This is a genomic window from Rhizobium sp. P2_G9, assembly GCF_056403475.1.
This window is the reverse complement of record NZ_JBFUFK010000052.1, coordinates 1-57,420: the sequence shown is the minus strand read 5'-3', so window position 1 is coordinate 57,420 and position 57,420 is coordinate 1. Positions and strand designations below refer to the sequence as shown.

The following is a 57,420-nucleotide window of genomic DNA, read 5'->3' as shown; positions in this document are numbered from 1 at the left end:
CGACTTAAATGAGATGAGTTTCGGCAACATGCCCAATGATGGCGGATATTTGTTGCTTGACGTAAATGAGGCGGTGGAATGCATACGGGATCACGACGTCGCGCCCGTTTTTATCCGCCCATTTGTCGGCTCGCAGGAATTCATCCGTGGAATTGAGCGCAGATGCATTTGGGTTGAGGACGACGAATATAAGGTGGCCATCAAAAACGCATGGTTGCATGAGCGCTTCGCAGGCGTTCGGGCGCAACGCGCAGCATCCGATCGCGCGACTACTAGGGCGCTTGCGACTATCCCCTACAGGTTCGGTGAAGTCCGTCAGTTGGGTAATGAGGCAGTTATCGCTATTGCCGCAATCAGTTCCGAGAATCGCGAATATCTTCCATGTGGACTGCTTCCCGCTGGCTCCATCATTTCCAATAAATGTTTTGCCTTTTTCGATTGCCCACTTTGGAACATGGCTCTCATTGCCTCACGCCTTCATTGGGTGTGGATTGGCACGGTTTGCGTACGGATGCGAACCGACTTCTCTTATTCTAACACCCTCGGCTGGAACACCTTCCCAGTGCCTTCGCTCACAGAAAAGAACAAGGCCGACTTGACCCGTTGCGCCGAGGACATCCTGCTCGCCCGCGAGGCGCACTTCCCCGCGACTATAGCTGATCTCTACGACCCCGAAACCATGCCCGCTGACCTCCGCGCCGCCCATGAGCGAAATGACGAAGTTCTGGAACGCATCTACATTGGACGCCGCTTCCGGAACGACACTGAACGCCTGGAAAAGCTGTTCGAACTCTATACGAAGATGACCAAAGCGAAGAGGGCTGCATGACTGAGTTCAACCGCATGACAATCGTGGCTGCTGCCGAAGTCATCTCCGATTTCAATTCACATAGCGACATCGACGTCTTGGAAGTTCAATGGGGGATTGATGGGAAATACAGTTCATCAAGCAAATCCGGGCGCGTAGCTGGCTTGGCAAAGATCGCAGCCAACGACTCTATCCCCGTGATGACCGAGAACGGACGGGTCAATCTTGATCGTGCCCTAGTCGAAACGGCTATCAAGGCCCCTCCCAGAACCCGCAATTCCGAGGCCTGGAAGAAGTTGGTCGCAGGACTTAGATTCGACGGTTTCGAAGTCATCGAAACCGAGACTGAGATTGATCCTGAGTACGCATGGGCAAGAAGCTCGGCTAACAAAACTATCTCAATCCAAAGGATGTTGCCTGCTGACATCCCAGGCTTGGATTTCCGCGAAGCGGAGAGTGAGGTTGTTGATCTCCTGGAACGGTACGGCTTCGCAGTCGCAAAAGGGCATTTAGATCGAGCGCTCTCTGCGTTCCAAAGAGGTGAGTGGTCGTCAGCTAATGGCGAGCTTCGCAATTTCTATGAAGATTATTTGAACGAGATTGCAGTTCGTTTTGGCTATACGGGCGTCAACGACAGCAAGGTAAAGCGCGATTTTCTGGGTTCTGGTCTTCAACCACCGTTCCTGCTCCCAGACTACAACGAATGGCATGCCAACAATCAAAAGCCCCAATACGTACAAGGGTTGATGAGCAGAATGCATCCTCACGGCGGGCACCCAGGATTGTCGGAAGAGGAAGACGCAACGTTTCGGCTCCAAATAATGCTTGTCACTGCGCGTCTATTCCTTCGCCGCTTTGACCAGAGAAAGACCATTTGAGATGACCAAAACCATTCCCTCCGTTTCCATGCGTACCGCCGGAACTGGCGCATCCACCAAGGCGAACGAACTCGGCATGAGAACCATGCAGGAGCGGGCCTACGAGCACCGCGGCGAACAATATCTGCTGATCAAATCGCCCCCGGCATCCGGCAAGTCCCGGGCGCTGATGTTCATCGCGCTCGACAAGCTTCATAACCAGAATGTCCGAAAAGCGATTATCGTTGTGCCGGAACGATCTATCGGCGGCAGCTTCGCCGACGAGCCGCTTTCGAACTACGGCTTCTGGGCCGACTGGACGGTGAAACCGCAATGGAACCTCTGCAACGTCGCCGGCATCGAGAATACGTCGGTTGCCAAGGGCAAGGTGAAAGCCGTTGGCCAGTTTCTTGAAAGTGATGACAGGGTCCTGGTCTGCACCCATGCAACCTTCCGCTTTGCGGTCGAGGAATTGGGGATTGAAGCCTTTGATGATTGCCTGATCGCCGTCGATGAGTTCCACCATGTCAGCTCGAACCCGGACAACAAGCTTGGCGTGCAGCTCGGCCTGTTCCTGTCCCGCGACCGGGTGCATCTAGTGGCAATGACAGGGTCCTACTTTCGCGGCGACGCCGAGGCCGTGCTCGCCCCGCAGGACGAGTCGAAGTTCGTCACCGTCACCTACACCTACTATGAGCAGCTCAACGGCTACGATCACCTGAAGTCTCTGGATATCGGCTATTTCTTCTATTCCGGGCGCTATCTCGAAGCCATCACCAAGGTGCTGGACCCCGCTCTCAAGACCATCGTCCATATCCCGAACGTGAATTCCCGGGAGAGCACCAAGGACAAGGTGAAGGAGGTCAACGAGATCATGGACGCCCTCGGTACCTGGGAGGGTGAAGACCCCAAGACCGGATTCCATCTGGTCCGGCTGGCGGACGGACGTCTCATCAAGGTCGCTGACCTAGTCGATGACGATTCTGCTCGGCGTGACAAGGTCGTCTCGGCATTGAAAGACCCCAAGCACAAGAACGACCGCGACCACATCGACATCATCATCGCGCTGGGCATGGCGAAAGAGGGTTTTGACTGGATTTGGTGCGAGCATGCACTAACGGTCGGCTATCGCGCCAGCCTCACCGAGATCATCCAGATCATTGGCCGCGCCACGCGCGATGCCCCCGGCAAGACGTCAGCACGGTTCACCAACCTGATCGCCGAGCCGGATGCCAGCGAAGAAGCCGTGGTCGATGCGGTCAATGACACCCTCAAGGCGATTGCCGCAAGTCTGTTGATGGAACAGGTGCTCGCGCCGCGGTTCAACTTCACGCCGAAGAATGCGGAAAGCGGCCCGCTTGATGACTTTGATTATGGCGAAAAGGGCTATGATCCCAAGGGCACGAATGTAGGGTTCAACGAGACAACTGGGCAATTCCATTTCGAGATCAACGGTCTTGTCACGCCCCAGAGCAACGAGGCCAAGCGAATCTGCACTGAAGACCTCAACGAGGTCATCACAGCCTTCGTTCAGGATAAGCCCGCCTTGGAGAAGGGGCTGTTCGATGACGAGACCGTGCCGGAGGAACTCACACAGGTTCGCATGGGCAAGATCGTCAAGGATCGCTATCCGGACCTAAGCGACGTCGATCAGGAAGCTATCCGGCAGCACGCCATCGCTGCCCTGAACCTGACCCAGAAGGCCAAGGCCATTGCCGCCGAAATGCAAGACTCCGGCCAACTCACAGGTGGTTCGGCGCTGATCGACGGGGTCCGGAAATTCGCCATGGACGTCCGCAATCTCGACATCGACATGATCGACAGGATCAACCCGTTCGAGGCTGCCTATTCGATTCTGGCGAAATCCATGAGCGAGCAGACGCTGAAACAGGTTGCCGCGGTGATCGCGAGCAAGAAGCTCAGCATTCCCTATGAGGAAGCCCGGGACTTGGCTTTGAGGGCCAGAAAATTCATGCAGGAGCGCGGCCGCGCGCCTGACATCACGTCGGCCGACGCGTGGGAAAAGCGTATGGCCGAAGGCGTGGCCGCCCTCAAGCGACATGTAGAGCAGCAGAAGAATGGTTGATATTTCCGACAACGACCTTCTCGCCGAACTGGGCCACGCCCCGGAGGCCAGGAAGCAGGCTGCGCGAACGCCCCGCGAGGAGCGGATCATTGCCGGATTCGAAGACATCGTCCGGTTTCGCGAGGAGCATGGCCGTGTCCCCCAGCATGGCGAAGAGCGGGATATCTTCGAACGCCTCTATGCCGTGCGCCTGGATCGGCTGCGCGCGCAGGAGGATTGCCGAACGCTCCTTCAGGGATTCGACCGATACGACCTGTTGGCGACCCCAGCCGCTACCGACGCCGCCGCCGAGGCGATGGACGACGACACGCTGTTGGCGGAACTCGGCATCGAGCCGGTCGGCGACGTGGACCTCACGCAACTGACCCATGTGAAGCCCCGCGCGGAAGTCCGCGCCGCCGAGGAGGTTGCCGACCGGACGCCTTGCGTGGACTTCAAAACCTTCGAGCCGCTGTTTGCCCGGGTAAAGGAAGACCTCGACAAGGCCGCCCGCGAGACACGGTTGTTCGGCGAAGATGCCGCGATCCGGAAAGGCGAGTTCTTCATATTGGGCGGCCAGATCGCCTATGTCGCGGAGATGGGCGAAACAATCAAAGCGCCAAACGGTGAATATGACGCGCGGCTGCGGGTGATCTATTCCAATGGAACAGAGAGCAATCTCTTGCGCAGGTCGCTTCAACGAGCGCTTTACAAAGACGAGGCTGGACGTCGAATCACAGACCCCAGCGCCGGGCCTTTGTTCGGCGGGGTGGCTGAGGATGAAGACCTCGAAAGCGGCACCATCTACGTGCTGCGGAGCCAGTCCGACCATCCCGACGTCGCAACGCATCGCGAACTCATTCACAAGATTGGCGTCACCGGAGGACCTGTCGAGGCCCGGATCGCCCACGCGGCCCTCGACTCCACATACCTTCTGGCCGACGTCGAGGTCGTCGCGACCTACAAGCTCTTTAACATCAACCGCACACGGCTGGAAAACGTGCTGCACCGCGTTCTTTCCCCGGCACGCCTGGACCTCACCATCCAAGACCGGTTCGGCAACCCAGTGAAGCCCAAGGAATGGTATCTGGTGCCGCTGCATGTCATCGACGAGGTGGTGGCGAGGGTGAAGGACGGGACGATTACGGAGTTTGAATATGACCCGGCCGAGGCGCGGTTGAAGGCTATCTTGTAACTGGGTGGCGGTTCGCGGATGCGATATGCGACAATGATTGGGCTATCGTCCAAGGAGGACGCTGTGACACAAGTTGAGGAGCCTTTTTTCCGGGTTAAGCTTTCTGATCAGTTGATCGAGTCTATGACACTAGCTGCTCTTGAAGCCTATGTTTTGGGTGACCAGCGGAACAAGAAGAACAAGGAAAAGGTCGAGACGTTCGGCTATATCTGGGGCTTCAGGAAGATTGAGAACGATACGATTAATCTCTATCTCGACCGGATGAGCCTTAGCCTTTCGGCAAGGCGGACGAATGGTTCGGTAACCCCGAATGAGCACGCCGCTGAACTAAAGCATAACCTAATCGAGCGTTGGTCGCCTCATCTCATGTTGCTGGGAGACTTCCACACGCACCCCTATGATGATCTTGCTGAAGTTAAATCCCAAGTCGGATGGGATTTTTCTGATGCTGATTTAGTCAGCTTGGACAGCGATGAATTTCTATGGCGAAAATCCGATCAAACACCTGTGAACTTGGTGATGACAGTTTGCAGACTGGGGAGAGTGCGCGAAACCTACGATGCAGTAATGCGTGGCGATAATCTTTGGCAGTTTGACGCGGGAGAATTTCGCTTCTGGTTAAATGTCAACGTTGGATATGTTGATCACAATGGTGATAGGCAACAGACTTTTAAGAACAATTCCGGTGTATTCCTCGATCTGTCCCGCTTTTACAATGGTCGGAGCGACCGGATAGCATCTCATGTCTTGCGGGATGAAACATAACCGAAACGGAGAACCCTAGGTGAAGAATGAGTTCGCTATACAGGATGCTGCTGAAATGTTCGGTATTTTGCGGACCGCAAAATGCATCGCAAGGTACGATAGCATCAGCCATCAGCTTTTGAGTGAACTGCTGGTAGCCATCGCAACAGGAGGCGAAGTCGTCGGGGGCAATAATCGCGGGAGCGATGTCTTTTCGCCGCAGTACGGGAAGATCGAGGTCAAGTCACGAATTCTTGGGACCGACGGCGAATTTCCTCGGATTTCCCTCAAGCAACATAACCTGGACAAAGCCGATTGGTTCGTTGCTGTGCGGTGGACCAAGCGGTTCGAATTCCACGACGCAGTCGCCCTGCCGAAGTCCGCTGTGCTTCCGCTTTTCGACGGCAGGATGGTCGGAGGCAAGGTCGCGCACACCTCTTGGAAAAACTGGCTTGCCGCGGCGGGCGCTCTCAGCCTCGCCGAGAAGGTCAAGGCGGTTCTTGGTAGCGTCGAAAGAGCCGCGGCCTAAAATCCAACTCAAGTAGGTCACAGGCGGTGTTTCATCCATAACTGCAATGGAGTCCTTTGTTTAGATTTTCAGCTACTGGCATAAACGCCCATGGCACTTGAAGGATCGGAATGACTGGCAACTATAATGGATACAGCGGGCGGCAGCGCGACCGAATCGTTACCGCATTTAGCACACTGACCGGAAAGCATGCGCCGTTTGAGGGGGAGCCGTGTGGTATGTGCGGCGACCCTGAGCGCACTCACCAAGGTTGGCATTCCGAAGACTATTCCGAACCGTTTCGGTTCGAGCGACCCGCATCCTATCCAGTCTGCGAACCCTGCCATAAAAAACTACACCAACGCTTCACCGCCGCGCCCGGCGAATGGGAGCTGTTCTGTCTACATCTTCGGGCAGGCGGCTTTGGAAGAGAGTTCACCAAAATGAAATCTGTCGCGGAACGCAGGAATCTTTCCCATGAGATCGCCGCAGGTTCGCAGGTGGCGTTTCCAAATATCCGAGAGCGTGAACCGGGTCCCTACTGGTGGGATGACTTGACGCTGGACCCGGAGTCACTTCTCGCACCGTGGGCACGACCACGACCGCTGAGGCTCCGGCCGGACGAAACTGCCTTCCGTCGAGCATTTGAGGAGGTGGGATTGTCCGATCGTGAGATAGCACTACTTCGCACGCACGCCAATGCGCCGAGGCGGACGGCGACCATGCGGACCCTAGCCAAGGAGGCATTGGGCAAGGACAGCTATCAATCTGCGAACAGCGCCTATGGCGGATTGGCGCAGCGTCTGACTTCCTTGCTGGAATGGGAGCCGGATCGTCGGAAGGACGGCTCACCGTTCTGGGTGAGCCTCGTGGCGGAGGGTTGGAACCCGCCTCGGCGCGAATACGAACTGACGATGGTGCCCTCGGCGGCCGCAGCCGTAGGGATGCTTGGCTCAAAATAGTGGCACAACGAGAGGCTCCCTTTCCTTCACAAATTTTGGCAACCCCATGGCATCGTAGAGGGACTCATCTTCCTGAATCATACTGATGTCGCGCGTCTATCAGATGCTCGCCGAAGACGTCACTTTGGAATCCGGGGGCATTTTCGGCACATAGAAAACGTGACGAGATAAATGACAGCTTGCCGCCGACGAAACCTGGTTTCATCCTTTGTCTCACAAACGACCGTTTGAGTGACGGCTTGGGGAGACTGGTTTCATGGGTGAGTTGATCGGGTATATGCGGGTGTCGAAAGCAGACGGGTCGCAGGTTCTGGACCTTCAGAAGGACGCACTGTTGCATGCTGGCGTCGGTGACCAGATGATTTATGAAGACTTCGCGTCCGGCAAGAAGGACGACCGGTCGGGATTGGACGCCTGCGTGAAAGCGCTGCGGTCCGGCGACACACTCGTGGTTTGGAAGCTCGATCGATTGGGTCGTGATCTCCGCCATCTGGTGACCACCGTGGACGATCTATCAAAGCGCGGCGTCGGCTTTCGAGTCTTGTCTGGGCAGACGCCAATCGACACCTCGACGGCACAGGGGGAAGCTGATGTTCGGAATCTTCGCGTCGCTTGCCGAGTTCGAACGGGAGTTGATCCGGGAACGAACTATTGCCGGGCTGGCGTCCGCTCGCGCCCGAGGACGTGTCGGTGGTCGCAAGGCCACGATGACGACTGCAAAGATCAGACTGGCACAGGCATCCATGGGCAAGCCTGAAACCGTGGTTGCCAATCTCTGCAAGGAACTCGGCATATCCCGGCAAACGCTCTATCGGCATGTTGGGCCGGATGGAGGCTTGCGTGAAGATGGCAGGAAAGCACTCGGAGTCCTTTAGCCATCCACCGTTGTCTTGCTTTCCAGCACTTCGCTACAAAAGCCTTCTGAGCGCGGCTTGAGCGAAATCGCCGAATTTGGTACTCCAAGACCGCACCGCCTTTCCAAACCGAGATAATCGCGTTCGGAGGCCATTCCAGAATGGGTCTGCGTTTCGGCGTGCTCTCGAATTTGAGGCGTCACCGACCTTGTCTCGGGACTCCTGAGTTACGGAGATAGTCGCTGAGGAATACATAGGCCCGGCGTCTGGCAGGCTTATCCCGACCGCTCCGGGGTTTTCGTTTTTTGTCGTTTCAAACAGAAGTGCTGCGATCCTGACGCCTCGGATTTTAACAATCATTTTCGAAAGCAACCGGTCGCCTGTGAATGCCCGGTGGCGGGGATCGGCTGTCTCCGCACGATTTCGCTCCCTGCGCTCTTTGTCCAACGACTGCTCCATCTTTTCTTCTGGAGACCGCCTGGATGCTTTCCATTTCGCAAATGACCCTCCGGACCTTACGAAACGGAAACGGCTCTGGGTCAGCCCCCAAACGGCTTGCAGGGCATGATCCGGCCACGTGATCATGACCTTGTTCCGGAATATGCCCCAAAGCATATAGGTCGCAATGGCCGCAGCCCTCCGAATCGGACCGTCAGGAAGATCAATCTTCGAGAACTTCGTCATGAGACGTCTGCGGATAGCTTCGCGACGCTCCGGCAATGCCCGGGCGACGAAATGTGCGTGCAGATCGAAGAGACCGGAGACGGGGTCGAAACGGGGATGGACGACAAGCAATAGAAGCTCGAAAGCAAACCGCTTTCGCAATTCGCTGAACTCGATGTTGATCCGGTCATTGAACTGCTTCATGGCATCGCCAAGTTCGGCAGCGTCGGCTTTAGCGCCAGTCAGGCCGATCCCCCAATAGACGCAATCCTTCAATCCGTCCTGCTCCGCAAAACCTTCGAAATCCTCGAGCACGGGACGGTTCTTGCGAATGGCGTGGCTTGCGAAGAACCGTGATCCACGGAGCGGCCTGCCGAGTTCGATGATCTCGCCAGGGCCGCCTTGCAATGCCACAAGGTATCGTTCCTTGTCCGACTGGTACGGGTTGATACCTATGGCTTCGAGGCGCTGAGCAAGGGCTGCGGCTTGGCGGTATGGGGTGGATTGGTCATTGACCACGGCGGACGAACGCATGATTTACCGCAGTCCTTTTGCTTTGGTCGGCGGTGGTCGGTGACTTACTACGGAGGCAAGCAACTCGATCGGACGCGGCTCGATGTGGCAACTCGGTTGCGGCAACGTTGCAAGGGCCTTCGCCATTACGTGCAGCCGTGCGGCATCGCTGTAACGTGCGCCGTGCACGCCATTTCCCTTATGCCCTACGATATCCTTCCTTATTTCCTCCTGCACCTCCGCCTGCTTCATCTCGTTGACGCACCAATGCCTGAAAGAATGGAAAACCTTCTTTTCGACCTCGGCATTCGGTAGGGCCATCTTCTTGATTTCCCTCCAGTCGTCATCGAAGACATCCCCCATCGGCGTGGCAGGGGCGGCCGCCCTAAGCTCAGGGAAAAGGAGGACATGTCCAAGTTCGCGAAGGGCATTTACATAGTTATCAAAGCCAAGGCGCAAGAGTTCCGGATGCAACGGAACCCGGCGCTTCGATTCCTCGTTTTTGATTTTCCTGACCGAATTATCCTCGATGCGAATATTCGGCGTCTCGGCATCCAACTCGATTTCTTCTAACAGTAATCCAGCTATTTCCTCACGGCGTCCACCGCTGTATGGAGCCAGCAACGGCATCCAATACATTGCGTCGTGGATAACGAGTGTGCCTGACGCCAGTCGCTTCCCCTCTCCGATTGAACCGGTCCAGACTGGTAGTGAGAAAATCGCCGTCAAATCATCGTCGGTGAATTTGCCGCGCTCGTTCCGCTCGTTGCCTCGCTTCTTGACACGCAAACCGCTTACGCCTTCAAAGTCGCCGAACGGAAATCCGGCGCTTTTACAGATCGTCACGATATTGTTCATCTGGGTCATGTATCGGTTGATCGTCGCAGGTGATAGGCCGCGCTCAGAGGCTGGCAAATCCTTCGCTCTGGCCAATATCTCGGCCAATGTGCGTTCTTCGTCTCTTGACGATTTTCCGTGGTTCTTCGGCAACTCCAGAAGCATGCTTCGGAAATCACCGATGTGCGATTGACGCATCCTGGTTGGGTTATCGTGGCCGACGAACTTAACAAAGAGCTTGGCGATCGAGATGTGCTGACGAGGCATTTTTTCGCCCCATTCATTCAGTGCCACTTTCTCGTGAGCCACTTTCGTTATGATTTCGATCAGGCCTCTTCCGTTATATTCTACCTCGTCGTCTTCCTCGCCATCGTCTTCCATTTCAAACTCGTCGCCTTGGTCATCAGACGGTTGTTGGAAAGTGGGGGCTACCAATACAGCAGCTGGGTTCAAGCGCTTGTCAGTCGTGGTTTCCGGCAGATATGGCAACGGCGCTTGGGATGCATCCGCGACCAGAGCCGACTGCAACAACGCATCGTCGTCGGGCCGGACGCCACTCCAACGACGGCGAGTATCCAGAAGGGCGGCGGACATGCCACGCAGATATAGTTGCTGGGCTTGCTGGAAATTGACGCGTGTTTCGGGAACACCGAACTCCTCCATCAGCGCCTCGATCTTCTCGCGCCTTGGCGGCATAGCTCCGCCTTCGCGGTATTGAATAAGCTGGCGTGAAACTTCTCCTATTGTGGCCATGTCAAGGCCAGCCGCACGTAGTTCGCGCTCTTCATGCAGGCCGATGCTAGCGCCCTCCCCATGTGCGGCGAAAAGCCTGCAAGCCCACCCGCAAACCACGTCGAACTGCCGCGAACTTTCGACGTCCTCGCCATATGCGATCTCGGCGGCAGCCACCATGTCGAGCTTGGCACTATGCTTCAAGGCGACCTTGATGAGAATTTTCTTTGCGTCGTCCGGATCGATCATCTTGCGCCTTGCGCCCTGAAGGAGATGCTCGCTGGCAAGCGTCACCTCTGCCGCGATCAGTTTCGCCTGCTCCAAGGATTTGGTCCGCAGGCTCAGTTCAATCAGCACCAGAGCACGAGATTCGGTTCCATTTGGTAAACGACGACGCCACCAATAGACCGAACCGCGTTTGAAGACGTGTTGAACCGCACCCATGACAAATCCCTTCCGTGAAGGGTGAGCAGGGTTTTCGTGGCCTCTCAGTCAGACAGCGCAGTATGACAGTGCTGTATGACAGCGCCCAATTTGAGAGTCCCAGCTATAATGAACATGCTGGAAACCTCGGGCTTTCATGACTTGAATGGAAGTCTTGGCTGGGGCGCCTGGATTCGAACCAGGGATGGCGGTACCAAAAACCACTGCCTTACCGCTTGGCTACGCCCCAATCGCACTCACGAAGCATTTGCCCCGTCCAAGCCGCCGCCTGATAGCAAAGTCCGGCGCCGCCCGCAATCATCCTATCGTCATTTTTCGTTCATGCAGATCATTTCCACCAATATGATCATTCAGTCGCGTGCACGATCCGAAAAACCTTCTCCCGTTGCAGAAGGAGGGCCGAACCTCGGCATGCGGAATTTTGCTTTACCGAGCGGTCACTTCGGTCGATATCTGTCGGCGATTGCAACGCAACAGGATCGACCGATGTCCGCCTTCAAAGCCCGCCCGCCCGCCGAACCCACCGTGCTGCTCGACGACGCCATGGTGCGCGTCACCCGCTGGGATTTCGTGCCCGGCGCCGACACCGGCGTGCATACGCATGGGATGGGCTATGTCGTCGTGCCGATGACCGACTGCAAGTTCCTGATCGAGGAGCAGAGCGGCGACCGCGAGGTCGATGTCGCGAAAGGGGCAGTTTATCGGCGCGAGGCGGGCGTGACGCACAATGTCGTCAATCGCGGCGATGAATTCATGTCCTTCATCGAAATCGAGTACAAGTGAGATGGACAATGCCGATTTCGACCGGGATTTCGTGCCCGCATACGGCGAAGCCGTGCCGGTCGGGCCGAATATCCAGCGGCTGACGGTCAACAACCCCTCGCCTCTCACCTTCTATGGCACCAACAGCTATATTATTGGCGACCGCTCGGTCTGCATCATCGATCCCGGCCCGGAGGACGAGGCGCATTTCCAGGCGCTGATGCAGGCGCTCGAAGGCCGGGAGGTTACCCATATCGCGGTCAGCCATACGCATCGCGATCATTCGCCTCTCACAGCGCGGCTGAAGGCGGCAACGGGAGCAATCACCGTCGCCGAAGGTCCGCATCGCGCCGCCCGGCCGCTGCACAACGGCGAGACCAATCCGTTTGCCGAGAGTTCGGACACCGGCTTCATTCCGGATGTAGCGCTCGGCCATGGCGAACGCATCGAAGGGGATGGCTGGGCGCTGACGGCGCTGCTCACGCCAGGCCACACCGCCAACCATGCCGCCTTTGCGACGGATGACGGCATCGTCTTCTCAGCCGACCATGTCATGGCCTGGTCGACCTCGATCGTGGCGCCGCCAGACGGGGCGATGGCCGACTATATGGCCTCACTGGACATGCTGATCGAGCGCGGCGACCGCATCTACCTGCCGGGCCATGGCGGGCCGGTGAAGGATCCCGGCGCCTTCTGCCGCGGCCTGCGGACCCACCGGCGCATGCGTGAGCGGGCGATCGTCGAGCGGATCAAGGCTGGCGACCGGACGATTGCGGATATGGTCAAGACGATCTATCGCAGCACGGATGTGCGACTGCATGGTGCGGCAGCGCTGTCGGTGCTGGCGCATATCGAAGATCTGGTGGAGAAGGGCGAGATCGTCACCGACGGACCGCCGCTGCTTGGCGGCGAATACCGACCGGCTTGATCAATCACCGGCTATGCCGAGCAATTCCACGTCCAGTGCCCGAAGGTATTTGTTGATCAGGGCGGCACCGCTGCCGAGGTCATGCTTGCCGTAACGCGTCGCCACGCGCACGTCCACCAATGTCGTTTCGGCCTCCTCGCGCAGGCGGATGACGATGTCCTGGCGGAAGCCGAATACGAGCGTGCGATGCACACCTTGAATGGCGGCGTCGCTGCCTTGGTTGTCCGTCACTGTGTCCGGCTTTTCCTCATAATCGGGACGTGGCAGCGGCACGGGAACATTGTCCAGCGAATCGGGTGCCGCCTCCGTCTGTGCCGCCTTTGGGTTGATCGGAGGAAACTCATCGAGCGCACCTTCGGGAGCGCCGTGCTCGTCAGTGATGGCGATGCCCTGTGCGAGCGCCACCTTGCGGGCAGCGGTATAGACGCGATCGAGCGCGCCGTCATAGCGTCGCCCGGTCAGGCCGTCATAGGCTGATGTCTGCTGCTGGCGATCTTTGGCGCCCGGTTCAGCGCGAGGACCGAGCCAGGATTGGTCCGCCTTGACCTCGGCGATCCATTTCGGCGGATCAGTGATATCGGTGCTGATGTCATRGATGGCCGGCCGGTTGATATAACCGGGTGTGCCGAGCACGACAGGCGAAATCGGCAGGATCACCAGCAGCAATGCCTCAAGCGAAGCCATGCCACCTTTGGCGCCTTTGCTCCACAGGAACACGAGGCCGAGAATGGCGAGATAGAAGGCGACGAAAGCCAGGGCCGCGCAGATCGCCGCCACGGCGAGGAAATAGGGCGTTTCCAGCGGTCCGAAGCGGTGTAGTGCCCAGGCCATGGCGAAGGTGGCCAGGGAAAGAAGAGCAAGCCGCCGGGCATAAAAGGCCGAATGGGCGACAGGGCGCTCGTACCGGACGGTCATGGCATCTCGTTCTGCAAATCCGCGACCATGCCGAGATACGCCGCCTCGAGGGCACGGGCAATGGCCGGGGTGGAAAACAGCGGGCATGACGGCAGGTTTGCGGCAAGGCTCGCCTTCAGCGCCGCAGCGCGGCCGCTGGTAGAGGCAATCCCGACTGCGGTCGCGATATAGTCTTCGACGCATTCCGTCACCAGGTCCGGCATGCCGGCGGCCCTGACGATGCTGGCGCCGACACGGCGTGCGAACGTGTCGCCCAGCAAGGTCAGCACCGGCAGGCCGGCCCAGAGCGCATCGCTGGCGGTGGTATGGGCGCCATAGGCTGACGTGTCGAGGAAGAGATCGGCCAGGCGATGGCGCGCCAGATGCTTGGCCTTGGGCAGGCGGTCGGCGAAGATTATTCGCGCGGGTGCTATGCCGCGCGCGGAAAATTCCCGATGCAGATTTTCGGCCGCGGGGACATCGGTGCGAAAAAGCCAGAGGACGGCGTCAGGCACGCGGTTAAGGATCTCGCTCCAGGCATCGAGCACCTGTGCGTCGATCTTGTAGTTCATGCTGAACGAGCAGAAGACGAAGGCATCGTCCGGAAGGCCGAAATCGGGGCGCGCGACAGGCTCCGGATCGATCGGCGCCTTGTCGTCATTGGCCTGGTAGCAGTCGGGCAAACGGACCACCCGTTCGGAATAGAAGTGTTCGTCGACCTCGCGGGCAATCGTCGGGTCGACGATGATATAGTCGATGAAGCCGGCGCCCATCGTGCCGGGAAAACCGAGATAGTTGACCTGCAGCGGCGCCGCGCGAAGTGCCAGGATTTCCGGCCGTGCATGCGCCGTGTAGCCGGCGAGATCGACGACGATGTCGAGGTCTGCATCGCGCATTGCCTTGACCGAGGCACCGATATCCAGTTGGCGGATATCCTCGAATCGGTCGGAGCCGGTTTCGATCCGACGACGGAAGCGGCTGGCATCGTCCGGGCCGAGCGACCAGGCGAAAATTTCGAAGCGATCGCGATCATGCGCCTCGATGACACCCGCCATCAGTTGCGCGATGGGGTGCTCGCGAAAGTCCGGCGACAGGTAGCCGATACGGATTTTCCGACCGGCAAAAGAGGCCGACCGACGCTCGAAGGCACCGATCTCGGATAGCCAGGCAGCGGCCCGGGTCTCCAAGGCAAGGCTGTGCAGTTCGGCCGCGCGGCGCTGGTCGCCGCCGCCGACCATGAGGCTCAGCAGGCTGAAAGGGGAAGGCGCTTCAGTGAGCGCCATGTCCGGATCGCGGATCAGTGCGACGAGAGCATCGACCTGTTTGTCGAGGTCTTGCCAGTCGCACAGCTTGCGACGGACGCCGATAAGGGCGGCAAGCGTCTTGGCGCTTCTCGGCCTGAGCGTCGTGGCGCGTTCGAGGGCCGACCTGGCCTTGGCGAGATCGCCGAGCTTTTCATGCGCATTGCCGAGATTGAACCAGGCATCGCCAAGATCCGGGCGGCTCGATACGGCGCGCTCGTACAGCAGCAGGGCTTCCTTCTGCCGGCCTTGATCGTCGATCAGCGTGCCGAGATTGTTGGCGGCCTCGCCATTGGCGGGATTGCTGGCAAGCGCCTGGCGCAAAACCTTTTCGGCCTCGTCGCGGCGCCTGAGATCCATGAGGATACGACCGCGGCTGGTGAGGAAACCGCTGTCGCCGGGAAACCGGGCCAGCGCCTCGTCCGCGGCGGCAAGCGCGGCTTCGATATCGCCCAGTTTGTGCAGCGCCGAGGCAAGACCCTGCCAGGCCACCCGCATTTGCGGCGCGGTCGTGACAAGCGCACGATATTCGCCGGCAGCGCTTGCAAAGTCGCCTGCTTCGCTCAAAGCATGTGCGAGATTGTTGCGGGCATCGGCCAGGTCAGGGGCGAGCGCCATTGCCTTGCGCAGGTAGCCGATCCCTTCGATGCCCTTGCCTGCTTGGCAGAGCGCAACACCGAGGTGATTGAGAATGGGCGCGGCATTCGGCGCCAGCATCACGGCGCGCTTCAGCGCCTCGATCCCTTCCGGGCCACGGCCGCATTGCAGGTAGGCGACGCCAAGCATGTGGGCCGCCTCGACATTGGTCCTCGCCATGGCGCTGGCCTGCAACAGCAAGGGCAAGGCATCGCTGCCCTTGCCCGCCGTCAGCAAGCCTCCGGCCTTGTCGAGCAACGGGCGAACGGCAGCCCCGCCCGCTGGTCCCGGCCGGCCGGGCGGCAATCGGCCACCTTTCGACATTCTCCACGCTCCCGAAAATCATTCTTCGGCGAGGCAGCATGGATGGTGGGACAATGTCAAGGTTTCAGACCATGCGACAATCCTCCCGAAATCGCCGGCATGCCTGATGTCCGGCGCAAGGCGAGCCTTGTCCGCCGCGATGCGAACGCGGGCGAGACCATGCCCGCGGCGATCGACACCGGGCCTTTGGCTCGGCCCGTGATTTGAGCCGCAATCGCCCCAATCTTCCCGCGCCGCAAAATAGCCAAGGTTCTCCAGGATGTTGTCTCCGGAGGGGTGATCAAGGAGTTTATGATGCCGACGCCTGAAAACCGCCCTGACGATCGTGCAGACGTCGTCCAGAACAACAAATCCGTGCCACGCGACGGCGCGTCGCAGCCGGTCGAATTCATCGAGCTTGGCCTGGCGCTCGAACTCCTTCTGGATACCTATCCGATCTTTGCCGATGCCGTGAAGGCGGCGATCCTGCCGCTCGACGGCGAATTCCTGTTCGAGCTTCCCTATGCCGGCAAACCCGACGGCAAAGGCCGCGTCGCCGCCGTGCGCCTCGCTTATGCCGGCAGTGAAGAGCCGCGCATGGCCTTCGTTTTCCTGTCGGACGATGCGATGGACACCCGCGTCGAACCGGCGGAACAGCAGGTCGAGCATCTGCGCAATTTCGCGCAATCCTTCGTCGATGTGCTGGAGAAGATCGAGCAGCACTGACGCCCTCAGGTGATCGGTTGGCGCGGCAGTGATTAAGGCTTGCCTCGCTTCTGGCTGCACAGTAAACGAGTGCGCATCCCCTTGCGCAACGCGAACCTTCGGCCAAAGCACTCCGGATGACCGCCTCTTCCCTCGCCGAAAGCCGGCGCAGCACCGAACTCACCGCTGCCATTGCCGCCATGATCGGCGCGGCATCGGCGATGAGCATATCACCGAGCCTGGTGCGGTTTGCCGATGTCGGGCCACTGTCGAGCGCGTTCTGGCGTGTTTTCCTCGCACTGCCCATCCTCTGGCTGTGGATGCGGGCAGAGGAGAAGAACAGCGGTGCGGGCAAAAGTGCGAGCTGGACGGTGCCGATCCTGCTTGCGGGCCTGTTTTTTGCCGGCGATCTCCTGCTCTGGCATTTGGCGATCATGAAGACGACAATCGCCAACGCGACCTTCTTCGCGACGATGGCGCCGTTGTGGGTGGTGATCTTCGGCTGGCTCGTCCTGAAGCAGAAGCCTGAACGGGCAACGCTTGCAGGTCTTGGTTTCTGCCTCGTTGGCGGATCGGCGCTGGTCTACGAGAGCATCTCGCTCAATCCCGCCCATTCGCTCGGCGATGCGCTGGGCATAGGCACGGGCGTGTTCTACGGCCTCTATTTCCTGGCCGTCGGCGCTGCACGCAAAGCCACGGGTGCTGCGCGCGTGACTTTCGAAATGAGCGTGGTCGCGGTCGTGATCYTGTTCGTTGCCGCGCTTGCCATCGAAGGCAATATCCTGCCGCATTCGATCTGGGGCTGGAGCGTGCTGTTTGCGCTGGCTTTTATCAGCCATGCCGGCGGCCAGGGTCTGCTGTCGGTGGCGCTGGGACGGCTGCCAGCCGCCTTTTCTTCGCTGGTGACCTTCCTTCAGGCAACCGGCGCGGCCGGCTTCGCCTGGATGCTGCAGCATGAGCCCATTTCGCCGATCCAGGCGATCGGAGGCGCCATCGTCCTGGCAGGCATTTGGGTGGCCAGACCGCGCGGTGCGGCGCAGTCCGGCTGACACCCTTCAGCGTTTTTTCCCATTCCTGATCGTCGCCTGCGCCGCCGCCAGCTTGGCGATCGGCACGCGGAAAGGTGAGCAGGAGACGTAGTCGAGGCCGGATTCCTCGCAGAAGGCGATCGACACCGGGTCGCCGCCATGTTCGCCGCAGATGCCGAGTTTCAGGCCGGGCCTTGTGCGGCGGCCGCGCTCGGCGGCGATCTTGATCAGTTCTCCGACGCCGTCGAAGTCGAGATTGACGAAGGGATCGCGGTCGATGATGCCCTTGCGCATATAGGTCGGCAGGAAGCTCGATGCGTCGTCGCGTGACATGCCGAAGGTCGTCTGCGTCAGGTCGTTGGTGCCGTAGGAAAAGAATTCGGCCACTTCGGCGATGACATGGGCGCGAAGGGCCGCACGCGGCAATTCGATCATCGTACCGACCAGATAGGCGATGGACATGCCAGATTCGGCGATCACCGAGCGGGCGACTTCGTCGATGCGTGCCTTGACATAATCGAGCTCGGCTTTCAGCCCGACCACCGGCACCATGATCTCCGGTTCGACGGCTTCGCCGGTCTGGCGCGCCGCCTCGACGGCGGCCTCGAAAATGGCGCGGGCCTGCATTTCGACGATTTCCGGATGCGAGATATGCAGCCGGCAGCCGCGATGGCCGAGCATCGGGTTGAATTCATGCAGCGCGTCGATGCGTTCGCGCAGATGGAATGGTTGCATGCCGATCTGCGCTGCGACCTCATCGATCTCGTCGTCGGATTTCGGCAGGAATTCGTGCAGCGGCGGATCGAGCAGGCGGATGGTCACCGGCGTGCCATGCATGATTTCGAACAGCTCGACGAAATCGGCGCGCTGCATGGGCAGCAACTGATCGAGCGCTTCGCGACGCTTCTCGACCGTCTCGGCGAGAATCATTTCGCGCATGACATTGATGCGGCCGCCCTCGAAGAACATGTGCTCGGTGCGGCAAAGGCCGATGCCCTCGGCGCCGAAGGCACGCGCCGCGCGCGCATCGGAGGGCGTCTCGGCATTGGTGCGCACGCGCATGCGGCGGATCCTGTCGGCCCAACCCATGATGCGCTCGAAATCACCCGACAATTCCGGCTGCAGCATCGGCTGCACGCCCTTCAGCACATGGCCGGACGAGCCGTCGATGGAGATGATATCGCCTTCCCTGAGCTTGATCCCCGGCCCCACCAGTTCTCGATTGCGCATATCGACCCTCAGCGCGCCGACGCCGCAGACGCAGGGCAGGCCCATGCCCCGCGCCACCACGGCCGCATGGCTGGTCATGCCACCGCGTGTGGTGAGGATGCCTTCGGCGGCCTGCATGCCGTGGATGTCCTCCGGGCTGGTCTCCGTGCGCACGAGGATGACCTTGCGGCCCTCCTTTTCCGCCGCGACGGCGCCTTCGGACGTGAAGATGATCTCACCGGAAGCGGCGCCCGGCGAGGCGGGCAGACCGGTGCCGATCACGTCGCGTCTCGCAGCGGGGTCGATGGTCGGATGCAGCAGTTGGTCGAGGCTAGCAGGATCGATACGGTCGACGGCGTCGGCGGCGCTGATCAGGCCCTCGTCGACCATGTCGACGGCGATCTTCAGGGCTGCCTTGGCGGTGCGCTTGCCGATGCGGACCTGCAGCATCCAGAGCTTGCCGCGCTCGATGGTGAATTCGAGGTCCAGCATATCGCGAAAATGCGCTTCGAGTTTGTTGCAGACATTGAGGAATTCCTTGAACGCCTCCGGCATCACCTTTTCGAGCGAAGGGCGGTCCGAACCGGTTTCGATGCGCGCCTTTTCGGTTATGCTTTGTGGTGTGCGAAGACCGGCGACGACATCCTCACCCTGGGCGTTGACGAGGAACTCACCATAGAGCTCCTTGAGGCCCGTCGACGGATTGCGGGTGAAGGCGACGCCGGTGGCGGAGGAATTGCCGAGATTGCCGAACACCATGGCCTGGATATTGACCGCCGTGCCCCAATCCGAAGGGATGTTGTGCATCAGGCGGTAGGTGACGGCGCGATGATTCATCCAACTGGCAAAGATCGCGCCGACCGCGCCCCAGAGCTGCGCCATCGGGTCACCAGGAAAGCTGAAGCCCTCCTCGGCCAGCATTTCCTTGTAGCGGGCGATCAGGCCCTGCCATTCCTCGGCAGTCACCTCGGTGTCCTGCTCGCGGCCGAGCCTTGCCTTCTCGTCTTCGAGGATTTCCTCGAAGACGTCATGGCCAAGTCCCATGACCACGCCGCCATACATTTCGATGAAGCGGCGATAGGAATCCCAGGCAAAGCGCGCGTCATCCGTATCGGCGGCGAGCGCCAGGACCGTCTCGTCGTTAAGGCCGAGATTGAGCACCGTGTCCATCATGCCGGGCATGGAAACGCGGCTGCCGGAACGGACGGCAAGCAAGAGCGGCCGGCTGTCGCTGCCGAATTTACGGCCGGTCAGGCTTTCGAGCCGCTGCAGGCCTTCGACCACGGCCGCCTTGAGACCATCGGGAAAGGCCTGGCCATTCTGGAAATAATAACTGCAGGCATCGGCGACGATCGTCAGGCCAGGCGGCACCGGCAGGCCGAGCGCGCTCATCTCAGCGAGATTGGCGCCCTTGCCGCCCAGCCGATCGGCCATGTCGGATCGGCCATCAGCCTTGCCGCCGCCAAAACTATAGACCCATTTGGTCATTCCGGCCCTCCCGGCGGAATTATGCATTTTGATGACAGTGCTATCTCATTCCACCAGCTTTGAAAACAGCCGGATGGTAGAAAATGCTGCGTCGCAACAAGAATGCGGCTTTATTGTACTTTCAGCGATATTGCCGCTTTCGAATCTTCAAAATCGATTGATCCTATAGGCGCATGACATCTTCCTTCGCACTCCGTCCCTCGACCGAAGCCGACTACGATACGATTGCCGAAATCTGGCACTCAAGTGCCAGCCTGCCGGACGTCGGCCCTCCCATGATGCCGACCGAAGCCGATTTGCGCAAACGGCTGGAGGCAGAATTCGCGGCCGGCTGGCAGGTCACGCTTGCGGTGCGCGGCGATGAGATTGTCGGTTTTCTCGCAATCAGGCTCGCAGAGGCAGTGCTGGCCGAACTCTTCGTCCGACCCGGATCGCTCGGAGGAGGAATCGGACAAGCGCTGCTCGCCCAGGCGATTGACGCAATGCCAGACGGGTTTACGCTGTTCACGCGATCCGGAAATCTCAGGGCACGCCGGTTCTATGAGAAGGCTGGTCTCGTGGTGCTTCGCGAAGCGATGCATCCGCGGTTCGGCGATCCGATTGTCTACTACGAATGGAAACGAAGCTGAGCCTCGCGGAAAGGCGGCTTCAGATGGCGCCGTAATCCGTCACATCGATCCGCGCAATCTTGCCCTGATCATTGAAGACCAGCGTCTCCTCGCCCGTACGCGTCATCGGCGCGCCTGTGCGGCTGTCGGTGGCCGCGAGTTCCCAGACGGAACGGGCGGCGTTGTCGCTGATCTTATCGACGCTTTTGTCCTTGGCGACCTGATCAGGATAGGCGTCGAAATATTTGCGGAAGGCGGCCATGATCGCGTCCCGGCCATCGATCCGGCCGCCGACGCCGCCGGAGACATAGACCGCATCCTCGGCGAAATAATCCTCGATCGTCGCATAGTCGAGCGCATTGATGGCGTTGTGGAAGATGGTCAGGTGTTCAACGGGGTCGAAGTTTTTCATCATGCAAGTCCATAGTTGGCAAGTTCTGCGTCGAGGGCATCTGCGCCGACATAGTGAATAGCATTCCAGCCATAGACGCGCGCAGCTTCGACATTGGCTTGGCTGTCGTCGATGAACAGAGTCGCCTTGGGATCGAGACCGAAGGTTTTCGTATGGGTTTCGTAGATCGCCGCATCGGGCTTCAGCAGCCTGACATGCGCCGAAACCGTGACGCCGCGCGGCTTCTTCAGGAATGGGAAAATCTCGCTCGCCTGTTCGAACGTGTCGGCGGCGAAGTTGGTGAGCATGGTGACATCGCGGCCTTCGGCGATGAACCGATCCAGATGGGCAACGCTGCGCTCATAGGCATGCGGCACCATTTCATGCCAGTATTTGCGGAAGGCGCGAATATGCTCCTCACGATCGGGGAATTTTTCGAGCAACAGCTCTTCCGCTTCCAGCCAGGTGCGGCCGCGATCCTGCTCGATGTTCCAATCATGGGTGCAGACATTGTCGAAGAACCATTTGCGCTCTTCTTCATCCGGGATCAGCCGCGAATAGGGAATGTTGGGGTCGTAGTGGAGCAGAACCTTGCCGATGTCGAAGACGATATGGCGGATTTCAGCGGGCATTGCGTTTCCTTGCAGGTTTGTCGAACGCATCGGCAATAGCGGCGGTGATTGCTTTTTTCATGACAGTTGGCAAGGCTTGTGACGGGAGATTGGGGATGGGTTCCCACCAGGTCTGGAGTTGCGCTCCGGGGCTACCCCCCTCTGCCCTCCTGAGCTTTTGTCGAAGGGCGGGCATCTCCCCCTCAAGGGGGGAGATTGACGCGCGGCTACCGCTCGCCCCGATCTCAAAGCTTGGAGTGGGGCTGCGAGCGTCCTCCCAGCCAATCTCCCCCCTTGAGGGGGAGATGTCCGGCAGGACAGAGGGAGGTAGCCCAGGGACATCGGCTCGGTAGATCGTCAGCCGCAATTCAAAATGCGTAAACACATGCACGATCGCTCCACACGACCGCCACTCCGCATCGAATGGCGCCGCGTCCACGCCCGTCGCGCCATCACGGCTGGCGGTCCAGCCCGTCGTCGGCACCTCGGTCATTCCCCCGAGGAGACCTGTCTCCGGCCGCTTGCGCAACAGCACCCTTCCCTCGCCATCCACCGCGACAAAAGCCGCGCCCTGTCGGACCGGCTTGTCCTTCTTCGCCGCCTTCACCGGAAAATTCTCCGGATCGTCCGTCCTCAGAGCCAGACAGTTCTCGCGCCAGGGACAGAGCGAACAGGCCGGGCGCTTCGGTGTGCAGATCGTCGCGCCCAGGTCCATCATCGCCTGGGCGAAATCGCCGGGGCGCGTCGTGGGCGTCAGCGTATCGAGATGGGCCTTCAGCACCGGCTTGGCGCCCGGCAGCGCCTCGCGCACGGCAAACAGCCGCGAGACGACACGCTCGACATTGCCGTCCATCACCAGCGCCCGTCGGTCGAAGGCGATGGCGGCGATGGCGGCGGAGGTGTAATCACCAATGCCGGGCAGGCCCTGCAATCCCTCGGCCGTATCGGGGAACACGCCGCCATGCAGCGCGACGACCATTTCGGCGCATTTTTTCAGGTTTCTGGCGCGGGCATAGTAACCGAGGCCGGCCCAGGCCTTCATCACGTCCTCGGTGTCGGCAGCGGCGAGGTCCGCAATGGTCGGCCAGAGGGCGAGGAATTTTTCGAAATAAGCTTTGACCGCCTGGACCGTGGTCTGCTGCAGCATCACTTCCGACAGCCAGACACGATAGGGGTCGGCGCGCTTTCCCGCGGCTTGCGCGCGCGGACCGGTGCGCCAGGGAAGATCGCGATGGTGGCGGTCGTACCAGATCAGCAGGTCGGCGGGACGCGGTTGCGAGAAGCCAGCGGGGAGATTATGATTCATATGATAGACCTAACAAATCTCGAAGCGGTCCCCAAAGCCTGATGTCGACATTCCACAAATATGGCGAGATACAGATTTCCGAAGCGGCCAACCGGCTGATCGATCCTGTGCTGGCGAAGAAAGCCGGGATCAGCACCGCGCTGATCGGCTCCTGGGACGAGATCGTCGGCGCCGATTTCGCCGATTGTACGCGGCCGGAAAAGATCTCCTGGCCGCGCCGCAATGCGGGCTTGAGCGGCGATAGCGGCGGCGTTGAGCCGGGCGTGCTCACCATTGCCTGCGAGGGCGCGCGGGCGCTGTTTCTCACGCATGTTCAGGGCGAACTCATCCAGCGGATCAACGGCTTCTTCGGCTATCCGGCGATCCGGCAGATCCGGATCGTGCAGAAACCGGTCACGCCGCCACAGAAATTCCGCCGCAAGCCGCGGTCGCTGACGCCGTCGGAGAATGCCAAGCTGAGTGCGCTGACCGAAGAGATCGACAACGACAAGCTGAAGGCCGCGCTCGACCGGCTCGGCCGGGCAGTGATCGGCAGTCGCAAGCGTTAGATTTTATTCACTTTTTCCTGACCCTACGCCATCGGCCAGTCACAATTCTTTGAACATATGCGCTGAACCGCCACTTGCCTGAACTATAGGCGCAGTATATCCCGTCTTCATCTTTGCCCTATCGAGGAGCCCCTATGCCGATCTCATTGACCACCCTGTCGATCCGCCTTGTCGCCGCACTCGCCATTACCGGCCTGGGCGCAGCATTTGCCGGCTCGGCGAGCGCAGGTGACGCCGCGAAGGTCGATCCGATCCAGACGAGCGCCACCGCCGACGTGCCGACGCCCGAAGGCAAGGTGGATATCGCCAAGCTGATGGCGCCCGGCCCGCTGCCGGAAATCTCGCTCGGCAAGGCCGATGCCAAGGTTACGATCGTCGAATATATGTCGCTCGATTGCCCGCACTGCATGCGCTTCGCCACGACCGTGTTCGAACCGATCAAGAAGAAATATGTCGACACCGGCAAGGTGCGCTTCATCGTCCGCGAATTCCCGCTTCGTTCGCGCGCCATGGCCGCGATCATGCTGGCCCGCTGTGTGCCGCAGGACAAATTCTTCCCGATGATCACCGCCATGTTCCAGACCCAGGAAACCTGGGTCACGGCCGAAGATGGCCGCGCGGCGCTGCTGCAAGTCGCCAAGCTGGCCGGTTTCACACAGGAGAGTTTCCAGGCTTGCTTGACGAACCAAAAGCTTCTGGATGATGTAACGGCCATACGCGAGAAGGCGGGCAACGATTTCGGCGTGGATTCGACCCCAACCTTCTTCATCAACGGGGCAAAATATACCGGGGAAATGTCTGTTGATCAGATGTCGGCGATCATCGACGCTGCGGGCTGATTTCAAAACGACTTCCGCAACAGGCGGCAGCCGCGGGCTGCCGCCTGTTTTCGTTTGTGCGCCGTTTCCGGGGCTCGGCTCATGAAGTTTACCAAGCTCCGGATCACCGGCTTCAAGTCCTTCGTCGAACCCTCCGAATTCCTGATCGAGCCTGGTCTGACCGGCGTGGTCGGGCCGAACGGCTGCGGCAAGTCCAACCTGACGGAATCGCTGCGATGGGTGATGGGCGAGAATTCCTACAAGAACATGCGCGCCTCGGGCATGGACGACGTGATTTTTTCCGGCTCCGGCCAGCGGCCGGCACGCAATTCCGCCGAAGTCGGCCTGTTTATCGACAATTCCGACCGCACCGCGCCCGCGGCATTCAACGATGCCGATGAATTGCAGGTCACGCGCCGTATCGAGCGCGAACAAGGTTCGATCTATCGCATCAATGGCAAGGAGGCGCGCGCCCGCGATGTGCAGCTTCTCTTCGCCGATGCCTCGACCGGCGCCCGCTCACCCGCCATGGTTGGTCAGGGGCGGATCGGCGAACTGATCCAGGCAAAGCCACAGGCCCGGCGGCAATTGCTGGAAGAGGCGGCAGGCATTTCCGGCCTGCATTCGCGGCGCCACGAGGCGGAACTTCGGCTGAAGGCGGCAGAGACCAATCTAGAGCGGCTGGAAGACGTCACCACGACGCTCTCGACGCAGATCGAGAGCCTGAAACGTCAGGCGCGGCAAGCTAATCGCTTCAAGCAGCTTTCCGCTTCGGTCCGCGCCGAGGAAGCGAAGCTCCTCTATATCCGCTGGTCGCAGGCCAAGGTGGCGGAGGGCGAGGCCGACAGCGCGCTCAACCAGGCTACCAATGTCGTCGCCGAGCGGGCGCAGGCACAGATGGAAGCGGCCAAGCAGCAGGCGGTGCAGGGCCTGAAACTGCCCGAACTGCGCGACGCCGAGGCGAAGGCGGCTGCAGCGCTGCAGCGGCTGTCGATCGCCCGCACCCAGCTCGACGATGAAGCCAAACGTCTCGACCAGCGTCGGCAGGAACTCGAACGACGGATCACCCAGCTCGCCGCCGATATCGAGCGCGAGCGGCAGATGATCGCCGGCAACCACGAGATCCTGGCGCGACTTGCAGAGGAAGAGGCGGAACTGCGCGAGGCGCTCGAAAACTCTGCCGAGCGCGCCGAGGTGCTGACGCAGGCGCTGCAAGAGGCGAGCGTGCTGGTCGGTGAGGCGGAAGCCAGAATGCAGGCGCTGACGGCCGAACGGGCCGAAGCGATCGCCGGCCGCCAACAGACGGAGCGCTTTCTCGCCGACCTCGCGCAGCGGCGGCTCAGGCTTGAAAAGCAGATTGGCGATGCCGAGCGCGACCTGCAAGCGCTGGAAGATCGCCTCACTGCCTTGCCCGATCCGGTACAGAAGCAGGAGGAATTGGAGGCGGCCGAGATCGCACACGAGGATGGCGAGGCGGCGATGGCTGCAGCTGAGCGGGCGCTGACTGCTGCGCGTCAGATGGAGACCGACAGCCGCAAGCCGCTCGATGAGGCGCGCGCCGCCTTGCAGATGCTGGAGACCGAGGCACGCACCATTCGGGGTATGCTGGCCGCCGGCGGGGAGAAGACTGAAACGCCAGTCTCTGACTTGATCAGCGCCGACAGCGGGGTGGAAACCGCGCTCGGCGCCGTGATGGGCGACGATCTCGATTCAGCGCTGGTCGATACGGCCGCCGCTTACTGGTCCACGCCCGGCGATGGCACGGACGATCCTCTCCTGCCTGACGGCGTGCGCGCCTTGATTGATCTTGTCGGCGCACCGCAAGAGCTGCATCGCCGGCTGCGGCAGACAGGTATCGTCGAGGAAAGCCAGGGCAAGCGGCTGCAGGCGGACCTGAAGCCGGGCCAACGGCTGGTGTCGCGCCAGGGGACGGTGTGGCGCTGGGATGGGCATGTGACGAAATCGGGCGCGCCGAGTGCCGCGGCTCTCCGCTTGCAGCAGAGGAACCGGCTGACCGCGATTGAAAACGAGATCGAGGAGGCTGGTTTCCGTGTCGAGGATGCCGAAATCATCCATCACGAAGCGGTGGAGAGCGTGCGCCGTGACGAGGCGCGGCTCGCCAGCAATCGCGATATGGAGCGGCTCCTTGCCCGCAAACTCAGCGAGGCGCGCGATGCACTGGTCCAGGCCGAACGCGCCAGTGCCGAACTGATCCGACTGCGCGACACCGGCACCGACTATATCGCCGGTTATCGCGCGCAACTCGACGAACTGGCAGTGTCCGAGGAAGATGCGCGCATCGCGCTTGCCGAGGCGCCGGATATTTCCGGGCTCGACCTTGCTTTGCGTGAGCAGAGCGCGGTCGTGGCAGAGCGACGCGCGGCGCTGGCGGAAACCCGTGCGGAGCATGATTCCGAGGCGCGCGAGAACGACAGCCGGCGGCGGCGCCTGTCGGCAATCGCTTCAGAACGACAGGTCTGGAAGGAGCGCGAACATTCCGCCGGCCAGCAGATCGAGACGCTCACCGCCCGCGAGGAGGAAGCGCGGATCGAGCTTGAAGACCTGCTCGCAGCCCCCGAAGAATATGATGAGAAGCGCCGCGCGCTGGTGGCCGAGATCGCGCGCGCTGAAACCGCCCGCAAGGAAGCCGCCGACCGGCTGGCCGCGCAGGAAAACCTCGAACGCGAGGCCGACCGCGCTGCCTCCAATGCGCTCGGCGCACTTGCCGAGGCGCGCGAGCGGCGCGGTCGGGCAGAGGAACGGCTGGTTTCGGCACGCGAATGGCGGATCGAGGCGGAAACACGCATTCGCGACACGCTCTCCGTGCCACCGCATGAAGTGCTGCGTCTCACCGGTCTGAAGCCGGATGACAAGATGCCGGAAATCCGGGCGATCGAGATCGAGCTCGAACGCCTGAAAATGGAGCGCGAGCGGCTGGGCGCCGTCAACCTGCGCGCCGAGGAGGAGCAGATCGAGCTCACTGGCAAGCTCGATGCTCTGGTGCGCGAGCGAGACGACGTCATCGATGCGATCCGCAAGCTGCGCGCCGCTATCCAGAACCTCAATCGCGAGGGTCGCGAACGGCTGATGAGCGCTTTCGACCAGGTGCAGGTGCAGTTCAAACGGCTGTTCACACACCTCTTCAATGGCGGCGAAGCGGAACTGCAGCTGATTGAAAGCGACGATCCGCTTGAGGCTGGCCTGGAAATCCTCGCCCGCCCGCCCGGCAAGAAGCCGCAGACGATGACACTATTGTCCGGTGGCGAGCAGGCGCTGACCGCCATGGCGCTGATCTTCGCCGTCTTCCTCACCAACCCGGCACCGATCTGCGTGCTCGACGAAGTCGACGCGCCGCTCGACGACCATAATGTCGAGCGCTATTGCAACCTGATGGACGAGATGGCGGCGACCACGGAAACCCGCTTCCTGATCATCACCCACAATCCGATCACCATGGCGCGCATGAACCGACTCTATGGGGTGACGATGGCCGAACAGGGCGTGAGCCAATTGGTCAGCGTCGACCTGCAGACAGCCGAGCGACTGGTGGAAGTGGCATAGGACTGTCGGATCACCACCGCAACAATCTGTCGAATTCCGCGTTCCTCAAACGACCAGATGTAAGGCCCGGCCTTTGGAAGAGCTGCCGCCTTGCAATCGTCAAGAAAATAGGTTGATATAAACCTATTTCGTAGGAGGAAGACATGGATACGAGAACGCTTATCCCCGCCACCGAACTCGCCAGGCGCAACGGCATGCGCTTTCCCAACGAATCGGCAGACTATCGGGAGGCGCGCGACGCGCTGCTGGCCGAGGAGATCGAGCTGCGCCGGCATATCGAACGCGTTGCCGAGCAACGCCGGGCTCTGCCGCCGGGCGGCGAAGTCGCCAAGGACTATCGCTTCGAGGGCATCGATGGAGCAGTAACTTTGAAGGACCTGTTCGGCGACAAGCAGACGCTTGTGACCTATAGCTACATGTTCGGGCCGCAGCGCGAGCGCCCCTGCCCGATGTGCACGTCACTTCTATCGTCTTGGGATGGCGAGGTGCTTGATATCAAGCAGAATACCGCGCTGGCGGTGATCGCGCGCTCGCCGCTGGAACGGCTACTGGCGTTCAAGAAGGAACGCGGCTGGCATCACCTGCCGCTCTATTCCGACATGACGGGAGACTATAGCCGCGACTATTTCGGCGTCACCGACAACGGCGACGATATTCCGGCATTCAACGTGTTCACGCGCCGCGATGGCACGATCAGGCATTTCTGGTCGGGAGAGATGGGATCTGAAACCGCTGATCCAGGGCAGGATCCGCGCGGTGCGCCGGATCTTATGCCGCTCTGGACGATCATCGATTCGACGCCCGAAGGCCGGGCGCCAACATGGTATCCGAAACTCAACTACTGAGTTTCGTGCGGCGGCCTGTGTTAAGCAGGCCGCTTGGCCCTACTTAACGGTACCACCAGAAACGCTTGCGCATCTGCTCTTCCGTCGAGTTGACGAAATCGCGACGGTCGAGGCCGATATCGGCAAACAGGTGCTCGTTGCTGCTGGTGCGAGCAAGGTTGCGGAGGACAGAGTTATTGCGGAGCGATGCCAGCATGGCCGTTTCCTCATTCATTTAATTGTTGGATTGATATCTTTATATAACGCACATTGACATAAATGAAGCGAATAGTATGAATGGCAGGCATTAGAAAAACGAATGGCTGACCATGAATACGCCTCTCGAAAGCGACCTGCTGCGCACCTTCATCGCCGTGGCCGAAACCAGCAATTTCACCAAGGCGGCGGAGATCGTCGGCCGTACGCAATCGGCCGTCAGCATGCAGATACGCAAGCTCGAAGAGAGCGTCGGATGCGCCTTGTTCGAACGCGGTTCGCGCGGCGTGATGCTGACCAAGCAGGGCAATGCGCTGCTGACCAAGGCGCGCCGCATCGTCATGCTGCTCGACGAAACGGCGATCAGCATGCGCCAGCCGAGCTTAAGCGGCGTGGTGCGCATCGGCATCCCCGAAGAATATGGCTCTTCCGTACTGCCGCGGGCGTTGAGGAATTTCGACCAGTCGCATCCCGGCGTCGAGATCATCGTCAATTTCGGCCGCTCCTCGGTGCTGACCGATGCACTCAATGCCGGCAAGCTCGATCTGGCCGTGGTCTACGAACAGGGCGACTTCACCACCAGCGAGGTTTTGCGTACCGACCCTACCGTGTGGGTAACGTCCGATATTCACGAGACGCATCTGCGCTCACCGCTGCCGGTGGCGATGTATTCCGGCACGGGCTGGGCAAAGACGCTGTCGCTGTCGGTGCTCGATAATCTCGGTAAGGATTATCGTATCGCCTATGTCAGCGACACCAGCAACGGGCTGATGGCCGCTGTGCAGGCCGGGTTGGGGATTGCGCCGCTTGCACGCGTCGGCATACCGCCGAACTGCCGCGAACTGACGGCGGCGGACGGCTATGATGTCGTCGACCATTCCAACGTTACCTTGAGGCTCAATAACCGCAAGCACGATCCCGCGATTACCGGCATGGCGAATGCGATCCGGGAAGCGTTTGCGAGTGATCGGGCGGAGAAGGTGCCAGCTATGCGCGGTGGTGGAAGAGCAGACGGCGAAGTCGCAGACGTGTCACCAGGAGCGGTGCGACAGATTGGCACACTCACTTAGCCGGTTGAAAATAATTCTGCAGATACAGTTACTTAGAAAATGAGTAAGTATCCACACCCTTTTTGCGTGAGGTTGCTGCAGTTATTTTGCCGCGATACAGATCGGCTGAAGATTTATGCTTTTTGTCGAGGGGTACACGTGGGAATTGTTGTATCGGACGCGACCTTGCTGAGTGGGGAGCCGCTATCAGCGAAACGGTCCGCCGTCTTTGTTTCTACCGCGGACGATTCCAAGGTTGTGTCGTGGATCGATGACAGAGGCTGGCTCGTCTCCCAGCGCTACGATGCAGATGGCTCGCCTTTGGGCGACACGATTGTACTCGACAAGCATGGCCATGGCGATTTTCCCGATGAAGTATACACAACTTCTGATGGAGGATGGATCGAGTCCTATCTGCGCGATGATTCTGTCGATGGGAAGGTAACGACAAACCTCCATGTCGTCAGGTATGACGTGAACGGAAATCGATTGTCGGAGGATGTCGAAGGATGGGACAGGTATCCGCAACTGGTCAAACTCGCTGGTGACGGCTACGCAGTCGTTTCCTATGATCAGCCACCAAAGGAAAGCAAGCTTTTCGCCCGATTTTTCAACGCCGAGGGAGAACAGGTCGCCAACAAAGTACTGGCACATGATTTCGAAGGCTATTGGACCACGACCCTGGCAAACGGCGACTTGAGTGTGACTTTCGGCACCAGCGACGGCAAGGAGACTCACCTGCTTGTCACTCCCTCCGGCGAGATTCTCAACTCGCTGGTCGGCGATGCCAATGAACGGATCCAATATCAAAACGACGGCGGATATGTCATCAAGCGCTTCGTCGGTGATAATGGTTTTTTGGACGAGATCTACGATCGTTATGATGCCGACGGCAATTTGCTGAGCGAAGCGACAGGAGCAAAGTATGCCTCTGCCTCCCACTTCACGGGCAATGAATACACGCTGACGCTCAGTGGCGGAAATCAGGCTGTCTTCTGGACGGCCGCCACCACCGGCAAAAATCTGTACATGCACGTTCTCGACAGCGAGGGTAATGTGCTCGTCGAGGATCAAACCATCGGGAGCATCCATAATCCCTACCTTGACAGTGTGTCAACGTTGGCATTGTCCAATGGGGACTGGCTGGCTTCTTGGGGTGGACACACGCAAGTCTTCAATGCTGACGGGACGAAAAACGGCAAGCCATTCACGAGTGCCGTTATGGGGCAGGTCGCTCCGGTGGAAGCCACGAGCGATGGTGGTTGGGAATATACCTATATCGCCACAGGCCCAGACGGAGCCGACCACCTGTATTCCCGAACATTTCATGTTGGCGACGCCAAAAATCCGCCCGTCGCCATGGCCAGTTCCGGATGGCTGAACGAGGACGCAGTCTACAAGTTCGGCCGCAACAGTTTCAAAACCTCCGACTACGATGGTGACGCGATCACCGGTATCGTCATTCAAACGCTGCCGGACATCGGAACTCTGCGTCTTAATGGAGCGGAGGTCCATGCCGGCGATACGATCGCCACGGGCGACATCAATCATCTGACCTGGACGCCTGCTGCCAACTTCAATGGCGACAGCGCGGGTTTCACATTCGAAGCCGTGGATGCTACTGGTGCTGTAAGCACCGAGCCTGCGCGTTTTAGCTTCACTGTAGCGCCTGTCGACGACGCCCCTACGGGAGGCGACAATACGATCACGATCCTCGAGGATCAGGTCGTGAAACTGACTACCGATGATTTTCCTTTTGCCGACATCGATGGCGACAGGCTTGGTGCAGTTCTCATCGCCGCCGAAGGTGGAAATGGGCAGATGACCGCCAGCGGAAAACCGGTGGGAATGCACGGCACGAGAAGCATATTCCTGGCCGGCGGTTATAGCCACCTGATGTTTACTCCAGGCGAGAACGAGACCGGGAACCACTATGCCACTTTCAAATTCAAGGTAATCGACAATTCTCATGATCCTGATGGCCAGCATACCGACAAAACCTGGCACACGCTGACGATCAATGTGCTGCCGGTCAATGATGCACCCATAAGCGAGAACACGTCCGTCTGGGTCAATGCCGGCGATCATTTCGATTTCATCGACCAACTCTTCCAGTTTCAAGATGTCGAGAATGACAAGTTCAAATCGATCATCATCGACTCGCTGCCGAGCTTCGGTACGCTGGAACTGGCTGGTCACGCGGTCAAGGTCGGCGAGGAAATCAGGTCCGCCGATCTCGAAAAGCTGTCGTTCGATTTCAGCAAGGATCAGATAAAAGGGGATTCGACCAACTTCACCTTTTCCGTCCTAGACAATGGTGGCACCGCCAATGGTGGTTCCGATACGGAAAAGGCTCCGTCAGTAGTCACGTTCGACATCAGCAACGATCGGCCCGTAATCCGCGGCACGACCCACGGCGATCATCTCAATGGCAACGATTCCCGCGACATCCTGATGGGCGGGGCAGGTAATGACGTCCTGGACGGAGGCTCAAGCAATGACCTGTTGATTGGAGGAAGCGGCGCCGATGTCTTCGTCATGAGGCCAGCGACAGGCACCGATTCCATTGCCGACTTTGACGTCACCCAGGACAAAATCGACCTTCGGACTACCTCGATCAAAGATTTTTCTCAACTCTCGAAGCAGGAAGTGTACGTCAATGGCGTGAATACCGCTGAAGTAGGCTATTACTATTTGGTGGATCATAAATATCGGTCGGAAACGTTCATGCTCCCCAATGTCGATGTTCACACGCTAACCGCCGACAATTTCATTTTCGGTTAAGCAGTAAAAACGGTGGCAGTTCACGCCGGATGCATCTGCGCGCAAATCGTCCCTGTCAAGAAAATGCCGGCCCTTCGTGCGGGGAGACTAACGGCGAAGGGCCGGAAGTGGGAACCGTTGGCTCGAAGAGAGACTACCGGCGCGCGCTGACCGCAGCCAACGAAATCGGCTGATGGCAGGAATGAGATTTTCTGATGGGCCTTTGGATGAGCCGCCGCTCACCGGCATGCGGCGAAACGTGGTCGCTGATCGTCGTTCAAGCGCGGCGCGGATCGGCTGCAACGGGCACCTCATGCGCCTGAGGCGCCTGCCGCGCGTAGCGCTGCGCCAAGTATGCACAGGCCATCAGTTGGATCTGATGGAAAAGCATCAGCGGCAAGACGATGGCGCCGACGCCCTGACCGGCGAAAATCACATTGGCCATCGGCACGCCGCTCGCGAGACTCTTCTTCGAGCCGCAGAAGGTAATGGTGATGCGGTCGGCGCGATTGAAGCCCAGCAGGCGTCCGCCGACCGAGGTGAAGACCAGGACGAAAGCAAGCAGCAGCATGTCGGCGACGACGACCGTTGCAATGTCGCCGATCGAGAACTTGTGCCACATGCCCTCGTTCATCGCATCGCTGAAGGCGAGGTAGACGACCATGAGGATCGAGCCGCGATCGACCGGCGCAAGCAGTTTTTTGCGCGCGCGGACCCAGTCGCCGATCCAGGGCTGCAGGATCTGGCCGGCGACGAAGGGCGCCAGCAATTGCAGCAGGATTTTCCAGAGGACGTCGAGGGAGAAGCCGCCATGGCCGCCGGTGGCGAAGAGCACGCCAGCGAGCAACGGTGTCAGGAACATACCAAAGACGTTCGAGGCAGAGGCCGCACAGATGGCTGCCGGCACATTACCGTGGGCGATCGAGGTGAAGGCGATCGACGACTGCACTGTCGACGGCAACACACAGAGGAAAAGGATCCCGAGATAGAGCGAATGCGGCAGGATGCTTTGCGGCACAAGGCCGATCGCCAGGCCAATCAGCGGAAACACGGCAAATGTGGTGAGCAGGATCACCAGATGCAGCCGCCAGTGCAGGATGCCAGCGATCACCACATCCCGCGACAGGCGCGCACCGTGCAGGAAGAACAGGAGTGCAATCGCGAAATTGGTCGCCACGCCGAAATAGGACGCGAACGTGCCCTGCGCCGGCAGGACACTGGCGATCGCCACGGTCAGCACGAGAAGCAGGGTGAAGGTATCGGGAATGAAGCGGCGCATGACGAACTCGGTATAGACTGTGCTCTTGTTCCTCGCATGGGCGATGCTGCTGTGCAAGCTGTACCTAGATATGTATGCTATGCCGGCGGTCGCAGGACCGCCGGCATGTCCCAGCCGGATAAGGGGAATCAGGCTGCTTCGGTCGCCGCAGAGGCGTCGGAAGACATTGAGCCCAGCATGGTCAGGAGATCGCTGATGCCCTTGCTCGGGTCAAAGGAGAAGGCGCCGGCCAGATTGCTAAATTCTGTCAGGCTGCTGTCATCCGTCGCAGTGGCGGTGTCAGTCGTGTCCGTCTGATCCTGGCCGAGCGCATTGCTCACATAGCTGTCGAACTGATCCTTGCTGATCGATCCGGTACCCTCAGTATCGATGCTGCCGAACAGGTCGGAGGCCTGATCGTCGGTCACATCATCCGGACGGCCTGCCAGGAACTCGGCCTCGGAGACGCTGCCATCCTTGTTGGTGTCGAGCGAATCGAAGACATCATCGGGCGACTGCGAACTGTCGCTGCTCGAATCGAGCGGCGGGGGCGCCGGCGGCATGCCGCCTTGATTCTGGGCCGCCATGTTCTTCATGCTGTCGGCGAATTGCTCCTCGGTGATCGAGCCGGTACCGGTCGTGTCGATGGAGTCATAGACCTTGGTAGCATCGTCTTCGCTCATATTATCCGGACGGGCGGCAAGAAATTCCGCCTGGCTCACAGAGCCGTCACCATCGGTGTCCATCGAGGAATACATGTCGGCTGCACTCGGCTGACCGCTATCTGAACCCGTGGTGTTGCTGTTGAACTGCATGCCGCCCTGCGGCGACATCAGCATCAGCACGGCCATGGCATTGCCCGACAGCAGCGATTGGATGCCGCCGAGACTCGGTCGACTCTGGTCATCCATACCCTGATCGAAATCATCTTCGCTGAGCGCACCAGTGCCTGACGTGTCGAGCTTGGAATAAAGTTTCGATGCCTGGCTTGAGCTGACATCCTTCGGCCGGCCGGCGACGAATTCGTCTTCGCTCAACGTGCCGTCCTGGTCGCTGTCCAGCTTGCTGAAAAGACTGTTTCGCTGGGACGCGTAATACGCAACATTGCTACTCGAAGCAGAAGAAACACTGCTCATTTTGAGCCTCCTTCATGAGGTCGATCGTTTTGCCCTTGGGTCAGGCCGATCCGGCGAAGGAGAATTTTCGGGTCATGGCCGCGGTCACGGCAGCAGAATCCCGCGGGCGGCAGACGCCGCCGGTTCATCTCCATGCTGCCGGATATCGGACATTGATACCCCGTTCCGGATCACAACAAACAAGAGAGGAACAATTTTGGCGTTAGACTGATTTGCCCGATGACACAAACGAACATGCGGCATGCGACGCCGTGCCGCGCAAAAGAGTGTCGCATTGAGGAAATTATGCAACATTTTCAGCTATTTAAGATACCGTGGAGATGAAGTGGTTTCCAAATAGGCTGCAATTAGGCGGTCCGATAACGCCCCAAGGCGAGCGTCAGCCGCCCGCCTCTCCCATTCCCTTTCGCACAACAGCCCTCAGATCATCGATCGGGCGCAGAATCTGGCCGTCCTCGAAATGCCAGAACGTCCAGCCGTTGCAGGCGTCCAGACCCTGAACACGGGCGCCGACGCGATGGATCGAGCCGGCCTCGCCATTGGCGGCGAGCGTGCCGTCGGCGCGAACGATCGCCGCGTGCCGGCGGCGGGCGTCGGTCAGCACGGTGCCGGGCCGAATCAGTCCGCTTTCCACCAGCGTGTTGAAGGCGACACGCGGCTCGGCCTTCTTGCCGGTCATAACAGTCAGTTCGGCGCTGGACAGCGGCTCGACGGCGGCGATGCGGGCCGAGGCGGCGTCGATATAGTCCTGCTCGCGCTCGACGCCGACGAAATGGCGGCCAAGCCGCTTGGCGACCGCACCGGTTGTGCCGGAGCCGAAGAACGGGTCGAGCACGATATCGCCGGGCTTTGACGATGCCATCAGGATGCGGGCGAGCAGCGCCTCGGGTTTTTGCGTCGGATGTGCCTTCTTGCCATCGGCGCCCTTCAGGCGTTCGCCGCCGGAGCAGATCGGGAAGAGCCAGTCCGAGCGCATCTGGACATCGTCATTGGCCGCCTTCATCGCCTCATAATTGAAGGTATAGCCCTTGGCCTTGGGATCGCGGCTCGCCCAGATCATCGTCTCATGGGCGTTCTGGAAACGGCGGCCCTTGAAATTCGGCATGGGATTGGTCTTACGCCAGACGACGTCGTTGAGGATCCAGAAATCCAGGTCCTGCAGCGTGGCGCCGACGCGGAAGATGTTGTGATAGGAGCCGATCACCCAGATCGTGCCATTCGGTTTGAGCACGCGGCGGCAGGCGAGCAGCCAGGCGCGGGTAAAGGCATCATAGGCTTCGAAGGAGGCGAACTGGTCCCATTCATCGTCGCAGGCATCGACCAGCGACTGATCCGGGCGATGCAGCGCGCCGCCGAGCTGCAGGTTATAGGGTGGGTCGGCGAAGATCAGGTCGACGGATTTGTCGGGAAGCGCTTCGAGCGCGGCGACGCAATCGCCCTTGATGATGGAGTTGATCCAGGAATTGCCGGAAAGCCCGCGCAGGGCGTCCGACAGCGTTAGCACAGCTGCCATTGATACTCACCAGAACGAAACGCAATACATGTCGTCATGGTTACCGATCCTGGTTACCAAAGACTGAACCGCCGTGCCATATCGAGATTTTTTTCGCATAGCCGGCACGAATGCGTTCGCCGGAAGAAATCCGTCATCAGCCAGCCGTCACCGCTCTGTCGATGATCTTTCCGACCCAGGCCCGTCGAAAAGTGATATTGTCGGTTGCTGTCACGGCCATTTCGCCCACGCGTCACAGAAGGGCGCTAAGTTGCCGCTGATGTCGTTCCAGATCATTTTACCGGGGGGTATCAAATGTGTTTCGAATGCCGGATGTCACAATTCAACCGTCGTCATTTTCTCTCCATGGCCAGTCTGGGCGCCGCAGCGCTCGCTCTGTCGCCGACGCTTTCCCTTGCTGCCACCGCCGAAAGCGCGCTTAGCCCAGACGAAGCCCTTGCCAGACTGCAGGCCGGCAATGCCAAATTCGTCGCCGACGCCAATGCCTGTGCTGCCCATCTCGCCGAACGCCGCAGCGAAACCGCTAAGGGTCAGGCGCCCTGGGCGACGATCCTGACCTGTTCCGACAGCCGGGTGACGCCGGAACTGATCTTCGGCGGCGTCAATCTCGGCGAACTCTTCGTCGTACGCAATGCCGGCAATGTGCTGGAAACCAATGGCCTCGGCACGGTCGAATATGGGGCCGAGCATCTGCATGCGCCGCTCGTTGTGGTGATGGGGCACAAGAACTGTGGCGCCGTGGTCGCGGCGTGCGATTCCGTTACGAATGGCACCGCCTATGAAGCCTCTGTCGGCAAGATGATCCAGCCGATCATTCCCGTGGCGCTCACGAAGCGCGGCAAGGCGGGCGACTTCGTCGACAATACCGTGCATGCCAATGCCGTCCGCGGTGCAGCACGCATTCTCGAAGAAAGCCCCATCATCTCGCATCTCGTCGAGGCCGGTAAGGTCAAGGTCGTCCCCGCTTATTACGACCTCGACAGCGGCCATGTCGACTTCCTGCCCATGGGCTGAACCGGCTTCGCCGGACCCGCTCAGAAAAGGATATCGTGGTGGATGTCGCCGACACCCCCGCGCAGGACGATTTCGACCTCGCGGCCGCGATCGCCGTCCATGTTGACGATGACCAGCGTGTCACCCGATTTGTCGTTGAAAATGGTCACCGAGCCAGGCCTCGTGTCATTGACGAAACCCTTTTCGAGCGCATCGAGGCCATCGGACGCGTCATATTGCTCATAGCCGGCAAAGTGCAGCGGCTGGTCGCCTTTGTGATCGAGATTGCCGTCGAGGCGGCGCAGGTTCAGCACATCGACGCCCGGGGTGAAATCGTCGATGACGATCCGCGCCGTGTGCGTGCCGTTTTCCGATGGACGTCCTTTGGCGTTGAGCGGCAACAGGCCGTCGACGAGGAAGGTATCGTCTCCGGCACCGCCGAGCACCCGGTCACCATTGTCCGCCAGAGAGAGCCTGTCGTCCCCTTTGCCGCCCGAAAGATAGTCCTTTCCGGAGCCGCCCAGCAGGGCATCGTCGCCTGTCCCGCCATAGAGCACGTCGTTGCCGTCGCGACCATTGAGGCTGTCATTGCCGCCACGGCCGAAGAACCATTCGACATGACTGCCGTGGTTGTGGCTGCTTGCGCCGGTCATCCTGTCGCGGCCGTTCGCGCCGATCGCGGTCAGGAAAGTTCCAAACGGATGTTCGAGCCGCCCGGCCCTCAGAATGCCATGGGTGTGGTCGAACAAGACGAAACTGTGCCTGGTCAGGCGATCGGAGAGCATGGTTCCGTCATCGAGGACAGTGTCGGCCAGCGCTTCGACCGCATCGCCGTAATGGCCGATGCGATGGACGGACACCCTGTCGCTCAGATTGTCAGTCTTGGTGTGGGCGTGCTGCTGATAGAGGAAGATGTGGTTGGTCGCGGTCTCTTGCCGGCCATTGTCCCAACTGCCTGGCGCGAGATGAAAGACGATATCGTTGCTGAAGCCGACATTGAGGATGTCGACCTTGTGATTGTTGGAAAGGTAGGGACTGGCAATGCCGACAAAGTGGGCATCGGCGAAGGCCTTGTTCCAGTGCGTCCCGGCATGATCGGCAATGATGTTGGCAACCGCTCCGCCGAGGCTGAAGCCTGTAAAGGTGACATTCAGGTCCTCGTGCCGGACATAGCTGGCGACGTTTTTCAGCAGCCGTTCGAACTGCCTGTAGTAGTTTTTGCTGGCCGAGATATTGTCGTAGTCGAGGACATCGTTGAAGTGATCGGTGCCGCGGAAGGCGACGATCAGATCATCGCCTTGCTGCGCCACGATCGCCTTGCCGCGGCCGTTGCGGCTGGTGAAAGTCGTGCCGTCCTGGTTGATGCCAAGGTCCTTCATTTTCAGCTCTTCAAAGCCTGACGGCGGCTTGATGTGGCCGAAGGACGCCGCGGCGGTGCGCAGCACCGTGGCAAATTCCGCAAGGTTGAGATCGCCGAAAAGGCTCATTGGGTTTTCTCCAAACAAGTCTATTGCTCGATGCCAGCAAATCACCGGCAGTTCGAGGGCTTGGCATAGAATAACTGGCTTACGGCCATCTACGCAACCGACACGAGCCACCCATCACATCGCTTCACATCCGACATGGGTAAAATTCATGGAACGGCGGGTTGACCCCGAGCACCATGATCATGATTCTGCGCCGCGTCGAAACGGGAGACGGGATATGCTGAAAATTTATGGCGTTTATCAGTCGCGGGCTTCACGCAACTATTGGATGGCTCTGGAACTCGGGATCGAATTCGAGAGCATTCCGGTAATCCAGGGCTATCGCCTGCCCGATTCACTGGCGGCGGATGCGCCGCTCAATACCCATTCTCCGGCATTTCTGAAGCTCAATCCGAACGGCCATATTCCGACCATCGACGATGACGGGCTGGTGCTCGGCGAATCGATCGCCATCAATCTCTATCTCGCCAGCAAGCATCGCGGGCCGCTGGCGGCGGGCAGCCTGAACGAGGACGGCCTGATCACGCAATGGTCGGTCTGGGCCGCAACCGAGGTCGAGGTCCATTCGATCAAGATCGTGCAGACCCACGACCGCGCCCTGCAGGACACGCCCGGCGGCAAGGAGACGATCGCGGTGGCGACGCGGTTGCTGAAACGGCCAATCGGCGTGCTCGAAGCGCATCTCGCCCAGCAGGATTATCTGGTCGGCGACCGCTTCACCGTGGCGGATCTCAATCTGGTGGAGGTCATCCGCTACGCCTGGCCGGAGAAGGATTTCTTCGCCAACTATCCGCGCGTCTCGGCCTGGTACGAACGCTGCCATGACCGGGATGCGTTCCGGACGATGATGGAGCGGCGGCGCGCGGAGGGGTGAATGGCGTTGCGGTTTTGAGTGCTTCTGCTACTGTGCATCACAAATGCAATGCATGAGGTTACGATGAAGGCCGCGACACTGCCGCCCCTGCGTGTTGAATCCAAATTGCGCGAAAGCGCGGAGAAGATATTACGCGATGGCGAGACTCTGTCGTCGTTCATCGAGACGGCCGTGCGCGACAAAATCCGCCAACGGCAGCTCGACGATGAATTTCTTGTCCGCGGTCTTCAAGCCCGTGACAATGCAAGGAAAACGTCGGAATATTATCCAGCAGACGATGTTCTCGATGAACTCGCTGAGATGTTGGCCGAGGCCAAGAGGGCCGAGGCACGTTGAGCTATCGGGTACGCTATACCAAGGAAGCGCGGGAGGATTTAAAACGCCTCTACGCATTCCTCTTGCGGCGTGATCTCAAGGCTGCCGAGAAGGCGCTGGCCTCTGTCCGCAAAGGAATGGAAATTTTACAGGAATTTCCTTTCACTTGCCGCAAGGCCCAGAGCGAAAATCCGTTTCTGCGCGAATTACTCGTTCCGTTCGGAGCATCCGGTTACATCGTCCTGTTTGAAATCGAAGACGACACCTATGTGACTATTCTCGGCGTAAGGCACCAGCGCGAAGAAGATTACGACTGAGGGATCTCACGGAGCGCATCCCCCAGTCCGAAACAAGCATGCAGCTTCAACGTCACCCGATCACGCCCGGCACATCCCCCAAATCATGCCACACCGGAATCCCCCGTTCCGTCGCGATCCTGACATCATTGTCCGCCCCCTTTGATGCTCCCGGCAGGCGCAGCACGCCCTCGCAGAGGGCGAGCAGGCGATGCGCGACCGGGTGGAAAACCTCCTCATAGAGATCATCGCCGACATGCTCGCCGCCGGCGGCGTTCCAGACCGGCAGCGCCACCCATTCGCCGATCATCGGCACGTGGCCGGCCTTGAACAGCGCATAGGACGGCGCTTCGAGCACCTTCAGGTTGGCCGCCATCCTGGCAGGATCGTCACCCGTTCCTGAACGGTAGGGGCCAGCTATCAAAATCAGCATGTGGTCACTCCTTATTTTTGCACGAACACAAACGAAATATCCATAATTTTCTTGTTTCAAGTTCATTTATGGATATATTCAGGATTATTCGTGCAATTTCATGCAGAGTCAAGAATGAATGTTGACGAGTGAACGCAAGGCGCTGATCGTAGATCGCATCCGCCGCGACGGCCGGCTGGTGGCGAAAGGCTTTGCCGAAGAGCTCAGCCTCTCTGAAGATACTGTCCGGCGTGACCTCCGCGAGATGGCCGCAAGCGGCCTTCTCACCCGCGTGCATGGCGGCGCCCTGCCAATACAGCCCGATCTGCCGGACTTCTCGGCCCGACGGTCCGTGGCTTCAGATGAAAAGCAGAGGCTTGGAGCCAGGGCGGCAGCTATGATTGAACCCGGCCAGATCGTCTTCCTCGACGGCGGCACGACCAATGCAGAGATTGCCCGCGCCTTGCCCCGGACCTTCCCCTTCACCATCGTGACCCACAGCCCGACTATTGCCGCAGAGCTCGAACATCACCCTTCCGCCGAGGTCATGCTGGTCGGTGGCCGGCTCTACAAGCATTCGATGGTGGCGGTCGGTGCCGTCGCCGCAACAGCGATCGCTTCCATCCGACCGGACATTTTCTTCCTGGGGGTCACCGCCATCCATCCCCGCCACGGCTTTTCGACTGGTGACGCCGAAGAGGCGGCGATCAAGCGGCAGATTGCCGCGCAGGCGCGCCAGACCTGGGTGTTGGCGACGCTTGAAAAACTCGATGCGGCCTCCCCCGTCACCATCATGCCGCTGGAGGCCGCGACCGGTGTGATCGTGCCGGATGCGATCGGCGACCCGCAATCCGAAATGCTGGGCGAAGCGGGGCTCAGGGTGCAGAAGACATAGATCTCAACCATATTTTAGAGGCGTTTTCCGCTGGACCGGCGGCGATGGCCAAAGCTTCTATGCGCTGCTATAGCAGGGCCAGCGGGTTCATCTTCGGGGCGTTCATGTCGGGTGTTTGGTCCAAAATCTTCCGCGTCGCACTGATCGCGGTTGTCGCGGGCAGCCTGGCCGCCTGCGTCTCCAGGCCAGGTCCGACGCTGTTGAACACTGTCGCCGCAGCACCCGATGCAAGGCTGGTGAAGGTCTATTCGGTGTCGACCCGTGACCGGCTGAAGCTGAACACCAATGTCTATGGCAATGGCAAATCACTCGATGCGAACTATGCCGAACTGACTGTTTCCATCCCGCCGAACCACAAATCATCCGAGATCGAGTGGCCGGACAAGAAGCCCGATGCGGAAAAAACCTTCGCCGTCGTCGGCCAGTCCGTGCTCGATCGCCAGAGCTTTCTCAATTCGCTCAATGCCGATAGCAAGGCACCGGGCAAGGTCGGCGTCTTCGTGCATGGCTACAACACGAACTATCAGGAGGCATTGTTTCGATTGGCGCAGATCGCCGCCGATGGCGACGTCAAAGCGACGCCGATCGCCTTTACCTGGCCGTCACAGGGTGCCGTCGCCGGCTATGTGGCCGACAAGGAATCCGCCACCTATTCGCGCGACTATCTCGCCGACCTGATGGTCGAGATCACCAAGGGACGCGGCCCCGATGACTCGGTCATCTTCGGCCACTCGATGGGCGGCTGGCTGGTGATGGAGGCGCTGCGGCAACTCAAGCTCGAAGGCCGCGACGATGTCCTGGCGAAACTGACGGTCATCCTTGCCGCACCCGATATCGACGCCGACGTCTTCAGGACACAGGCCAGGGTGATCGGCAAGATGAAACATCCGATCACCATCCTGGTGGCCGGCGATGACCGGGCGCTGGCCGTATCGAAATTCATCAGCGCCAGCACGCAACGCGTAGGTACCCTCGATGTGCTGAAACAGGGTGAGTAGCCGCGGCTGAATATTCGCGCCGCCTCATGCGTCTAATCAGTACAAAGTTGAACAATGGAGTCTGCCATGCTGGCCGATGCCGACCTCCGCGCAATCCGCGATGCCGGGCTGATCGATGACGCGAAATTGGCTGATATCGCCAATTTTCTTGCCGCACGGCGCATGCCTGCGACGGCTGCCCCTGCTCCTCGTTTCGATCTCACCCATGTGCTCTGGTATGCCGGGGCGCTGATCGTCATCGGTGCGATGGGCCTGTTCACCAATGAAGCATTCAACCGCATGGGCGGATGGGCACTGGCCGGCTGCGGTGCTGCCTATCTCGTCATCCTGCTCACGGCCGGCGACTATCTCTGGCGCAAGCCGGGCCTCAGGGTGCCGGCCGGACTGCTGGTCGCCGCTGCCGTTTCAATGGTACCGCTGATCATCTACGGCATCCAGGATGCGCTCGACCTGTGGAAATACGCGCTCGGCAATCCCGGCGAATACAAGAATTTCTTCCCCTATATGAACGGCAGCTGGCTCTATATGGAGATCGGCGCGATCATCGCCTCGCTGCTCGCCGTCTGGCGCTATCCCTTCCCGTTCATCCTGCTGGTGGCGGCGGTTGCCTTGTGGTTCATGTCGATGGATCTGGCGCTATGGTTCACACGCCGGCCGGATGGCTATGACGATTGGCAGGTGCGCCAGAACGTTTCGATCATCTTCGGGCTGGTGATGATCGTTGCTGCCTGGACCGCGGATATCCTGCGCCGCGATGGTCCGGATTTCCCCTTCTGGATCCATATCTTCGGCGTCATGGCTTTCTGGGGCGCGTTGACGGCAACCGACGGCGGCTCAGAGCTCGACAAGGCGCTTTATTGCCTGCTCTGCGCCGGCATGATCGGGCTTGGGGTCTTCCTCAATCGGCGCGTCTATGCCGTGTTCGGGGCGCTTGGCGTCGCCACCTATCTCGGCTATCTCGCCAGTGAAGTGTTCCCGGACGTGCTGATCTTTTCCTTCGCTCTGTCAGCGATCGGGCTGATGATCATCGCGCTCGGCCTGCTTCTGCACCGCAATTATGCGAGGATGGAGGCAGGATTGAACAAAACCCTGCCTGAAGCCCTGCGATGGCTCCGCCCCTACCACGCCCGCTTCGCTTAGCGGTCGCTGGTTTCCCAGCGCGGATTGATCCATGGCTCCTGGTTGGATCGCGCCAAGGGCTGCTTACCAAGAATATGGTCGGCAGCCTTTTCGCCGGTCATGATCGACGGCGCGTTGAGGTTGCCGTTGGTGACATGCGGAAAGATCGAGGAGTCGGCGACCCGCAAGCCGTCGACGCCGATGACGCGGGTTTCGGGATCGACAACGGCCATCGGATCGTCCTTGGCACCCATGCGGCAGGTACCACAGGGGTGATAGGCGCTTTCGAGATGTTCGCGCAAAAAAGCGTCGATCTGCTCGTCGGTCTGAACGCCCTCACCCGGCTGAATTTCGGGGCCGCGGAATTCGTCGAAGGCCTTTTGGCTGAAGATTTCACGGGTCATGCGGACGCAATGACGGAATTTGATCCAGTCTTCCTCATGGCTCATATAATTGAAGCGAATCACCGGCTCTGCCTTGGGATCGGCCGAGCGCAGCGTGACATTGCCGCGCGACTTGGACAGATTGTAGCCGACATGAGCCTGGAAGCCGTGGCTCTTGGCAGCAGCCTTACCGTCATAGGAGATCGCCACCGGCAGGAAGTGATATTGGATGTCCGGCTGCTTGACGCCTGGCGCCGAGCGGATGAAGGCACAGGCCTCGAACTGGTTCGACGCACCAAGGCCGCCTCCGGTCAGCAGCCATTGCGCACCGGCCACACCCTGCCAGAACCAGGGCAGCCAGGAATAGAGCGACACCGGCTTGGTCGAGACCTGCTGGAAATAGAATTCCATATGGTCCTGCAGGTTGGCGCCGACGCCTGGCCGGTCGGCCTTCACCTCGATGCCCGTCTGCCTGAGATGCGCGCCAGGGCCGATGCCGGACAGCATCAGCAGTTTTGGCGAATTGAAGGACGAGGCTGAGACGATCACCTCGCGGTTCGCCTTGACCACTTCGACCTTGCCGCCACGCTCGATCTCGACGCCGGTAGCGCGGCCATTCTCGATGACAATGCGCCGGGCAAAGCAACGCAGCAATTCGACATTGGGCCGCTTCAGCGCCGGCTTGAGATAGGCGTTGGCCGCGGACCAGCGACGGCTTTGATGGATGGTTTGCTCCATCAGGCCGAAACCTTCCTGCTTTTCGCCGTTATAGTCTTCAGTCGTCTCAAAGCCGGCCTCGCCGCCAGCCTTGATGAAGGCGCGAAACAGCGGATTGGTTACGGGGCCGCGCTGCACATGCAGCGGACCATCGGTGCCGCGCCATCCATCCTGGCCGCCATGTGACGTTTCCAGCCGTTTGTAATAGGGCAGAACATCGGCATAGGACCAGCCGCGCGCGCCAAGCTCTTCCCAGCGGTTGAAATCCTCGGCATGGCCGCGGACATAGACGAGGCCGTTAATCGACGAAGAACCGCCAATGACCTTGCCGCGCGGCGCGGTGATGCGGCGATTGTTGAGATTCGGCTCTGGCTCGGAGAGATAGCCCCAATTATAGCGCTTCATGCTCATCGGCCAGGCGAGTGCGGCCGGCATCTGGATGAAGGGGCCGAAATCGGAGCCGCCGAATTCCAGCACCAGAACCGTATTCTTGCCGTCTTCGGACAGGCGATAGGCCAATGCCGAACCTGCCGAACCCGAACCGATGATGATGAAATCCGCCTGCATGTTGTTTTCCCTGGTCATTTTCAGACGATGTCGCGGCATCGCGAAAAGCTATTTTGATTCTGGTAAATTCTATCGCTATTAGCTATGCTCGTTCGATGAAGCAGATCATTTACACGCGCGAGGCAAAGAAGAGCTTGAATCGCATGCAGCCTTGGCGGAGTGCGGCCATTCTGTCGAAGCTTGAGCAATATGCCCGCGGTGAACCGGTCGACATCAAGAAAATGCAAGGCAATGACTACTTCCGTATACGCGTCGGTCAGGACAGGGTCATCATCGATGACCAGGGCAGAGTAATCATGGTCATCGATGCAGGACCCCGCGGCAGTATCTACAAGGAGTGAAGCAGCATGGGCGATATCCAAAAGCTTACGATCGACGGCAAGAACTATGTTCTTCTGAGCGAAGAGGATTATGAAGATCTCATGGACGGTCTGCATGCCAGTGCCATCATGGCTCGCGTCGCGGCCGGGGAAGAGACATGGCCGCACGAATTGGTCGTGGAGCTCACCGAAACAGACAGCCGTATCAGAACCTACCGTAAATATCGCGGCCTGACGATTACCGAGCTTGCCGAGGCTGCCGGTATCTCGCAGCCCTATCTGTCTGAGATCGAGAGCGGCAAGAAGACCGGCACCGTTGACGTATTGAAGCGTATCGCAACCGTCCTGAAAGTCGATCTCGACGATCTTGTGGCGGGCTGAAGACGCGGCAGTCATCATTGCAGATGCGGGTGTCTGAGAGGACATGTGATCGCAACGACGAACAGGAGAACGGCAAGTCATCGCGAAAACGTATCCCTCTGTTCAAATCGTCTGATTCAATGTCCGTCGAAGCCTCAATACGGCGCCTCGACCTTGCCCATCGACACATAGACTGTCTTGATTTCGGAATAATGATTGATGGCGGCAAGTGAGTTCTCGCGGCCGAAGCCGGATTGCTTGACGCCACCGAACGGGATTTCCACCGGGCAGATATTGTAGGTGTTAATCCACAGCGTCCCCGCTTCAAGCCGATCCACCATTCGATGCGCGCGAGCCAGGTCATTGGTGAAGACCCCGCCGGAAAGGCCGAATTCGGTGGCGTTGGCGCGCTCGACGACCTCGTCCTCGTGATCGAAATCGAGCACGCACATGACCGGTCCGAAAATCTCTTCGCGGGCGATGGCCATGCCGTCCTTGACGTCGGCAAAGACGGTCGGCTGGATGTAGCAGCCTTCGGCCGAGACGGAATTGGGGATTGCGCCGCCGGTGACCAGCGTGGCACCCTCGGCCTTACCCTTCTCGATATAGCCGAGAATCTTTTGCTGCTGGGCGCGGTTGATGACCGGACCCATCTGCGTCGCCTCATCCATCGGATCGCCGATCTTAATGGCTTCGGTTCTCGCCTTCAGCCGCGACAAAAATTCCTGCTTGGCGCCCTTCTGCACGAAGACGCGGGTGCCGTTGGAGCAGACCTGGCCGGTGGAATAGAAATTACCAAGCATGGCACCGCCGATGGCGCTGTCGATATCGGCATCGTCAAAGACGATCAGCGGCGACTTGCCGCCCAGTTCCATGGTGACGTGACGCAGGCCGGCGGCGGCGGCTTCGTAGACTTTGCGGCCGGTCGGCACCGAACCGGTCAGCGATACCTTGCCGACATCGGGATGGTTGACCAGCAGCGGCCCCGTCGAACGGTCACCCTGGATGACATTGTATAGGCCCTTGGGCAGACCCGCCTCAATGAGGATTTCGGCGATCTTCAGTGCGCCGAGGGGTGTGTTTTCCGAGGGCTTGAAAACCATGGCATTGCCGCAGATCAGCGCAGGGGCGCCCTTCCAGCAGGCGATCTGCTGCGGGTAGTTCCAGGCGCCGATGCCGACGCAGACACCGATCGGAATGCGCTTGGTATAGGCCCAGTCGTTGCCCAGCGGAATATGCTCGCCATTCAGTGCCGCCGCAGCGACTCCGCCGAAGAATTCGAAGGCGTCCGCGCCCGATGTCGGGTCGGCGACGATGGTTTCCTGGATCGGCTTGCCGGTGTCCAGTGTTTCGAGTTCGGAGAGCTCGCGGTTGCGCTCACGCATGATCTGGGCGGCGCGCTTGAGAATGCGGCCGCGTGCGGTCGGGCTCATCTGCGCCCATTCGACCTGCGCGCGCTTGGCGCTGGCAATCGCCTTCTCGACGATCGCTGGCGTGGCGGCATGAAGCCGCGCAATCACCTCGCCGGTGGCGGGATAGACACTGTCGAACGGCGTGCCGGCGGTGTCCTCGACATATTCGCCATCGATGAAATGGCTGGCTTTCGGCTGTGCGCGCATGATGCTCCCTGCGGCGAGAGGGTTCTGTTGAGACCGAACATATAGGCATGAGGAGAATTTGGCACCCCTGAGGCGAGGCCAGATTCCATTCCATTTGCGACACAAAGGTTTCGTTTAGGAAGCTTAACGCATGCCACGTCGACGTCGCGAAATTTGATGGAGCTTCCGCCACTCACCCGCGTGGATCTTTCACTAGCTCCGTTCAGGCAAGGCAGCCTTGTACTTCTCATATGCTTCGAGGAAGCCTGCAAACAATTTGGGGCTCACCGTCCAAGCCTGCCGGAATTCGGCAAGATAAAGCGCAGCCTCCTGCTTGCTGCCCCACGCGATCATTTCTGCCCTCGGAGTCGCCGGCCATTTTCCTTCCCGCGCAGCCTTGACCAGAAGAGGCAGCGTGTGGGCATTGGCGTTATCGAGATTTGCAAACTGCTGCGGAAAATCCATTTTTCGTTTTGTCGCGATGTCCACGAGCAATCGGGTTGCAACGAACTCTATCGAGGCGTCCTCCGAGTAGTCGGCAAAGATGATCTTGCAGCCGCTATAATCTTTCTCCTCCGCCATTATCTTCAACAACAGCATACGGATGCCTTGATTGTCATTGAAATTGAGGGCTAGCAACCGCTTGAACACAGCAGCCGCCGCAGCCCGGTCCCCCGCCTCCAGCAGCGCCAGTCCGAGATTATGCTGTGCACGCATCCACGGCCGCGTGCCGATAAAACCCCACCAATGCATGTCTTCTTCGCCAAGGACAGGCGCAAATAACCGTTCTCCGATCAGCACTGCCTCGCGAAACAACGCGATCCGCTCGGCAAGAGTTTCGGCGTGAATTCCGAGAATATTGTAGGCATCCAAGGCATCCAGGTCGATCGAAAGGGCCTTGCGAGCTAGCTTCACTCGCTTCGCAGGCGTTTCCTCGTCCCAGGCATCATCAACAATCTCATCTGCCGGGCTATCGATGCAAGGCCCCAGAACGTCGTTGGAAAATATGGCTTTTCGGGTTGTCATTCGCCCCTCGGATACCGCTTCGACTCCTCCAGATTATCAAGGTTCATGTGATTGCGCATGTAGCGCTCCGATGCTTTCTGCAGCGGTTGGTGGTCCCAGGGGTAATACGCGCCGTTGCGCAGCGCCTCGTAAACCACCCAGCGCCGCGCCTGGCTCTCGCGCACCTCGGCGTCGAAGCGGTGCAAATCCCAGCGCTTGCCCGCCATCGTCTGGAATTTCGCGACAATGGCAGAATGCCGCGGATCTGCGGCGAGGTTCTTCAGCTCGTGCGGATCGGCTTCCATGTCATAGAGCTGTTCGGGGTCGAGCAGGCAGTGGACATATTTCCACTTGCCCTCGCGGATGCCGACCAGCGGCGCATAGGAACCTTCCGCTGCATATTCCATCAACACAGGCGAGGCGCGCTGCTCGCCACCGATCATCGGCAGCAGGCTTTCGCCATCGGTCCAGGGCATGATCTCGTCGATCGAGATGCCGGCGAGAGCGGCGAGCGTCGGTGTGACGTCAAGATTGGAGACCGGCGTATCGTGCCGTCCGGCAGCCACACCCGGACCGGCGATCATCAGCGGCACACGGGCCGAGCCATCGAAGAAGCTCATCTTGAACCACATCCCGCGCTCGCCGAGCATGTCGCCGTGGTCGGAGCAGAACAGGATTGCGGTGTTGTCGAACTGGCGGGTACGGGTCAGCATATCGATGAGTTCGCCGACCTTTTCGTCGATATAGGAAATGTTGGCGAAATAAGCGCGGCGCGAGCGGGTGACATTGTCATCCGTAATGTCGAAATTCTTGTAGTCGCAGGCAAGCATCAGCCGCTGCGAATGCGGGTCCTGCTCCTCGAACGGAATGGGAGATATGACTGGCCGCAGGTGCTCGCAACCCTCGTAAAGGTCCCAGAATTTGCGGCGGGCGACATAAGGATCGTGCGGATGAGTGAAGGACACCGTCACGCACCAGGGCCGCCGGTCCTTGTCGTCACTTTCCCGCGCAAGATGATAGAGTTTCTGATTGGCGAGGAAGGCAACCTCGTCGTCATATTCCATCTGGTTGGTGATCTCGGCCACCCCTGCACCGGTCACCGATCCCATATTGTGATACCACCAGTCGATGCGTTCGCCCGGCTTGCGGTAATCCGGCGTCCAGCCGAAATCGGCCGGATAGATATCCGTCGTCAGCCGTTCCTCGAAACCGTGCAGCTGGTCAGGACCGACGAAATGCATCTTGCCCGACAGCGCCGTATAATAGCCTTGCCGGCGCAGATGATGAGCGAAGGTCGGGATCGAGGAGACATATTCGGCGGCATTGTCGTAGACGCGCGTGCGGCTCGGCAATTGCCCTGCCATGAACGACGCGCGGGCAGGAGCACAGAGCGGCGACGAGGTGTAATTGTTGACGAAGCGGGCAGAACGGGCGGCAAGCGCCTTGAGGTGCGGCGCGTGCAGAAAATCGGCCGGCCCATCGGGGAAGAACGTGCCGTTGAGCTGGTCGACCATGATGATGAGAATATTGGGCTTCGGGGCTGACATGCGGGCGCGTTCCGGTTTCTCGAATGCGTTCAACTGTTCCTCTCTTTAGACAGTATTGAACGCCGAACTGCCTTGTCGAGAGAGTGATTTTCGATCCTGTTTGCGACGCCGGAATGCCCATCCGCCACGCGGTTGCAGCGATTTTCAGCATACACCCCTGTCACTGAACTATCACATCCGGCAAACCGTTTGTTGAAGAATTTCAGTGATGTTTCGGGCCAAAGACCTTTTCAGTATGGAGTTTTGAAACGTGCCCGCCTCGGTCTCCGAACAGCATGTGTTTCCTCTGCGCTATGTGGGCGAAAAGCTTCTCACGCTGGCAAAGCTCGTCCTCGATCCGGCGTTACAGCCGGTGGTCGAAGTCAATACAGGCGCCGTGTTCGGCTATGAATCGCTGATGCGCGGCCAGGAGCAGATGGGTTTCAACTCGCCGCTCGAATTGATCGACCAGATGGCGGAAAATGGCCAGCTTGCGGTGCTGGATCAGATGATGGCGGGCCGGGCGCTGTCGAAATTCGCCTCGCTGCCGAATGTGCGCTCGGCGACATTGTTCCTCAATCTCGACGCGCGGCTGATCGTGGAAGGCGAGATCCTTCTCGATGTGCTGATCCGGCATCTCAGGATGCATTCCATCCCGCCGTCGTCGATCTGCTTCGAGCTGTCCGAGCGGTTCGACAACACCGCAATTCCTGAATTCGGCGCGCTGATGGCCAAGATGCGCCGCTGCGGTTTCAAGATCGCCATCGACGATTTCGGCGTCGGCCGCGGCGAATTCAAGCTGCTTTGCGACTATCCGATCGACTATCTGAAGATCGACCGGCATTTCGTTGCCGCCATCGACCGCACGCCGAAAAAGCAGCATCTGGTGCGCAATATCGTCGGCACCGCGCACGCGCTCGGCATTCGTGTCATTGCCGAGGGTGTGGAAACCGAAGCCGAATTTCTCGCCTGCCGCCACTACGGTGTCGACATGGTTCAAGGCTGGTATATCGCCCGGCCCGCCGTCAATGTCAGCGAGCAGATGTCATCCTTTCCGCATCTTGTCGATCCCGCCAAAAATCGCCGGTCCGGCCCATCGGTCGACGAACTGCTGATCCGGCGCCAAATCGAAATCCCGCCAGTCGTGTTCGAAAACGATTCGATGGAGCGGGTCTTCGAGATGTTCCGCCAGAATCCGGATGCCAGTTATTTTCCGGTGCTGAACGCCAATCGTGAACCGCGCGGCGTCATCCAGGAGAGCCAACTCAAGGAATATATCTATCATCCCTTCGGCCGCGACCTGTTGAAGAATCCCAATTACCTGCGATCCGTCTCCTATTTCGTCAAACCGGCACCGATCGTCGGCCTAGAATCCGACACCGACGACCTGATCGCAGCCTTTGCCAATATGGAAGGCTGCCAGTGCATCGTTCTCACGGAGAACATGCGCTATTCCGGCACCATGTCGGCAGCATCGCTGATCAAGATCCTCAACGACAAGCAGTTGAAGACGGCGCTCGACCAGAACCCTCTGACCGGCCTGCCGGGCAATATCGCTATCCTCGACCATCTCAGGAAAGCAACGAAAGATGCCGACCGCATTCGTTTCCTCTGCTATTGCGACTTCGACAGTTTCAAGCCGTTCAACGATGTTTACGGCTTCCATGTCGGCGACAGGGCAATCACACTGTTTGCCGGCCTGATGCGCAAGCACGTTTTCAACGGCAAGGATTTTATCGGCCATGTGGGCGGCGACGACTTCTTCATCGGCCTGCAGGGTTGCGATCATCAGCATATGGCGGTGACGCTCGAAAGCCTGATGGGTGATTTTCGCACAGAAGTGCAGAGCCTCTATTCCAGCGAGGACCGGCAGCGCGGCTATATGATCGGCCATGATCGTGATGGCAAAGAGCGACAGATCGCGATCATGCGCTGCTCGGTTGGTGTGCTTGAATTGCCCGAAGGCCTGATGATCGAGGACCTCAACAAGATCAGTGCCGCGATTGCCGGCATCAAGGCCGAAGCCAAGAAGAGCGCCACCGGACTGAGCTATGCGCGGCTGGACGAGAACGCTATTTCGCAGCATTGAGAGCCGCGTGACGCGCCGCCTTTGCAGCCGCGGCTTTTGGGGGTAAACCGCTTCGCCAAGAAGAGGAGCCCGCCATGACCCTGCCCGAACAGATGCGTTTCATCGACCTTCCGACACCCGGAGCCCCCGACGCCATGGTGGTCGCGCAGGGACCGCTGCCGGTGCCGAAGCCGGGCGACATCCTGATCCGCGTCGAGGCGGCTGGCGTCAACCGGCCCGACATTGCGCAGCGCCAGGGCAGCTACCCGCCACCGCCGGGTGCGAGCCCGATCCTCGGTCTCGAAGTGGCCGGCGAAGTTGTGGCGGTCGATAGCCAGGCGAAGGGCTTTGCCATCGGCGACAAGGTCTGCGCGCTCGCCAATGGAGGCGGCTATGCCGAATATGCGGCGGTGCCGGCGACACAGGCACTGCCCTGGCCGAAAGGCTATGATGCACTCCGGGCGGCGGCACTGCCGGAAACCTTCTTCACGGTCTGGGCCAACCTTTTCATGATGGCCGGGCTCAAGGCCGGTGAGACCGTGCTCATCCATGGCGGATCGAGCGGCATCGGCACGACGGCGATCCAGCTCGCCAAGGCAATCGGCGCCGAGGTGTTCACGACGGTCGGCAACGAGGAGAAGGCGGAGGCCTGCCGCAAATTGGGCGCCACGCGGGCAATCAGCTACAAAAGCGAAGACTTTGCCGCCGTGGTCAAGGCCGAAGCGCCAGGAGGCGGTGTCGATGTGGTCCTCGACATGATCGGTGCCGCTTATTTCGACCGCAACCTCGGCTGCCTGAAGCGCGACGGACGTCTATCGATCATCGCCTTCCTGGGGGGCGCCGTGGTTGATAAGGCCAATCTGACGCCGATCATGGTCAAGCGTCTCAAGGTCACGGGATCGACCATGCGGCCGCGGACGGCGTCGGAGAAGAGTGAGATTGCCAACGAGCTACGCGAAAAAGTCTGGCCGCTGATCGAAGCCGGCACGGTGGCGCCCGTCGTCAACAAGGTTTTCGATTTCGGCGCTGTCGTCGAGGCTCATCGACTGATGGAATCGAGCGATCATATCGGCAAGATCGTGCTGAAGGTTGATTGAAACCGTAGCCGTACCGAACGAGTTTCTATTGCCGCTCTTGGATTTATGGAAATGACACCAGTTCACTTTACTTGTGGCGCGATTTCCTTGAACGGTGCCAGATGATTTCCCGATACGTTTCCGACCTCCGGCTCGCCTTTGCAACGCTTCTCACTCTCTGTGTTCTTCTGTCGAGTGCTGCGACGGCCAACGCGTCCGTCTTTCTCGAAGATCAGACCTGGACCGAGCTTCGCGACGAGATCAAGGCCGGAATGACGACGATCATCATTCCGATCGGCGGCGTCGAGCAGAGCGGCCCCCAGATGGCGCTCGGCAAGCATGATGTGCGGGCAAGATTTCTCGCCGAGAAGATTGCCGAGAAACTGGGCAATGCACTGGTCGCACCCGTGGTTTCCTATGTACCGGAGGGCGATATCGACCCGCCGACCGGACACATGAAGTTTCCCGGCACGATCACCGTCAAGACCGCGACCTTCGAGCAACTTCTCGAATCGGCCGCGGCGAGCTTCAGACATGCCGGCTTTACGACGATTGTGCTGATCGGCGATCATGGTGGCTATCAGGCGAGCGAAAAGGCTGTCGCCGACCGGCTCAATGCCAAATGGAAGGGTTCGGCCCGCGTGTTCGCCGCGCTCGTCTACTATAAGATCACCCAAGGCCCCTATGTCGACAAGCTGTTGGAAGCCGGTGCGAAGAAGTCGGAGCTCGGCACGCACGCCGCCCTCGCCGACACGTCGCTGATGCTTGCGGTTGACCCGTCGAAGGTCCGGATGGACAAGCTTTCCAGCAAGCTGGGGGCAAGTGACGGTGTTTACGGTGGCAATCCGGCGCACGCCTCTGCCGCGTTCGGGCAACTCGGCATAGATCTCATCATCAATGGCACAACGGAAGCGATCCGCAGCTTCGTTGCACACCAGGTAGCGAAATGACCTCGATATTTGAACGCTTTGTCATGTCCTGCGTGCCCGGGGCCTTCCTCCTGATGTTGTTCGCCGGCGCGGCGTCGGCCGGTGACATGTCCTGCATGAAAGACTGCGCAGCGGCGTCGAAGGAGACAAAAACCGAGACATTGCCGGCTGCCGACAAGGTGGTTGTGGACAAGATGGTTGTGGACAAGGCGGCTCCGGTTAAGGTCGATCCAGCGGCCGCGGTCGCGGTCAATATTTACAGCCATACGACGGCGGGCCATCTCAATCCGGCGGTGACTGGCGCATTGGCACGCGTCTACGTGCCGAACCGTTCGTCCAACAGCGTCTCCGTCATCGACCCGGCGACGATGAAGGAAGTCGACCGTTTCAAGGTCGGCCTGAAACCGCAGCATGTCGTCCCGTCCTGGGATCTGAAGACGCTGTGGGTGGCCAACAATGCCAGCCGCACCAACAGGGGCAGCGTGACGCCGATCGATCCGCTGACCGGCAAGCCCGGAAAAGCCATCAAGGTGGCGGATCCCTATAACATGTATTTCATGCCGGACGGCAGTTCGGCGATCATCGTCGACGAGGCCCTGAAACAGCTCGATCTACGGGATCCGCAGACCATGAAGCTGAAATCGGTGATCAAGACGCCGACCTGCCATGGCATCAACCACGCAGACTTTGCCGCGGATAATTCCTATGCGATCTTCACCTGCGAATACGGCAAAGGTGGGCTTGTGAAGATCGATCTCGCCGACGGCAAGGTCCTCGGCAATCTCATGCTGTCGAAGATGGGCATGCCGCAGGATGTCCGACTTTCCCCCGACGGCAAGGTGTTCTACGTCGCCGACATGATGAATGACGGCGTTTTCCTCATTGACGGCGCCAGCTTTACCGAGATCGGCTTCATCCCCACCGGCATCGGCGCACATGGCTTCGTGGTCAGCCGCGATGGAACCAAGCTTTACGTTTCGAACCGCGGGTCGCGAAAGATGGAAAGTGGACACCCGAACGGCCCGGGCAGCGTTACCGTCATCGATTTTGCGACGCGTTCGGTGGTCGCTCAATGGCCGATACCGGGCGGCGGCAGCCCGGATATGGGCAATGTCAGCGCCGATGGCAAGCAATTGTGGCTTTCGGGCCGTTTCGACAGCGAAGTCTATTGCTTCGATACGACCACTGGCTCGGTGGTGAAGATACCGGTGGGCGTCGAGCCGCACGGACTGACGGTCTGGCCGCAGCCGGGCCGGTATTCGCAGGGCCATACCGGCAATATGCGATAAAGGCCGGGCGCATGGTTCGAGCGGCTCAAGGTCACGACACCACCCATGCGGCCCATCGGCTCGTGGAATCAAGCGATCCTATCGACAGGATCATGCTCGAGGTCTGATCGCTATCCGTCGATGCGTCATGGAATGGTTTTGTTTCACATTAGGTTGACGGGTCCATTACAGGAGCATCCATGGCGTTTCCGACTGTCGGCCTGCACTGCGCTTCGATCGCGGTCCTCATCTACGGTGTTGTCTTTGCCGATTCCGCGGACGCGGCCACGCGTCCTATTCCGATCACACAGCGGCTTGTCGAGGCCGTTTCCACCACGCGGCTTTGCCCGAACCTCCATGTCAATCGCGTTGTCTTCGAGCAGATCGCACGCCGGCAGGGAATGCGCGTTGCACCCGGATCACGCGACATGCGGATTTGTACACAGCAGGTCAAAGCGCAGGTACCGCGCCTCTTACGGTTTCGCCGCGGCATCATATGCGGGCTGGGAAAAGCGGATTTCGGACCGAATGGTCTGATCCTCCGAAACCTGTTGCGGGTGCAATAGAGGCATTCGCCGCCTTATTCGCGTCAATCGCAGCGAATATTAGCCATGCAGCAACCGGCATTGTTTCACCGACGCCAATCGTGTACTGAGCCGGGCAATAGATTTCCCCCTTCCTCGCGAGATTTTCCAAATGTCCGGCTTCGATCTTATTCTGTTTGACTGCGACGGCGTGCTCGTCGATTCCGAAATCATCGCCGCGCAGGTGGAATCGAAGCTGCTGCGGGACGCCGGTTTCGACATCACCGCCGAGGACATGTGCGTGCGTTTCGCCGGCACGGACTGGAAGAACATCCTGCTAACGATCGAGAAGGAAGCCGACATTCCGCTGTCGGCCTCGCTGATCGACAAGTCGGAAAAGCTGCTCGATACTGCTCTCGCCCAACGTGTCAAGATGATCGACGGCGTCAAGTTCGCGCTCTCCAAGATCACCGAGCAGCGCTGCATCTGCTCGAATTCGTCGAGCCCGCGCCTCGATATGATGCTGAGCAAGGTCGGGCTCAAACCCTATTTCGCGCCGCATATCTATTCCGCCAAAGACCTGGGCCCGGATCGCGCCAAGCCGAAGCCGGATATCTATCTGCATGGGGCCAAGCAGTTCGGTGCGGACCCG

General features: G+C 59.7%; 51 protein-coding genes, 1 tRNA gene and 1 pseudogene (1 of these 53 only partly in view). 34 read left to right on the top strand and 19 right to left on the bottom strand.

What is annotated here, in order from left to right; genetic code table 11:
• From AC1DYF_RS33115 to AC1DYF_RS33080, 8 genes and pseudogenes are all read left to right on the top strand, one after another.
• Positions 1-829, top strand: partial view of a class I SAM-dependent DNA methyltransferase gene (locus AC1DYF_RS33115; protein WP_477882181.1) — the 3' end only. It extends 1,928 nt beyond the left edge of the window; the window shows 829 of its 2,757 coding nt (coding positions 1,929-2,757); the start codon falls outside the window, past its left edge; its stop codon occupies positions 827-829.
• Positions 826-1,686, top strand: coding sequence for a hypothetical protein (locus AC1DYF_RS33110; protein ID WP_477882179.1), 861 nt, complete (start codon positions 826-828; stop codon positions 1,684-1,686). Before AC1DYF_RS33115 ends, AC1DYF_RS33110 begins: the two co-directional genes overlap by 4 nt.
• Before the next feature lies 1 nt (position 1,687).
• Positions 1,688-3,751, top strand: coding sequence for a DEAD/DEAH box helicase (locus AC1DYF_RS33105; protein ID WP_477882177.1), 2,064 nt, complete (start codon positions 1,688-1,690; stop codon positions 3,749-3,751).
• A complete protein-coding gene (locus AC1DYF_RS33100; RefSeq protein WP_477882175.1) occupies positions 3,744-4,925 on the top strand; it encodes a GIY-YIG nuclease family protein in 1,182 nt (393 codons plus the stop codon). The genes AC1DYF_RS33105 and AC1DYF_RS33100 overlap by 8 nt, the downstream gene beginning before the upstream one ends.
• 63 nt (positions 4,926-4,988) lie before the next feature.
• Positions 4,989-5,690, top strand: a complete 702-nt coding sequence (locus AC1DYF_RS33095; protein ID WP_477882174.1) for a hypothetical protein — start codon at positions 4,989-4,991, stop codon at positions 5,688-5,690.
• Between the two features lie 19 nt (positions 5,691-5,709).
• Complete coding sequence (locus tag AC1DYF_RS33090; protein WP_477882172.1) at positions 5,710-6,198, top strand: hypothetical protein; 489 nt, start codon at positions 5,710-5,712, stop codon at positions 6,196-6,198.
• Between the two features lie 110 nt (positions 6,199-6,308).
• Positions 6,309-7,139 (top strand): hypothetical protein, encoded by an 831-nt coding sequence (locus AC1DYF_RS33085; RefSeq protein WP_477882170.1) that lies wholly within the window; start codon positions 6,309-6,311, stop codon positions 7,137-7,139.
• Positions 7,140-7,395: 256 nt separating this feature from the next.
• Positions 7,396-8,014 (top strand): annotated as a pseudogene (locus AC1DYF_RS33080) (recombinase family protein).
• 33 nt (positions 8,015-8,047) lie between these two features.
• On the opposite strand, the gene AC1DYF_RS33075 reads toward AC1DYF_RS33080, so the two are convergent.
• From AC1DYF_RS33075 to AC1DYF_RS33065, 3 genes are all read right to left on the bottom strand, one after another.
• Positions 8,048-9,190 carry a hypothetical protein gene (locus AC1DYF_RS33075; protein WP_477882168.1) on the bottom strand — a complete coding sequence of 381 codons (1,143 nt, stop codon included), beginning with the start codon at positions 9,188-9,190 and terminating at the stop codon, positions 8,048-8,050.
• A gap of 3 nt (positions 9,191-9,193) precedes the next feature.
• Positions 9,194-11,182 (bottom strand): DUF6538 domain-containing protein, encoded by a 1,989-nt coding sequence (locus tag AC1DYF_RS33070; RefSeq protein ID WP_477882167.1) that lies wholly within the window; start codon positions 11,180-11,182, stop codon positions 9,194-9,196.
• A gap of 155 nt (positions 11,183-11,337) precedes the next feature.
• Positions 11,338-11,411: transfer RNA gene (locus AC1DYF_RS33065), tRNA-Gln, on the bottom strand.
• 257 nt (positions 11,412-11,668) lie between these two features.
• Here AC1DYF_RS33065 and AC1DYF_RS33060 point away from each other — a divergent pair.
• Positions 11,669-11,965: a cupin domain-containing protein gene (locus tag AC1DYF_RS33060; RefSeq protein ID WP_477882165.1), complete on the top strand. Its 297-nt coding sequence runs from the start codon at positions 11,669-11,671 to the stop codon at positions 11,963-11,965.
• A 1-nt stretch (position 11,966) separates the two neighbouring features.
• Positions 11,967-12,872: an MBL fold metallo-hydrolase gene (locus tag AC1DYF_RS33055; RefSeq protein WP_477882163.1), complete on the top strand. Its 906-nt coding sequence runs from the start codon at positions 11,967-11,969 to the stop codon at positions 12,870-12,872.
• On the opposite strand, the gene AC1DYF_RS33050 is transcribed toward AC1DYF_RS33055, so the two are convergent.
• A complete protein-coding gene (locus AC1DYF_RS33050) occupies positions 12,873-13,787 on the bottom strand; it encodes a DUF1499 domain-containing protein (RefSeq protein WP_477882162.1) in 915 nt (304 codons plus the stop codon).
• Positions 13,784-16,027 carry a tetratricopeptide repeat protein gene (locus AC1DYF_RS33045; protein ID WP_477882161.1) on the bottom strand — a complete coding sequence of 748 codons (2,244 nt, stop codon included), beginning with the start codon at positions 16,025-16,027 and terminating at the stop codon, positions 13,784-13,786. The genes AC1DYF_RS33050 and AC1DYF_RS33045 overlap by 4 nt, the downstream gene beginning before the upstream one ends.
• Before the next feature lie 294 nt (positions 16,028-16,321).
• On the opposite strand from AC1DYF_RS33045, the gene AC1DYF_RS33040 reads away from it, so the two are divergent.
• Both AC1DYF_RS33040 and AC1DYF_RS33035 read left to right on the top strand, forming a co-directional pair.
• Positions 16,322-16,732, top strand: a complete 411-nt coding sequence (locus tag AC1DYF_RS33040) for a hypothetical protein (protein ID WP_477882159.1) — start codon at positions 16,322-16,324, stop codon at positions 16,730-16,732.
• A gap of 116 nt (positions 16,733-16,848) precedes the next feature.
• Positions 16,849-17,760, top strand: a complete 912-nt coding sequence (locus AC1DYF_RS33035; protein ID WP_477882157.1) for a DMT family transporter — start codon at positions 16,849-16,851, stop codon at positions 17,758-17,760.
• Positions 17,761-17,766: 6 nt separating this feature from the next.
• Here AC1DYF_RS33035 and ppdK read toward each other — a convergent pair whose 3' ends face one another.
• Complete coding sequence (ppdK, locus tag AC1DYF_RS33030; protein ID WP_477882156.1) at positions 17,767-20,436, bottom strand: pyruvate, phosphate dikinase; 2,670 nt, start codon at positions 20,434-20,436, stop codon at positions 17,767-17,769.
• Positions 20,437-20,609: 173 nt separating this feature from the next.
• Between ppdK and AC1DYF_RS33025 the strand changes: the two genes are divergently transcribed.
• Positions 20,610-21,065, top strand: coding sequence for an N-acetyltransferase family protein (locus AC1DYF_RS33025; protein ID WP_477882154.1), 456 nt, complete (start codon positions 20,610-20,612; stop codon positions 21,063-21,065).
• A 19-nt stretch (positions 21,066-21,084) separates the two neighbouring features.
• Here the strand turns inward: AC1DYF_RS33025 and AC1DYF_RS33020 are convergent, their stop codons facing one another.
• The 3 genes from AC1DYF_RS33020 to mutY are packed head-to-tail and all read right to left on the bottom strand — an operon-like array spanning position 21,085 to position 23,352.
• Positions 21,085-21,456, bottom strand: coding sequence for a nuclear transport factor 2 family protein (locus AC1DYF_RS33020; RefSeq protein ID WP_477882152.1), 372 nt, complete (start codon positions 21,454-21,456; stop codon positions 21,085-21,087).
• A complete protein-coding gene (locus AC1DYF_RS33015; RefSeq protein ID WP_477882150.1) occupies positions 21,456-22,067 on the bottom strand; it encodes an HAD family hydrolase in 612 nt (203 codons plus the stop codon). The genes AC1DYF_RS33020 and AC1DYF_RS33015 overlap by 1 nt, the downstream gene beginning before the upstream one ends.
• Positions 22,057-23,352, bottom strand: a complete 1,296-nt coding sequence (mutY, locus tag AC1DYF_RS33010; protein ID WP_477882148.1) for an A/G-specific adenine glycosylase — start codon at positions 23,350-23,352, stop codon at positions 22,057-22,059. Before mutY ends, AC1DYF_RS33015 begins: the two co-directional genes overlap by 11 nt.
• A 41-nt stretch (positions 23,353-23,393) precedes the next feature.
• Between mutY and AC1DYF_RS33005 the strand changes: the two genes are divergently transcribed.
• The 4 genes from AC1DYF_RS33005 (at position 23,394) to AC1DYF_RS32990 (ending at position 29,124) form a co-directional block, all read left to right on the top strand.
• A complete protein-coding gene (locus tag AC1DYF_RS33005; RefSeq protein ID WP_477882146.1) occupies positions 23,394-23,900 on the top strand; it encodes a DUF721 domain-containing protein in 507 nt (168 codons plus the stop codon).
• 134 nt (positions 23,901-24,034) lie between these two features.
• On the top strand, positions 24,035-24,739 hold the full coding sequence (locus tag AC1DYF_RS33000) for a DsbA family protein (protein ID WP_477882144.1): 705 nt from the start codon (positions 24,035-24,037) through the stop codon (positions 24,737-24,739).
• Between the two features lie 81 nt (positions 24,740-24,820).
• Positions 24,821-28,279, top strand: a complete 3,459-nt coding sequence (locus tag AC1DYF_RS32995) for a chromosome segregation SMC family protein (RefSeq protein ID WP_477882143.1) — start codon at positions 24,821-24,823, stop codon at positions 28,277-28,279.
• Between the two features lie 143 nt (positions 28,280-28,422).
• Positions 28,423-29,124 (top strand): DUF899 family protein, encoded by a 702-nt coding sequence (locus AC1DYF_RS32990; RefSeq protein ID WP_477882141.1) that lies wholly within the window; start codon positions 28,423-28,425, stop codon positions 29,122-29,124.
• A gap of 43 nt (positions 29,125-29,167) precedes the next feature.
• Here the strand turns inward: AC1DYF_RS32990 and AC1DYF_RS32985 are convergent, their stop codons facing one another.
• Positions 29,168-29,320 carry a hypothetical protein gene (locus tag AC1DYF_RS32985; protein ID WP_477882139.1) on the bottom strand — a complete coding sequence of 51 codons (153 nt, stop codon included), beginning with the start codon at positions 29,318-29,320 and terminating at the stop codon, positions 29,168-29,170.
• Between the two features lie 112 nt (positions 29,321-29,432).
• Between AC1DYF_RS32985 and AC1DYF_RS32980 the strand changes: the two genes are divergently transcribed.
• The gene (locus AC1DYF_RS32980) at positions 29,433-30,389 is read left to right on the top strand and encodes a LysR family transcriptional regulator (RefSeq protein ID WP_477882137.1); all 957 of its coding nucleotides are present in this window, start codon (positions 29,433-29,435) and stop codon (positions 30,387-30,389) included.
• A 138-nt stretch (positions 30,390-30,527) separates the two neighbouring features.
• Positions 30,528-33,152, top strand: coding sequence for an Ig-like domain-containing protein (locus AC1DYF_RS32975; protein WP_477882135.1), 2,625 nt, complete (start codon positions 30,528-30,530; stop codon positions 33,150-33,152).
• 256 nt (positions 33,153-33,408) lie between these two features.
• Here AC1DYF_RS32975 and AC1DYF_RS32970 read toward each other — a convergent pair whose 3' ends face one another.
• The 3 genes from AC1DYF_RS32970 to AC1DYF_RS32960 form a co-directional block, all read right to left on the bottom strand.
• Positions 33,409-34,410 (bottom strand): bile acid:sodium symporter family protein, encoded by a 1,002-nt coding sequence (locus tag AC1DYF_RS32970; RefSeq protein ID WP_477882202.1) that lies wholly within the window; start codon positions 34,408-34,410, stop codon positions 33,409-33,411.
• A 128-nt stretch (positions 34,411-34,538) separates the two neighbouring features.
• Positions 34,539-35,525 carry an EF-hand domain-containing protein gene (locus AC1DYF_RS32965; RefSeq protein ID WP_477882133.1) on the bottom strand — a complete coding sequence of 329 codons (987 nt, stop codon included), beginning with the start codon at positions 35,523-35,525 and terminating at the stop codon, positions 34,539-34,541.
• 379 nt (positions 35,526-35,904) lie between these two features.
• Entirely contained in the window at positions 35,905-37,038 is a 1,134-nt protein-coding gene (locus AC1DYF_RS32960; RefSeq protein WP_477882131.1) for a DNA methyltransferase, read from the bottom strand.
• 312 nt (positions 37,039-37,350) lie between these two features.
• Here AC1DYF_RS32960 and AC1DYF_RS32955 point away from each other — a divergent pair, with 312 nt between their 5' ends.
• A complete protein-coding gene (locus tag AC1DYF_RS32955; protein WP_477882129.1) occupies positions 37,351-38,052 on the top strand; it encodes a carbonic anhydrase in 702 nt (233 codons plus the stop codon).
• A 20-nt stretch (positions 38,053-38,072) separates the two neighbouring features.
• Here the strand turns inward: AC1DYF_RS32955 and AC1DYF_RS32950 are convergent, their stop codons facing one another.
• Positions 38,073-39,518, bottom strand: a complete 1,446-nt coding sequence (locus tag AC1DYF_RS32950) for an alpha/beta hydrolase family protein (RefSeq protein ID WP_477882128.1) — start codon at positions 39,516-39,518, stop codon at positions 38,073-38,075.
• 217 nt (positions 39,519-39,735) lie between these two features.
• Between AC1DYF_RS32950 and AC1DYF_RS32945 the strand changes: the two genes are divergently transcribed.
• The 3 genes from AC1DYF_RS32945 to AC1DYF_RS32935 all read left to right on the top strand — a co-directional run bounded on the left by AC1DYF_RS32945 (position 39,736) and on the right by AC1DYF_RS32935 (position 41,024).
• A complete protein-coding gene (locus AC1DYF_RS32945) occupies positions 39,736-40,392 on the top strand; it encodes a glutathione S-transferase family protein (RefSeq protein ID WP_477882126.1) in 657 nt (218 codons plus the stop codon).
• 63 nt (positions 40,393-40,455) lie between these two features.
• Positions 40,456-40,728 carry a YlcI/YnfO family protein gene (locus AC1DYF_RS32940; RefSeq protein WP_477882124.1) on the top strand — a complete coding sequence of 91 codons (273 nt, stop codon included), beginning with the start codon at positions 40,456-40,458 and terminating at the stop codon, positions 40,726-40,728.
• Positions 40,725-41,024 (top strand): type II toxin-antitoxin system RelE/ParE family toxin, encoded by a 300-nt coding sequence (locus AC1DYF_RS32935; protein ID WP_477882122.1) that lies wholly within the window; start codon positions 40,725-40,727, stop codon positions 41,022-41,024. The genes AC1DYF_RS32940 and AC1DYF_RS32935 overlap by 4 nt, the downstream gene beginning before the upstream one ends.
• 52 nt (positions 41,025-41,076) lie before the next feature.
• Here AC1DYF_RS32935 and AC1DYF_RS32930 read toward each other — a convergent pair whose 3' ends face one another.
• Positions 41,077-41,436 carry a DUF4406 domain-containing protein gene (locus AC1DYF_RS32930; protein WP_477882120.1) on the bottom strand — a complete coding sequence of 120 codons (360 nt, stop codon included), beginning with the start codon at positions 41,434-41,436 and terminating at the stop codon, positions 41,077-41,079.
• Positions 41,437-41,554: 118 nt separating this feature from the next.
• Between AC1DYF_RS32930 and AC1DYF_RS32925 the strand changes: the two genes are divergently transcribed.
• The 3 genes from AC1DYF_RS32925 to AC1DYF_RS32915 all read left to right on the top strand — a co-directional run bounded on the left by AC1DYF_RS32925 (position 41,555) and on the right by AC1DYF_RS32915 (position 44,448).
• Positions 41,555-42,310 (top strand): DeoR/GlpR family DNA-binding transcription regulator, encoded by a 756-nt coding sequence (locus tag AC1DYF_RS32925; protein WP_477882118.1) that lies wholly within the window; start codon positions 41,555-41,557, stop codon positions 42,308-42,310.
• A gap of 44 nt (positions 42,311-42,354) precedes the next feature.
• Complete coding sequence (locus tag AC1DYF_RS32920) at positions 42,355-43,308, top strand: alpha/beta hydrolase (RefSeq protein ID WP_477882116.1); 954 nt, start codon at positions 42,355-42,357, stop codon at positions 43,306-43,308.
• Between the two features lie 66 nt (positions 43,309-43,374).
• Positions 43,375-44,448: a hypothetical protein gene (locus AC1DYF_RS32915; protein WP_477882114.1), complete on the top strand. Its 1,074-nt coding sequence runs from the start codon at positions 43,375-43,377 to the stop codon at positions 44,446-44,448.
• Here the strand turns inward: AC1DYF_RS32915 and betA are convergent.
• A complete protein-coding gene (gene betA, locus AC1DYF_RS32910; protein WP_477882112.1) occupies positions 44,445-46,094 on the bottom strand; it encodes a choline dehydrogenase in 1,650 nt (549 codons plus the stop codon). The two genes, AC1DYF_RS32915 and betA, sit on opposite strands and share 4 nt — an antisense overlap.
• A 95-nt stretch (positions 46,095-46,189) precedes the next feature.
• Between betA and AC1DYF_RS32905 the strand changes: the two genes are divergently transcribed.
• Together AC1DYF_RS32905 and AC1DYF_RS32900 are read left to right on the top strand one after the other, a co-directional pair.
• Complete coding sequence (locus AC1DYF_RS32905) at positions 46,190-46,435, top strand: type II toxin-antitoxin system RelE family toxin (protein WP_477882110.1); 246 nt, start codon at positions 46,190-46,192, stop codon at positions 46,433-46,435.
• A gap of 6 nt (positions 46,436-46,441) precedes the next feature.
• Positions 46,442-46,795 (top strand): helix-turn-helix domain-containing protein, encoded by a 354-nt coding sequence (locus tag AC1DYF_RS32900; protein WP_477882108.1) that lies wholly within the window; start codon positions 46,442-46,444, stop codon positions 46,793-46,795.
• Positions 46,796-46,929: 134 nt separating this feature from the next.
• Here the strand turns inward: AC1DYF_RS32900 and betB are convergent, their stop codons facing one another.
• From betB to betC, 3 genes are all read right to left on the bottom strand, one after another.
• Positions 46,930-48,393, bottom strand: coding sequence for a betaine-aldehyde dehydrogenase (gene betB, locus AC1DYF_RS32895; protein ID WP_477882107.1), 1,464 nt, complete (start codon positions 48,391-48,393; stop codon positions 46,930-46,932).
• A gap of 192 nt (positions 48,394-48,585) precedes the next feature.
• Positions 48,586-49,398 carry a hypothetical protein gene (locus tag AC1DYF_RS32890; protein ID WP_477882105.1) on the bottom strand — a complete coding sequence of 271 codons (813 nt, stop codon included), beginning with the start codon at positions 49,396-49,398 and terminating at the stop codon, positions 48,586-48,588.
• Positions 49,395-50,924 (bottom strand): choline-sulfatase, encoded by a 1,530-nt coding sequence (gene betC / locus AC1DYF_RS32885; protein ID WP_477882200.1) that lies wholly within the window; start codon positions 50,922-50,924, stop codon positions 49,395-49,397. The genes AC1DYF_RS32890 and betC overlap by 4 nt, the downstream gene beginning before the upstream one ends.
• A gap of 250 nt (positions 50,925-51,174) precedes the next feature.
• Between betC and AC1DYF_RS32880 the strand changes: the two genes are divergently transcribed.
• From AC1DYF_RS32880 to AC1DYF_RS32855, 6 genes are all read left to right on the top strand, one after another.
• Positions 51,175-52,992 (top strand): bifunctional diguanylate cyclase/phosphodiesterase, encoded by a 1,818-nt coding sequence (locus tag AC1DYF_RS32880; protein WP_477882103.1) that lies wholly within the window; start codon positions 51,175-51,177, stop codon positions 52,990-52,992.
• A 74-nt stretch (positions 52,993-53,066) separates the two neighbouring features.
• Positions 53,067-54,068 (top strand): NAD(P)H-quinone oxidoreductase, encoded by a 1,002-nt coding sequence (locus tag AC1DYF_RS32875; RefSeq protein ID WP_477882101.1) that lies wholly within the window; start codon positions 53,067-53,069, stop codon positions 54,066-54,068.
• 101 nt (positions 54,069-54,169) lie between these two features.
• Positions 54,170-54,997, top strand: a complete 828-nt coding sequence (locus AC1DYF_RS32870; protein WP_477882100.1) for a creatininase family protein — start codon at positions 54,170-54,172, stop codon at positions 54,995-54,997.
• Positions 54,994-56,265, top strand: coding sequence for a YncE family protein (locus AC1DYF_RS32865; RefSeq protein ID WP_477882098.1), 1,272 nt, complete (start codon positions 54,994-54,996; stop codon positions 56,263-56,265). The genes AC1DYF_RS32870 and AC1DYF_RS32865 overlap by 4 nt, the downstream gene beginning before the upstream one ends.
• A gap of 179 nt (positions 56,266-56,444) precedes the next feature.
• The gene (locus tag AC1DYF_RS32860) at positions 56,445-56,810 is read left to right on the top strand and encodes a hypothetical protein (RefSeq protein WP_477882096.1); all 366 of its coding nucleotides are present in this window, start codon (positions 56,445-56,447) and stop codon (positions 56,808-56,810) included.
• A 130-nt stretch (positions 56,811-56,940) separates the two neighbouring features.
• A partial coding sequence (locus AC1DYF_RS32855; RefSeq protein WP_477882094.1) for an HAD family hydrolase occupies positions 56,941-57,420 on the top strand: 480 nt, incomplete at its 3' end.

What these genes read in the sequence shown, in the direction of transcription:
- AC1DYF_RS33110 (WP_477882179.1), top strand. Translation starts at nt 826, where the DNA reads ATGACTGAGTTCAACCGCATGACAATCGTGGCTGCTGCCGAAGTCATC.
- AC1DYF_RS33105 (WP_477882177.1), top strand. Translation starts at nt 1,688, where the DNA reads ATGACCAAAACCATTCCCTCCGTTTCCATGCGTACCGCCGGAACTGGC.
- AC1DYF_RS33100 (WP_477882175.1), top strand. Translation starts at nt 3,744, where the DNA reads ATGGTTGATATTTCCGACAACGACCTTCTCGCCGAACTGGGCCACGCC.
- AC1DYF_RS33085 (WP_477882170.1), top strand. Translation starts at nt 6,309, where the DNA reads ATGACTGGCAACTATAATGGATACAGCGGGCGGCAGCGCGACCGAATC.
- AC1DYF_RS33075 (WP_477882168.1), bottom strand. Translation starts at nt 9,190, where the DNA reads ATGCGTTCGTCCGCCGTGGTCAATGACCAATCCACCCCATACCGCCAA.
- AC1DYF_RS33070 (WP_477882167.1), bottom strand. Translation starts at nt 11,182, where the DNA reads ATGGGTGCGGTTCAACACGTCTTCAAACGCGGTTCGGTCTATTGGTGG.
- AC1DYF_RS33060 (WP_477882165.1), top strand. Translation starts at nt 11,669, where the DNA reads ATGTCCGCCTTCAAAGCCCGCCCGCCCGCCGAACCCACCGTGCTGCTC.
- AC1DYF_RS33055 (WP_477882163.1), top strand. Translation starts at nt 11,967, where the DNA reads ATGGACAATGCCGATTTCGACCGGGATTTCGTGCCCGCATACGGCGAA.
- AC1DYF_RS33045 (WP_477882161.1), bottom strand. Translation starts at nt 16,027, where the DNA reads ATGTCGAAAGGTGGCCGATTGCCGCCCGGCCGGCCGGGACCAGCGGGC.
- AC1DYF_RS33040 (WP_477882159.1), top strand. Translation starts at nt 16,322, where the DNA reads ATGCCGACGCCTGAAAACCGCCCTGACGATCGTGCAGACGTCGTCCAG.
- ppdK (WP_477882156.1), bottom strand. Translation starts at nt 20,436, where the DNA reads ATGACCAAATGGGTCTATAGTTTTGGCGGCGGCAAGGCTGATGGCCGA.
- AC1DYF_RS33025 (WP_477882154.1), top strand. Translation starts at nt 20,610, where the DNA reads ATGACATCTTCCTTCGCACTCCGTCCCTCGACCGAAGCCGACTACGAT.
- AC1DYF_RS33020 (WP_477882152.1), bottom strand. Translation starts at nt 21,456, where the DNA reads ATGAAAAACTTCGACCCCGTTGAACACCTGACCATCTTCCACAACGCC.
- AC1DYF_RS33015 (WP_477882150.1), bottom strand. Translation starts at nt 22,067, where the DNA reads ATGCCCGCTGAAATCCGCCATATCGTCTTCGACATCGGCAAGGTTCTG.
- mutY (WP_477882148.1), bottom strand. Translation starts at nt 23,352, where the DNA reads ATGAATCATAATCTCCCCGCTGGCTTCTCGCAACCGCGTCCCGCCGAC.
- AC1DYF_RS33005 (WP_477882146.1), top strand. Translation starts at nt 23,394, where the DNA reads ATGTCGACATTCCACAAATATGGCGAGATACAGATTTCCGAAGCGGCC.
- AC1DYF_RS33000 (WP_477882144.1), top strand. Translation starts at nt 24,035, where the DNA reads ATGCCGATCTCATTGACCACCCTGTCGATCCGCCTTGTCGCCGCACTC.
- AC1DYF_RS32995 (WP_477882143.1), top strand. Translation starts at nt 24,821, where the DNA reads ATGAAGTTTACCAAGCTCCGGATCACCGGCTTCAAGTCCTTCGTCGAA.
- AC1DYF_RS32990 (WP_477882141.1), top strand. Translation starts at nt 28,423, where the DNA reads ATGGATACGAGAACGCTTATCCCCGCCACCGAACTCGCCAGGCGCAAC.
- AC1DYF_RS32985 (WP_477882139.1), bottom strand. Translation starts at nt 29,320, where the DNA reads ATGCTGGCATCGCTCCGCAATAACTCTGTCCTCCGCAACCTTGCTCGC.
- AC1DYF_RS32980 (WP_477882137.1), top strand. Translation starts at nt 29,433, where the DNA reads ATGAATACGCCTCTCGAAAGCGACCTGCTGCGCACCTTCATCGCCGTG.
- AC1DYF_RS32970 (WP_477882202.1), bottom strand. Translation starts at nt 34,410, where the DNA reads ATGCGCCGCTTCATTCCCGATACCTTCACCCTGCTTCTCGTGCTGACC.
- AC1DYF_RS32965 (WP_477882133.1), bottom strand. Translation starts at nt 35,525, where the DNA reads ATGAGCAGTGTTTCTTCTGCTTCGAGTAGCAATGTTGCGTATTACGCG.
- AC1DYF_RS32960 (WP_477882131.1), bottom strand. Translation starts at nt 37,038, where the DNA reads ATGGCAGCTGTGCTAACGCTGTCGGACGCCCTGCGCGGGCTTTCCGGC.
- AC1DYF_RS32955 (WP_477882129.1), top strand. Translation starts at nt 37,351, where the DNA reads ATGTCACAATTCAACCGTCGTCATTTTCTCTCCATGGCCAGTCTGGGC.
- AC1DYF_RS32950 (WP_477882128.1), bottom strand. Translation starts at nt 39,518, where the DNA reads ATGAGCCTTTTCGGCGATCTCAACCTTGCGGAATTTGCCACGGTGCTG.
- AC1DYF_RS32945 (WP_477882126.1), top strand. Translation starts at nt 39,736, where the DNA reads ATGCTGAAAATTTATGGCGTTTATCAGTCGCGGGCTTCACGCAACTAT.
- AC1DYF_RS32940 (WP_477882124.1), top strand. Translation starts at nt 40,456, where the DNA reads ATGAAGGCCGCGACACTGCCGCCCCTGCGTGTTGAATCCAAATTGCGC.
- AC1DYF_RS32930 (WP_477882120.1), bottom strand. Translation starts at nt 41,436, where the DNA reads ATGCTGATTTTGATAGCTGGCCCCTACCGTTCAGGAACGGGTGACGAT.
- AC1DYF_RS32925 (WP_477882118.1), top strand. Translation starts at nt 41,555, where the DNA reads ATGTTGACGAGTGAACGCAAGGCGCTGATCGTAGATCGCATCCGCCGC.
- AC1DYF_RS32920 (WP_477882116.1), top strand. Translation starts at nt 42,355, where the DNA reads ATGGCCAAAGCTTCTATGCGCTGCTATAGCAGGGCCAGCGGGTTCATC.
- AC1DYF_RS32915 (WP_477882114.1), top strand. Translation starts at nt 43,375, where the DNA reads ATGCTGGCCGATGCCGACCTCCGCGCAATCCGCGATGCCGGGCTGATC.
- betA (WP_477882112.1), bottom strand. Translation starts at nt 46,094, where the DNA reads ATGCAGGCGGATTTCATCATCATCGGTTCGGGTTCGGCAGGTTCGGCA.
- AC1DYF_RS32905 (WP_477882110.1), top strand. Translation starts at nt 46,190, where the DNA reads ATGAAGCAGATCATTTACACGCGCGAGGCAAAGAAGAGCTTGAATCGC.
- AC1DYF_RS32900 (WP_477882108.1), top strand. Translation starts at nt 46,442, where the DNA reads ATGGGCGATATCCAAAAGCTTACGATCGACGGCAAGAACTATGTTCTT.
- betB (WP_477882107.1), bottom strand. Translation starts at nt 48,393, where the DNA reads ATGCGCGCACAGCCGAAAGCCAGCCATTTCATCGATGGCGAATATGTC.
- AC1DYF_RS32890 (WP_477882105.1), bottom strand. Translation starts at nt 49,398, where the DNA reads ATGACAACCCGAAAAGCCATATTTTCCAACGACGTTCTGGGGCCTTGC.
- betC (WP_477882200.1), bottom strand. Translation starts at nt 50,924, where the DNA reads ATGTCAGCCCCGAAGCCCAATATTCTCATCATCATGGTCGACCAGCTC.
- AC1DYF_RS32875 (WP_477882101.1), top strand. Translation starts at nt 53,067, where the DNA reads ATGACCCTGCCCGAACAGATGCGTTTCATCGACCTTCCGACACCCGGA.
- AC1DYF_RS32870 (WP_477882100.1), top strand. Translation starts at nt 54,170, where the DNA reads ATGATTTCCCGATACGTTTCCGACCTCCGGCTCGCCTTTGCAACGCTT.
- AC1DYF_RS32865 (WP_477882098.1), top strand. Translation starts at nt 54,994, where the DNA reads ATGACCTCGATATTTGAACGCTTTGTCATGTCCTGCGTGCCCGGGGCC.
- AC1DYF_RS32860 (WP_477882096.1), top strand. Translation starts at nt 56,445, where the DNA reads ATGGCGTTTCCGACTGTCGGCCTGCACTGCGCTTCGATCGCGGTCCTC.